Origin of the sequence: Streptomyces sp. NPDC093544 (genome assembly GCF_040683495.1) — a bacterium.
Classification (GTDB): Bacteria; Actinomycetota; Actinomycetes; order Streptomycetales; family Streptomycetaceae; genus Streptomyces.
In genome coordinates, this window is the sequence record NZ_JBFBEA010000046.1 from 1 (window position 1) to 44880 (window position 44880).

Annotated in this window: 39 protein-coding genes, 1 tRNA gene and 1 pseudogene; 23 read left to right on the forward strand and 18 right to left on the reverse strand. The window is 68.8% G+C overall.

The window, feature by feature from the left end; genetic code table 11:
* Nucleotides 1-253 precede the first annotated feature (253 nt).
* Entirely contained in the window at nt 254-2833 is a 2580-nt protein-coding gene (locus AB0N66_RS39925; protein WP_365445004.1) for an FtsX-like permease family protein, read from the reverse strand.
* Nucleotides 2830-3618, reverse strand: coding sequence for an ABC transporter ATP-binding protein (locus tag AB0N66_RS39930; protein WP_365445007.1), 789 nt, complete (start codon nt 3616-3618; stop codon nt 2830-2832). The genes AB0N66_RS39925 and AB0N66_RS39930 overlap by 4 nt, the downstream gene beginning before the upstream one ends.
* Before the next feature lie 631 nt (nt 3619-4249).
* On the opposite strand from AB0N66_RS39930, the gene AB0N66_RS39935 reads away from it, so the two are divergent.
* Complete coding sequence (locus tag AB0N66_RS39935) at nt 4250-5734, forward strand: MFS transporter (RefSeq protein ID WP_365445110.1); 1485 nt, start codon at nt 4250-4252, stop codon at nt 5732-5734.
* Here the strand turns inward: AB0N66_RS39935 and AB0N66_RS39940 are convergent.
* Nucleotides 5697-6308: a hypothetical protein gene (locus AB0N66_RS39940; protein WP_365445010.1), complete on the reverse strand. Its 612-nt coding sequence runs from the start codon at nt 6306-6308 to the stop codon at nt 5697-5699. The genes AB0N66_RS39935 and AB0N66_RS39940 overlap by 38 nt on opposite strands.
* 351 nt (nt 6309-6659) lie before the next feature.
* On the opposite strand from AB0N66_RS39940, the gene AB0N66_RS39945 reads away from it, so the two are divergent.
* Complete coding sequence (locus AB0N66_RS39945; protein WP_365445013.1) at nt 6660-7184, forward strand: DUF485 domain-containing protein; 525 nt, start codon at nt 6660-6662, stop codon at nt 7182-7184.
* Nucleotides 7181-8821 carry a cation acetate symporter gene (locus AB0N66_RS39950; protein WP_365445015.1) on the forward strand — a complete coding sequence of 547 codons (1641 nt, stop codon included), beginning with the start codon at nt 7181-7183 and terminating at the stop codon, nt 8819-8821. Before AB0N66_RS39945 ends, AB0N66_RS39950 begins: the two co-directional genes overlap by 4 nt.
* A 214-nt stretch (nt 8822-9035) precedes the next feature.
* Here AB0N66_RS39950 and AB0N66_RS39955 read toward each other — a convergent pair whose 3' ends face one another.
* The 4 genes from AB0N66_RS39955 to AB0N66_RS39970 all read right to left on the reverse strand — a co-directional run bounded on the left by AB0N66_RS39955 (nt 9036) and on the right by AB0N66_RS39970 (nt 15002).
* A complete protein-coding gene (locus tag AB0N66_RS39955) occupies nt 9036-9923 on the reverse strand; it encodes a cellulose-binding protein (RefSeq protein WP_365445018.1) in 888 nt (295 codons plus the stop codon).
* A gap of 134 nt (nt 9924-10057) precedes the next feature.
* The gene (locus AB0N66_RS39960; RefSeq protein ID WP_365445021.1) at nt 10058-11068 is read right to left on the reverse strand and encodes an LCP family protein; all 1011 of its coding nucleotides are present in this window, start codon (nt 11066-11068) and stop codon (nt 10058-10060) included.
* Between the two features lie 69 nt (nt 11069-11137).
* On the reverse strand, nt 11138-13990 hold the full coding sequence (locus tag AB0N66_RS39965; RefSeq protein ID WP_365445024.1) for an SUKH-4 family immunity protein: 2853 nt from the start codon (nt 13988-13990) through the stop codon (nt 11138-11140).
* Between the two features lie 7 nt (nt 13991-13997).
* Nucleotides 13998-15002, reverse strand: a complete 1005-nt coding sequence (locus AB0N66_RS39970) for an SMI1/KNR4 family protein (protein ID WP_365445027.1) — start codon at nt 15000-15002, stop codon at nt 13998-14000.
* A 229-nt stretch (nt 15003-15231) separates the two neighbouring features.
* Here AB0N66_RS39970 and AB0N66_RS39975 point away from each other — a divergent pair, with 229 nt between their 5' ends.
* Both AB0N66_RS39975 and AB0N66_RS39980 read left to right on the forward strand, forming a co-directional pair.
* Complete coding sequence (locus AB0N66_RS39975) at nt 15232-15735, forward strand: YwqJ-related putative deaminase (RefSeq protein WP_365445030.1); 504 nt, start codon at nt 15232-15234, stop codon at nt 15733-15735.
* Nucleotides 15736-15840: 105 nt separating this feature from the next.
* Nucleotides 15841-16341: an SUKH-3 domain-containing protein gene (locus AB0N66_RS39980; protein ID WP_365445033.1), complete on the forward strand. Its 501-nt coding sequence runs from the start codon at nt 15841-15843 to the stop codon at nt 16339-16341.
* 702 nt (nt 16342-17043) lie between these two features.
* On the opposite strand, the gene AB0N66_RS39985 is transcribed toward AB0N66_RS39980, so the two are convergent.
* Nucleotides 17044-18357, reverse strand: coding sequence for a histidine kinase (locus AB0N66_RS39985; RefSeq protein WP_365445036.1), 1314 nt, complete (start codon nt 18355-18357; stop codon nt 17044-17046).
* 167 nt (nt 18358-18524) lie between these two features.
* On the opposite strand from AB0N66_RS39985, the gene AB0N66_RS39990 reads away from it, so the two are divergent.
* The 7 genes from AB0N66_RS39990 (at nt 18525) to AB0N66_RS40020 (ending at nt 24386) form a co-directional block, all read left to right on the forward strand.
* Complete coding sequence (locus tag AB0N66_RS39990; RefSeq protein WP_365445039.1) at nt 18525-19382, forward strand: hypothetical protein; 858 nt, start codon at nt 18525-18527, stop codon at nt 19380-19382.
* A gap of 27 nt (nt 19383-19409) precedes the next feature.
* A tRNA-Gln gene (locus AB0N66_RS39995) sits at nt 19410-19482 on the forward strand.
* 118 nt (nt 19483-19600) lie between these two features.
* On the forward strand, nt 19601-21049 hold the full coding sequence (glmU, locus tag AB0N66_RS40000) for a bifunctional UDP-N-acetylglucosamine diphosphorylase/glucosamine-1-phosphate N-acetyltransferase GlmU (RefSeq protein ID WP_365445042.1): 1449 nt from the start codon (nt 19601-19603) through the stop codon (nt 21047-21049).
* Between the two features lie 206 nt (nt 21050-21255).
* Nucleotides 21256-22230, forward strand: coding sequence for a ribose-phosphate diphosphokinase (locus AB0N66_RS40005; RefSeq protein WP_365445045.1), 975 nt, complete (start codon nt 21256-21258; stop codon nt 22228-22230).
* Between the two features lie 235 nt (nt 22231-22465).
* A complete protein-coding gene (locus AB0N66_RS40010) occupies nt 22466-23047 on the forward strand; it encodes a 50S ribosomal protein L25/general stress protein Ctc (RefSeq protein ID WP_365445048.1) in 582 nt (193 codons plus the stop codon).
* 123 nt (nt 23048-23170) lie between these two features.
* A complete protein-coding gene (gene pth, locus AB0N66_RS40015; protein ID WP_365445051.1) occupies nt 23171-23791 on the forward strand; it encodes an aminoacyl-tRNA hydrolase in 621 nt (206 codons plus the stop codon).
* An 85-nt stretch (nt 23792-23876) separates the two neighbouring features.
* Nucleotides 23877-24386: a hypothetical protein gene (locus AB0N66_RS40020; RefSeq protein WP_365445054.1), complete on the forward strand. Its 510-nt coding sequence runs from the start codon at nt 23877-23879 to the stop codon at nt 24384-24386.
* Between the two features lie 76 nt (nt 24387-24462).
* On the opposite strand, the gene ppc is transcribed toward AB0N66_RS40020, so the two are convergent.
* Nucleotides 24463-27195: a phosphoenolpyruvate carboxylase gene (gene ppc, locus AB0N66_RS40025; RefSeq protein WP_365445057.1), complete on the reverse strand. Its 2733-nt coding sequence runs from the start codon at nt 27193-27195 to the stop codon at nt 24463-24465.
* A gap of 427 nt (nt 27196-27622) precedes the next feature.
* On the opposite strand from ppc, the gene AB0N66_RS40030 reads away from it, so the two are divergent.
* From AB0N66_RS40030 to AB0N66_RS40040, 3 genes are all read left to right on the forward strand, one after another.
* Nucleotides 27623-28636 carry a fatty acid desaturase gene (locus AB0N66_RS40030; protein WP_365445060.1) on the forward strand — a complete coding sequence of 338 codons (1014 nt, stop codon included), beginning with the start codon at nt 27623-27625 and terminating at the stop codon, nt 28634-28636.
* A complete protein-coding gene (locus AB0N66_RS40035; RefSeq protein WP_365445062.1) occupies nt 28633-29313 on the forward strand; it encodes a TetR/AcrR family transcriptional regulator in 681 nt (226 codons plus the stop codon). Before AB0N66_RS40030 ends, AB0N66_RS40035 begins: the two co-directional genes overlap by 4 nt.
* Nucleotides 29314-29417: 104 nt before the next feature.
* The gene (locus tag AB0N66_RS40040) at nt 29418-30044 is read left to right on the forward strand and encodes a Uma2 family endonuclease (protein WP_365445113.1); all 627 of its coding nucleotides are present in this window, start codon (nt 29418-29420) and stop codon (nt 30042-30044) included.
* 31 nt (nt 30045-30075) lie between these two features.
* Here AB0N66_RS40040 and AB0N66_RS40045 read toward each other — a convergent pair whose 3' ends face one another.
* Together AB0N66_RS40045 and AB0N66_RS40050 are read right to left on the reverse strand one after the other, a co-directional pair.
* Complete coding sequence (locus AB0N66_RS40045) at nt 30076-30438, reverse strand: glyoxalase (protein ID WP_365445065.1); 363 nt, start codon at nt 30436-30438, stop codon at nt 30076-30078.
* Nucleotides 30438-31250, reverse strand: coding sequence for a trans-aconitate 2-methyltransferase (locus tag AB0N66_RS40050; RefSeq protein WP_365445068.1), 813 nt, complete (start codon nt 31248-31250; stop codon nt 30438-30440). Before AB0N66_RS40050 ends, AB0N66_RS40045 begins: the two co-directional genes overlap by 1 nt.
* 153 nt (nt 31251-31403) lie before the next feature.
* On the opposite strand from AB0N66_RS40050, the gene AB0N66_RS40055 reads away from it, so the two are divergent.
* A complete protein-coding gene (locus AB0N66_RS40055) occupies nt 31404-31901 on the forward strand; it encodes a MarR family transcriptional regulator (protein ID WP_365445071.1) in 498 nt (165 codons plus the stop codon).
* Here AB0N66_RS40055 and AB0N66_RS40060 read toward each other — a convergent pair.
* Entirely contained in the window at nt 31860-32627 is a 768-nt protein-coding gene (locus AB0N66_RS40060) for a response regulator transcription factor (protein ID WP_365445074.1), read from the reverse strand. The two genes, AB0N66_RS40055 and AB0N66_RS40060, sit on opposite strands and share 42 nt — an antisense overlap.
* A gap of 257 nt (nt 32628-32884) precedes the next feature.
* Here AB0N66_RS40060 and AB0N66_RS40065 point away from each other — a divergent pair, with 257 nt between their 5' ends.
* On the forward strand, nt 32885-33340 hold the full coding sequence (locus tag AB0N66_RS40065) for an N-acetyltransferase (protein ID WP_365445077.1): 456 nt from the start codon (nt 32885-32887) through the stop codon (nt 33338-33340).
* 172 nt (nt 33341-33512) lie between these two features.
* Nucleotides 33513-34250 carry a class I SAM-dependent methyltransferase gene (locus tag AB0N66_RS40070; RefSeq protein WP_365445080.1) on the forward strand — a complete coding sequence of 246 codons (738 nt, stop codon included), beginning with the start codon at nt 33513-33515 and terminating at the stop codon, nt 34248-34250.
* Nucleotides 34251-34315: 65 nt separating this feature from the next.
* On the opposite strand, the gene galK is transcribed toward AB0N66_RS40070, so the two are convergent.
* Genes galK through galT form a run of 3 tightly spaced genes read right to left on the reverse strand, consistent with a single transcriptional unit; the run spans nt 34316 to nt 37518 of the window.
* A complete protein-coding gene (gene galK, locus AB0N66_RS40075; RefSeq protein WP_365445116.1) occupies nt 34316-35464 on the reverse strand; it encodes a galactokinase in 1149 nt (382 codons plus the stop codon).
* Nucleotides 35465-35488: 24 nt separating this feature from the next.
* Nucleotides 35489-36457, reverse strand: a complete 969-nt coding sequence (galE, locus tag AB0N66_RS40080) for a UDP-glucose 4-epimerase GalE (protein ID WP_365445083.1) — start codon at nt 36455-36457, stop codon at nt 35489-35491.
* The gene (gene galT, locus AB0N66_RS40085) at nt 36454-37518 is read right to left on the reverse strand and encodes a galactose-1-phosphate uridylyltransferase (RefSeq protein WP_365445086.1); all 1065 of its coding nucleotides are present in this window, start codon (nt 37516-37518) and stop codon (nt 36454-36456) included. Before galT ends, galE begins: the two co-directional genes overlap by 4 nt.
* Nucleotides 37519-37739: 221 nt before the next feature.
* On the opposite strand from galT, the gene AB0N66_RS40090 reads away from it, so the two are divergent.
* On the forward strand, nt 37740-39440 hold the full coding sequence (locus tag AB0N66_RS40090) for a sodium:solute symporter family protein (protein ID WP_365445089.1): 1701 nt from the start codon (nt 37740-37742) through the stop codon (nt 39438-39440).
* Between the two features lie 53 nt (nt 39441-39493).
* The gene (locus tag AB0N66_RS40095; RefSeq protein ID WP_365445092.1) at nt 39494-39847 is read left to right on the forward strand and encodes a hypothetical protein; all 354 of its coding nucleotides are present in this window, start codon (nt 39494-39496) and stop codon (nt 39845-39847) included.
* Between the two features lie 51 nt (nt 39848-39898).
* Here the strand turns inward: AB0N66_RS40095 and AB0N66_RS40100 are convergent, their stop codons facing one another.
* Nucleotides 39899-40831 (reverse strand): hypothetical protein, encoded by a 933-nt coding sequence (locus AB0N66_RS40100; RefSeq protein WP_365445095.1) that lies wholly within the window; start codon nt 40829-40831, stop codon nt 39899-39901.
* 33 nt (nt 40832-40864) lie between these two features.
* Nucleotides 40865-41272 (reverse strand): annotated as a pseudogene (locus AB0N66_RS40105) (ATP-binding protein).
* Nucleotides 41273-41510: 238 nt separating this feature from the next.
* Here AB0N66_RS40105 and AB0N66_RS40110 point away from each other — a divergent pair.
* The 3 genes from AB0N66_RS40110 to AB0N66_RS40120 are packed head-to-tail and all read left to right on the forward strand — an operon-like array spanning nt 41511 to nt 43181.
* Entirely contained in the window at nt 41511-42362 is an 852-nt protein-coding gene (locus tag AB0N66_RS40110) for a helix-turn-helix transcriptional regulator (RefSeq protein ID WP_365445098.1), read from the forward strand.
* Nucleotides 42363-42370: 8 nt separating this feature from the next.
* Complete coding sequence (locus tag AB0N66_RS40115; protein WP_365445101.1) at nt 42371-42574, forward strand: DUF397 domain-containing protein; 204 nt, start codon at nt 42371-42373, stop codon at nt 42572-42574.
* Between the two features lie 43 nt (nt 42575-42617).
* On the forward strand, nt 42618-43181 hold the full coding sequence (locus AB0N66_RS40120) for a cysteine hydrolase (protein WP_365445104.1): 564 nt from the start codon (nt 42618-42620) through the stop codon (nt 43179-43181).
* A 91-nt stretch (nt 43182-43272) separates the two neighbouring features.
* Here the strand turns inward: AB0N66_RS40120 and AB0N66_RS40125 are convergent, their stop codons facing one another.
* Nucleotides 43273-43710 carry a glutaredoxin domain-containing protein gene (locus tag AB0N66_RS40125; RefSeq protein ID WP_365445107.1) on the reverse strand — a complete coding sequence of 146 codons (438 nt, stop codon included), beginning with the start codon at nt 43708-43710 and terminating at the stop codon, nt 43273-43275.
* Between the last annotated feature and the right edge of the window lie 1170 nt (nt 43711-44880).

Genomic DNA, 44880 nt, shown 5'->3' on the forward strand with positions numbered 1-44880 from the left:
GGCTCCGCCCCCGGACCCCCGTATCGCGCTGAACGCGCTCGTCCTCAAACGCCGGACAGGCTGGAGATAGCCCCTCCGGCGTTTGAGGAGCGGGGTCTGGGGCGAAGCCCCAGGGGACGGGAATGGGCAGGGGCGGAGGGGGCGAAAACTCGGGCCCGGCAGCCGGAGGACACTCCCTCCGGCCACCGGGCCCACTCCCCCGCGACCCCCGTACGCGGTGGCTATTGGGTTACTCGATTGCTCGACTACTCGACTACTCGGTGGCGATCGCGTTCAGCACATTCATCCGGCCCGCCCTGAACGCCGGGATCAGCGCGGCGAACAGGCCCACGAACGCGGAGCCGATGAAGACGGCGATGATCGTCGGCCAGGGGATCTCCAGGACCTTCAGACCTTCCAGGGCGAGCAGCTTCTGGGCCGTCGCGCCCCAGCCCATGCCCAGACCGAGGCCCAGGAGGGCACCGAAGAGGGCGATGACGACCGACTCCAGGCGGATCATGCGACGCATCTGGCGGCGGGAGAGACCGACCGCCCGCAGGAGGCCGATCTCACGCGTCCGCTCCACCACCGACAGGGCCAGGGTGTTCACGACGCCCAGGACCGCGACGATGATCGCCAGGGCCAGCAGGCCGTAGATCATGTTGAGGAGCTGGCCGATCTGGTCCTTCAGCGCTTCCTTGTAGTCGGTCTGGTCGCGGACCGTGTACTGCGGGTAGTCGTGCAGCGCCGACTTCAGGGACTTGTAGGCGGCTGCCTCCTGGCCGTCCTTCGCCGAGGCGAAGACCATCTCGTCGAGGGGCATCTTGTCGGCAGGCACGTACTTGGCGAGCGTGTCGATCGACGTGTACATCGCACCCGCGTCGATGACGACATCGCTGCTGGTGATCGCGCGGACCGTCAGCTGGGCCTCGGAACCGTCCTTGAAGGCGACGCCGATCTTGGATCCGAGGGTGATGCCGTGGTCCTTGGCGAACTCCTCGTGGACGGACATCGAGCCGGGCTTGTAGGCGTCCGCGAGCTTGCCTGCGACCGTCTTGGTGACGAGGTCCTGGGCGTACGTCGGGGTGGCCGCCGTGATCGCCGTGTCCTTGAGGGTCTTGCCGTCAGGAGTGGTGAAGTCGCCCTCGGTCCACTTGTACTCGGAGACCCGCTCAAGCCCCTCGGTCGACTTCACGGCCTGCACCGCCTGCGGGGTGATCAGCTGGCCGCTGTCGGACTGGATGATGAAGTCCGTGCCGACGGTCTTGTCGAGCTGGTCGGTGGCGGAGGCCACCATCGAGGAGCCGACCACGGAGAGGCAGGCGACCAGCGCGAGGCCGATCATCAGGGCCGCTCCGGTGGCGCCGGTGCGGCGCGGGTTGCGCAGCGCGTTGCGCTCGGCCATCCGCCCGACCGGGCCGAAGGCCCGCAGGACCACCACACTGAGCCCCCGGACCACCACACCGGCGAGCAGCGGGCCGATGATGACGAACCCGATGAGGGTCAGCACGACACCTGCGCCGAGGACGAGCGAACCGGAGCTCGCCTTCTCGGCCGTCGCCGCCGCGTAGAGGGAGGCGACTCCGGCGCCGGTGAGGACCAGGCCGATCAGACCGCGGACGAGGCCTGCCTTGCCGTCGGCCGGCGTACCGGCGTCGCGCAGCGCGGCCATCGGTGAGACCTTGCCGGCGCGCCGGGCGGGTACGTACGCCGCGAACACCGTGACCAGCACGCCGAGCAGCAGCCCGATCACCGGGGTCGTCCAGGCGACGGTCAGGTCGGACGTCGACAGGTGCATGCCCACGGCGCCCATGAGCTTCATCAGCCCGACGGCGATGCCGACGCCCGCGCCCACTCCGAGCACCGAGCCGAAGAAGCCGAGCAGCAGCGCCTCGACGAGCACCGAGAGGTTGATCTGCCTGCGAGAGGAGCCGATGGCACGCATCAGGCCGATCTCGCGGGTGCGCTGGGCGACGAGCATCGAGAAGGTGTTGATGATCAGGAAGATGCCGACGAGGAAGGCGATCCCGGCGAAGCCGAGCATCGCGTACTTCATCACGTTCAGAAGGCCCGCGACATCGCTGGCGTTGGCGTCCGAGACCTCCTTGGCGGTCTGCACCTGGTAGCCGCCGCCGAGTTCGGCCACGACGTATCGCTTCAGCTGCGCGTCGGTGACACCGGAGGCGGCGGTGACGTTGACGTTCGTGTAGACGTCGGACTGTCCGACCAGGGTCTGCTGGGCGGTCTTGGTGTCCAGGTAGAAGATCGCGGCACCGGGGTTGGTGACGGTGAAGTCGGCGATCCCGGAGATCTTGGCGAGGTGGGTGCCGACGGCGCTGATGACGCCGATCTCGTCACCCAGCTTCAGGTGGTGCTTGTCGGCGGTGTCGGCGTCGACCATGACCTGGTCCGCGGTCTTGGGCGCCGCACCGGAGGTGATCTTCATGGTGCGGGCGTCGTTGCTGTTCCAGCTGCCGACGATGGTCGGTGCGCCGCTGGAGGGCGACAGGCTGTCCTTGTCGGCGTCGACGACGGTCACCGAGGTCGAGAAGACGGTGCCCTCGGCCGACTTCACACCGTCGGCCTTCTGCACCTCGCCGAGCACGGAGGCGGGTATGACCGGCGGCTTGCCGTTGTCGGACTGGGTCTCGCCGGTGTCCGAGGCGTCCTTGGCGCTGACCGTGACATCGGAGGAGGTGGCCGCGAACAGCTTGTCGAACGTCGTGTTCATCGTGTCGGTGAAGACGAGCGTGCCGCAGACGAACGCCACCGACAGCATGACCGCCACGGCCGACAGAGCCATGCGCCCCTTGTGCGCGAAGAAGTTGCGCCTGGAGGTCTTCATGACAGTCATGACGTACGCCCCCGGGCGTCGAAGTCCTTCATGCGGTCCAGGACCTGATCGGCCGTCGGCTGGTGCATCTCGTCGACGATCCGGCCGTCCGCCAGATACAGCACGCGGTCCGAGTACGAGGCGGCCACCGGGTCGTGCGTGACGATCACGATGGTCTGGCCGAGCTCGTCCACGGAGCGTCGCAGGAAGCCCAACACCTCGGCTCCGGCACGGGAGTCCAGGTTTCCGGTCGGCTCGTCACCGAAGATGATCTCGGGCCGGGCGGCCAACGCCCGTGCCACGGCAACGCGTTGCTGCTGTCCGCCGGAGAGCTGGTTCGGTCGGTGCTTGAGACGGTCGGCGAGCCCGACGGTCTCGACGACCTGGGCCAGCCAGCCCTTGTCGGGCTTGCGGCCGGCGATGTCCATCGGCAGCGTGATGTTCTCGATCGCGTTCAGCGTCGGCAGCAGGTTGTACGCCTGGAAGATGAAGCCGATCCGGTCCCGGCGCAGCTGCGTGAGCTTCTTGTCCTTGAGCCCGGTGATCTGGGTCTCGTCGAGGTAGATCTGTCCGCTCGACACGGTGTCGAGCCCGGCGAGGCAGTGCATCAGCGTGGACTTGCCGGACCCCGAGGGGCCCATGATCGCGGTGAACTGGCCCCGCGCGATGTCCACGTCGATGTGGTCGAGGGCGACGACGCGGGTCTCACCGGACCCGTACGCCTTCACGACCTGCCGCGCTCGGGCGGCAACGGCCGTACGCCCTCCAGTGCCCCCGTGCCTGGGAATGGTTACAGCCGAAGTCACGGTATGTCTCCTAAGTCGGTCAGCGAAAAAGCCGCTGAGGTGCTGCATGGATGCTTCGCGTGAAGTGGTTACGCGGATGAGCGGATGACTCGCGTGAACTGGTTACGTCGGTGATTCGCGTGCGGTGGCTACGTCGGTGATTCGCGTGCGGTGGCTACGTCGGTGATTCGCGTGCGGTGGCTACGTGGATGAGTCTGCGGGTCGGAGGGTGTCCGGCGCGCTGGTGCCCGGACCCGTCTTGTGCTGGGGAAAACCCCACCCCCGAAGGTGCGGTCCTCCGCCCCGAGCAGTGCCGTCGCACTGCCCTCAGCGGCATAAAGCCAGGTTAAGGAAGCACCCCGCCCCGTCTCGTCCTCCGCCGGTACGACCTCGCCCCGAGCCCTTGTAAGGAGGGACCCCTAGGGGCAGTCCACCCTTGGGCGGAGTACGCCTCAGGGTCACCTCCACCCCCGGACCCGGCCCAGCGTCCACCCTGCCGCGACGGGAAGGTCAAGTGGCAGAGTGTCCCCGGCAGATAGATGCAGGGGGAAGGAATCCAGTGGGCCGTAGCCGACCTGCGATACACGACGCCGCCCAGCACCCCGGTGCCGGAAGCGGTACCGACAAACGCGGGGCCGTCGTCGCCGCCCTGATGCTCTCGATGGCGCTGGCCGCGCTCGACGCCACCATCGTGTCGACGGCCGTACCGCAGATCGTCGGCGACCTGGGCGGTTTTTCGGTCTTCTCCTGGCTGTTCTCGGGCTACCTGCTGGCCGTGACCGTCACGCTGCCCGTCTACGGCAAGCTCTCCGACGCCTTCGGCCGCAAGCCGGTGCTGGTCGCGGGCTCCGTTCTCTTCCTCGTCGGCTCACTGCTCTGCGCCACCGCCTGGAGCATGGCCGCGCTCATCGCCTTCCGCGTCATCCAGGGCCTGGGCGGCGGCGCCATCCAGGGCACGGTGCAGACGCTCGCCGCCGATCTCTACCCGCTCAAGGAACGCCCGAAGATCCAGGCCAAGCTGTCCACGGTGTGGGCGACTTCGGCGATCGCGGGCCCCGCGTTCGGCGGTGTCCTCGCGGCGTACGCCGACTGGCGGTGGATCTTCCTCATCAACCTGCCGATCGGCGCGCTCGCCCTGTGGCTGATCGTCCGGCACCTGCACGAGCCCCGGCGCGAACCGGCCCCCAGGCCCCGCATCGACTGGGCGGGCGCGCTCGCCGTCTTCGCCTGCGGCGGCGTCCTGCTGACCGCGCTGGTACAGGGCGGGGTCGCCTGGGACTGGCTGTCGGCACCATCAATCGCCCTGTTCAGTACGGGACTTGTGCTGATCGCGGTCGTCATGGCCGTCGAGCGGCGGGCCGCCGAACCGATCATCCCCGGCTGGGTGTGGCGGCGGCGCACCATCGCCGCGGTGAACCTGGCATGCGGCGCGCTGGGGCTGCTCATGGTCGCCCCGACGGTGTTCCTTCCCACCTACGCCCAGGCGGTCCTGGGCCTGGCTCCGATCGCCGCCGGATTCGTTTTCTCCGTATGGACGTTGAGCTGGTCGCTGTCGGCGGCGCTCAGCCAGCACGTCTACCGCCGCATCGGGTTCCGCAACACCGCGATGATCGGCATCGGCACGGCGACCGTCATCCTGCTGGCCTTCCCCTTCCTGCCCTACCCGGGCGAACCCTGGCAGCCGACTCTCCTCATGCTCCTGCTCGGCGGCGCGCTGGGCCTCTTCCAACTCCCCCTGCTCGTCGGCGTCCAGTCGAGCGTCGGCTGGGCCGAACGCGGCACCGCCACCGCATCAGTCCTCTTCTGCCGCCAGACCGGCCAGACCGTGGGCGCCGCGCTGTTCGGCGCCATCGCCAACGGGGTGCTCGCCACGCGGCTCGGCGGGGCGGGCGACCTGGACTCGGTGACCCGCGCCCTGGACCAACCCGCAGGCGTGCCGGAGGAGTTGCGCCACGCGGTCGCCGAAGCGGTCCACGCCGTCTACCTCGGCGCGGCGGTCGCCGCCGGACTCGCCTTCCTGGTCCTGCTGTTCGTGGCGCCGAGACGCTTTCCGGTGCTGACGGAAGACGAGGGGACGCAGGACACCGAGGGCACTGGGGTCATAGAGCCGTCGCCTGCTCCACGTGGTGCACCTTGATGTACTTCTTCCCGAACGCCCCGTAGGCCTCCCTGAGGATGGGCCCGGCCTTCGCGGGGTCGTCGACGCCCACGAAGACGAAACCCGCCTCGTCCGCGCCGACTTCACGCAGCGAGAAGGTGCCGTCCCAGCGGTGCATGTCCTCGCCGATCCGGTCGACGAGGGCCTCCAACTCCACCTCGGTGGCGTCCGTGTCGTGCAGCCGCACCGTCACACCCTTCTCGGCGGCGCCGCAGATATCGGCGTCGAACTCCCTGGAAGGGATGCGGTACACGTCCGCGGCCCGGTCGTCCTCGTCGACCGAAAGACCGGTGTAGACGCCGGAGTAGCGCCCCTTGGCCAGCTGGTCGATGTACGCCAGCACCCGGTACAGCGGGGTGTCGTCCGGCGGCCCGACTTCGGGACCGGGGCCAGGGAGACTGCCTACCGGCCGCGTCCCGACGCACACGGTGGCGGGCCCGGCCGACGCGGTCTCGTCACCGGCGTCCGCACTGGATCCCTGAAGCAGGACGAGCGCCAGCGCGCCCGTGATGGCGGCGCCCGTTGCCCCCTTCGCATTGCCGAGCTTCTTCACGTGGCCGGCCCTCCCCGCAGATTCCCATTCCCATCGGTTCGGTACTGAGACGCCGAAGGCGACGGATGCGTTCGAGCCGCCGACGGACGCGTTCGAGCCGCAGAGGCCACCCGGCCCAACGAACACCGGGCTCCCGCACCCCCGCACCCTTACGTCCTCACGCCCTCACCGACCAGTCCCTGATCAACTCGGCCGGTCTTCTCCGCGGCCCGGTCGACCGACATCACATACCGACCACTCGGCTTGGCGAAATCCCCACACATCCCGACTACGTACGAGTAGCGTGCGTCGCCCACACCCCCCAGCTCCCTGCGGTCCGCACCGGACCCGAGCCACGCAAGGAGAAACGGGATGTCCGACCCGTCCTCGTCCCCGTTCCCGCCCCCGGAGCCCCAACCACCACACCAGCACCCGTACCAGCAGCCATCACACCAGAACCCGTATCAGAACCCGTACCAGCAGCCACCCGCTCCCCAGCCCTCCCACAACTCCACCCCCTCCCACCTCACTTACCCCTGGCAGCCGCCGCCCCCCGAACCCTCGAGGAGGCGCCTGCCGCGTCACCACGCGCTGGGCCGGCACAGCGACATGCGCCTGCTGCGGACCGCGTACCGCAGACAACGCCGCGTGGCGACGCTCACGGCACTCGGCTACTTCGTCCTCTTCCTCCTGCTGTCCGCGTACGCGCCCGGCCTGATGACGAGCGAGGTGTCCGGTGGACTGTCGACCGGTCTGCTGCTCGGTCTGCTCCAACTGCCCGTGGCCTGCCTGGCGATCGGGCTGTACGAGTACACGGCGCGCCGGAGTGTCGACCCGCTCGCGGACCGGATCCGCAGACAGACCGAGCTGGACGCCAGGCGGGAGGCCGCGCGATGACCGGATTCAGCAGTTCGGCGCAGGCGATGTCGCTGGTAGCGTTCACCACGGTGGCGACGATCACGCTGCTGCTGTGCGTGCTGACCGGGCCGGACCGCGACGACCTGGACGAGTTCTACACGGGGTACCGGTCGCTGTCGCCGATGCGCAACGGCCTTGCCATCGCCGGGGATTACATCTCGGCGGCGACGGTACTGGGCGCCAGCGGCGTCATCGCACTGGCCGGGTACGACGGCGTCGTCCTCGCCCTGAGCACCGCGCTGTCCCTCATGCTGCTGATGTTCCTGCTGGCCGAACCGCTGCGCAACGCGGGCCGGTTCACCATGGGGGACGCGCTCGCGCGACGGATTCCGGGACGCGCGGTGCGCATCACCGCGTGCGCCACCACCATCATCGCGCTGCTGCCGCTGATGCTTGTCCAACTGGCAGGGTCCGGCGACTTGTTGGCCTTCATCCTCGGCTTCTCCGGCGACTCGGTCAAAACGGGCTGCGTCATCGGTCTTGGCGCCCTGATGATCAGCTACGCGGCGATCGGCGGTATGAAGGGCACCGCGCTCATCCAGATCCTGAAGATCGTGATGCTGCTCGGCTCGGGCGTCGTCGTCGCCGTACTCATCCTGAACCGGTTCGACTGGAATCCGGGCACGCTGCTGGACTCGGCGGCGCAGGGCAGCGGCGTGGGACCGGCGTTCCTGCAGTCCGGAGTGCAGTTCTCGGGCGGCGCCAACCCCCGGCTGGACATGATCAGTTCAGAGCTGACCGTGGTCCTCGGCGGTGCGTGCCTGCCGCACGTCACCATGCGTATGTACACGGCGAGGAGCGCCCGGCAGATACGCCGCTCGATGTCCTGGGCGGTGCCGTGCGTGGCGCTGTTCGTCCTGGTCATGACGGTCATCGGCTTCGGCGCCACGGCCCTGATCGGCCGCGCGACGATCGCCGCGGCCGACCCGCAGGGCAACACGGCGTACCTGCTGGGCTCGAAGGCCGCGTTCGGCCCGGACGTCTCGACGGGCGAGACCCTGCTCTTCACCACCGTCACCACGGCGATCTTCCTGACCCTGCTCGCCTCGGTCGCCGGAATGATCCTGGCCTGCGCCAACTCCCTCGCCCACGACCTGTTCGCGCACGCGAGGCTCTTCCGGGGGCACCGCCGTCACACCGACGAACTCTCCCCGCGCCGCGAGATGCTCCTGGCCCGCGTCTCCGCCCTGGCAGTCGGCGCGTTCGCCATCCTCCTTGCCACCTTCGTCCAACACCGCAGCCTCCAGCCCCTGATCACCCTCTCCTTCTGCCTGGGCGCCTCTGCCCTCGCTCCTGCCCTGATCTACACCCTCTTCTGGCGCCGCTACACCCGAACAGGCCTCCTCGCCACCCTCATCGGCGGCACTCTCACCGTCCTCCTCCTCATCCCCGGCACCAACCTCGTCTCCGGCACCCCCACCTCCGCCTTCCCGGACGCCGACTTCAACTGGTTCCCGTTCACCACGACCGGCCTCGTGTCGATCCCGCTGGGGTTCGCCTACGGGTGGCTGGGGACGGTGATCTCCGGGAGGAGGAAGACGGAGGAGCAGAGGAGGCAGTACGACGCGGTGGAGGGGTGGATTCTGGCGGGGGCGGTGCGGAGGGAGAGCCGTTGAGGGGCCCACTCTTCAACGGGCCGAGCCGGACGGGTGGGCGGGAAACGCGGCGCGGAGCGGCGGAGCAGGGAACCCCGTCGCGGAGCGGCGGAGCAGGGCACGCCGTCGCGGAGCGGCGGAGCAGGGCACGCCCGGCAGGCGGAAGCCGACGCGCCTCCGGCCACGGAGACCCCGTCGCGGAGCGGCGGAGAACGCCCGCCAGAGCAAGGCGCAGCTACTCCGCCGGGGCCCGCCCCGTCAACGCGGTAAGGCTCGTCCGTACGTGGTCCATATGAGCCCGCACGTCATCCCACTGCTCCCCATGTTCCCGCAGCACCCGCTCGGTCTCCCGAGCGATCCGGTCCTCCCGTACCCGGGCCTCCGCGAGCACCTCGGCGGCCCGCGCCCCCGCGTCCTCCTGCCCGTGCCGGGCCGATTCCTCGGCCTCGGCGAAGGCCCGCTTGGCCTCGGACAACGCGGCCTCGGCACGCGCGACCCGCTCCACGTGGTGTGCGTCGAGCGCGGCCTCCCGGTCGGCGGCGGCCCGCTCGGCCTCCTCCCAGCGTTCGGCGTGCTCCTTCTCCTGCTCGGTGAGGAGCCCCTCCGTGCCCTGCCGTACCTCCCGCAACGCGGCCAGCGCCTCACCGCGGTTCTCCTTGATGTCGCGCCGGGCGGAGATCCGCATCTCGTCGGCCGCGGCACGGGCGGCGAGGAGCCGCTGCCGGGCGCGTTCCTCGGCCTCGCCGCGCACCTCGTCGGCGTACGCCGCCGCGGCCTCCCGCACCGCTCGCCCCGCCGCCTCGGCCTCGTCGACGTCGCGCCGAGCGTCCCGGCGCGCGGTGTCCCGTACGGCCGCGGCCTCCTCCTCGCCCAGCTCGAAGATCCGCCTGGCGCCGTCCCCGAGCGTCTCGTACGTCTGCGGGACGAGCCGCGCCACAAGCTCCCGCAGCCGCTCCGCCTCCGCGTCCATCTCCTTGGCCAGCACGGTCAGCCGGGCCGCCCGTTCCCACGCGGCGTCCCGGTCCCGGGAGAGCCCCACGGCGTACGCGTCGACCTGCTCGGGACGGTAACCACGCCCCCGTACGGCCATGAAGCCGTACGGCGCCTCCGATGCGCTGCTCATCCTTGAACCCCTCTCCGCCGGACACACACGAAATGACGAACGACTTATGACGAACGATTTCGCGCACATCTTGATGGATCAGACGGAAGTGTTCATAACGCGACACTCCGCCCATCCATCCGGTCAAGGGTGCGTCATTTGAGGTCGGAAGCCGGAATGGGGGTGTCGTCGCGGAGTGCGGAGAAGAGCTGTTCGGCCTTCGCGGAGTCCCACTCGACGACATCACCGACCCCGTCGACGGAGGTCTCCTCCCCCACCGGAACGGTCGTCGTGGCCCCGTCGCCGTCCGCGAGGTCCTTCATCCGCAGCCCCATCTGCCCCAGATCCCGCACCCCGGTCCCGTCGTCCACCGTGAGCGCGTCGAACGAAGCCCCCAGCCAGGGAATCAACCGCCACGGCGGCACCACCACAGCCGGGCTCAGCGCCTTGTCCGCGACCGCACTCACCAACTGCCGTTGCCGCTTCACCCGTCCCAGGTCCCCCAACGGATCGGAGTACCGCGCGCGGACGTACGCCAGTGCCTGCGTCCCGTTCATCCGCTGGCACCCGGCATCGAAGTCGGCCCCGGACTTCGTGTCGTGCAGCCCGCCCTTCGCCACACAGATCGTGACACCGTCGAGCGAGTCCACCACGTCGACGAAACCGAGGAAGTTCACCTCGGCGTAGTGGTCGAGGTTCAGCCCGGTGGCCTGTTCGACGGTGCGGGTGAGGAGTTTGGCGCCGCCGAGCGCGTACGCCGCGTTGATCTTGTTCTTCCCGTGCCCCGGGATGTCGACGTACGAGTCCCTGGGGAGCGACACCAGATACGGTCCGCTCTTCCCGTAGTGCAGCAGCATGATCGTGTCGGTGTTTTGCACATCGTCATTGCCGACGTGCAGTTCTTTGCGCTGTTCGGGGGTCAGCTCGGAACGGCTGTCGGACCCGATCAGCAGCCAGTCCGCGCCGGGATCCGCGCTCGGCCGGTCCGCGTACGAATCGAACGCGTCGGTGTGCCGCAGCCGCGAATCCCCCCAGAAATACAGGCCGATGCCATACGCGACGACGCACAGCACAAGGGTCAGCAGAGTCAGCGCCAGCCGCTTGGGCCACCGACGCCCACGCCCGTTCCCTCGCCTGCGCTCTCGCTGTTCCGGCCGCGTAGTCATGACCGCATGATCGAGGCGCCCGACCCGTCGCGCAGGTCGAGCGCCCCGTTCGTACGTACGCCGGCGGGCCTACAGCAGCCCGTCCCACATCTGTTCCAGCAGCACCGACCACCAGCTCTCCGGGGACCCGAGGGCCGCCGGGTCGAGGGAGGCGAGCTGGGCCTGGAAGTCAACGGTCCAGCGGCCCGCCTGCTCCTGGTTCAGTCCGAAGCGCAGCCGCCACATCCGGCCGAGCAGGGCCAGGCACCGCCCGAACTCGGGCAGCCCCGTATTCACGAACTGCGGCGGCACCGAGCCACCGCCCGGACCCGCCTCCACCGGCACGGCCACGATGTTCGCCGTGCCGTACTGGACACAGATCGCCTTGCCGAAGTCACTGCCCATCACAAGGTACGAACCGGCGTCCGAGGCCGGCTGTACCCCGCGCTCCATCGCCAGCTCAGCCAGCGTCGGCACCGGACGCCCCGGCTGGGCCTGCGCCCAGAAGAACGGGCCCATGTCGACCGGAAGCCCGGCCACCACCAGCGTGTGCGCCACGATGTTCGGCACACCCTGCCGCGACACCGCCACCTGGTCGAACCGGAACACCCCCGGCCCGAACGCCGCGGCCAGCTCCTGCCCGATCGCCTCAGGCGGAAGCGGCGGCGCGGGCTGCACCGGCGGGATCGGCGCCCGCACCGGCGCGGGCCGCGCCGGCCCGTCCGCCACCTGGTGCAACTCCCCCTGGTGCGCGAGCAGTTGCCCCATTCCCTGCTGACGGCTCGCGTGATCCGTGCCGTACGGAGCGATGCTCGTGATCCGCGCCTGCGGCCACGTCTCCCTGATCATCCGCGCGCAGTACGCGCCCGGCAGCTCACAGGACTCCAACTCCGTGTGCAGCTCAAGGACCTGCTGCGGCGGCACATTCATCGCCCGCAGCTCATGCAGCATCTGCCACTCCGGATGCGGCGTACCCGGCGCCGAACGCCGGATCAACTGCTGCTCGGAACCGTCCTGCGCGCGATACCGCAGTACGGCCTGATACCCGGGCCCGACAGTCGGCTGACCCGTCTGCGGATAGCCGTAAGCCGGGGGCTGCTGACCGGAGTTCCCCGGCTGACCCGGCAGGGGCTGACCGGCGAGGGGCTGACCCGGCAGAGGCTGACCTGGCAGAGGCTGACCCGGCCTCGGCTGACCCGGCAGAGACTGGGGCGCGCCCGGGGGCATGCCGGGGGCGTGCGGGGGCGGCGGTGCGCCAGGCCCCCCGACCGGCGGACCCGAAAGCATGGTCGCGGCGTGATGAACAGCGCCGGGGGGCGTACCACCGGGAGGGTTCGGCGCACCAGGAGCACCCGGGGCGCTTGGAGCCCCCGGGGCGCCCGGCGGCTGGGACGCGCCAGGACCCCTGACCGGCGGTCCCGACAACATGGTCGCGGCGTGATGGACACCGCCCGGAGCATTCGGCCCCCCGGGCGCACCGGGCTGCCCCGGAGCACCAGGCCCCGCAGGCGCGCCGGGCGCACCGGCCCCCGCAGGTCCTCGTCCTCCCTCAGGCCCGTCCGAACCGAGCTGCGACACAAGCTGCGTCGGCACATACCCGCCCGCGGGCGTACCCGGCGCACCGGGCCCGGACGACGGAGGCGCACTCCCCGGCCGCGCGCCCGGCACTCCCGGCGCACTCGGCGGAGGCGGAGCGCTCGCCGGACCCCGCGCACCCCTCGGCGGCTGGGCCTTGCTGGTCGCGGCGTCGGCAATGTCACTGGCATTGTGAGGCAGAGAAGGCGCGGCGGGCGGCGTACCGGGAGCACCCGGAACCGGCGGCGCACCAGGCGGCGGCGTCCGCGGAGCTCCACCTGGCCCCTGCGGGAACCCGTACGCGGGCGCACCCGAAGGAGGCACACTCTGCGACCCGCCCTGAACCGGCGGCGTCCCCGGAACTCCACCCTGCCCCGGTCCCTGCGGATAGCCGTACGAAGGCGCCCCCGGAGGGGGTGTGCCCGGCGGACCGCCGGGACCCTGCGGATACCCGTACGAGGGCGCGACCGGCGGAGTCTCGCTCCGAGGAGCGCCCGGTCCCTGCGGCGAGTGGGGGTTGTCGACCGCCGGAGCCGCCGCCGTACGCGGAAGTTGGCTGCCCCCGGACATCAGGGCGGTCCTGGCGTTCGGCGGCGGGGTTCCGGGGTCGCCGACGTCGGTCAGCGGCGGCGCGAACACGGTCGCCGGCAGCGGTACGGAACGGTCGTCGCCGGCATCCGCGTTGGTGTCGGTCCCCGCCCACGGGGTCGCGTCGGCGGGCACACCCGGCGCCCCCGCGCCCTGAGCGCCACCGGCCGCGGGCCAAGCCGGACCCCCGCCGGGAACCGAGGGCGCACCCGGCACGAAGTGCGCCGGAGGCGCATCGGCCGGTGGTGCGTCAACGGGGGACGACGTGGAGTGCGCCCCCGCCCCAGAGGACCCGTTCGGCACAGAACCCGAACCCGCACCCGCAGCGACAGCCGCAGCACGAGACCCCGCCCCGTCCGACGGACCACCCGAAGGCGCACCCGGCGCCCCGGTCCGCCGATCCGGAATCCCCAACTTGTCCGCAGCCTCCTGCAACCACTCAGGTGGACTCAACAAGAAGGAAGTCTGGTTCAGATCGACGCGAGCAGCAGGGGCAGGCGCCGTCTCCGGAGCCGCGTCCTGCACGCCGTACTGCTCCTCGTACCGGCGGATCACCTCACCCACCAGCAGCGAGGGCCACAACGTGGCCTCCCCGCTGTCGCGGGCGATGACGAGCCGCTGCGCGCCCCCGTCGGAACGCGGACCGTCCACACGGTCCTCGGCCCACACCACGAACCCGAGTTCGAACTCCCGTACCCGCACCTCACGGTGCTGGTACGCGACCACATCCCCGTTGATCCACTCTTCCGCGCGCTCCTGCGCCTGCGCGAAGGTCACCATCGAACGCTCACTCCCCCACCGAAGTCGCAGAAGCCACCGCTTGGACGGGAACGGCATGCGCGAAGCCACCGTCCACCATCAGGTTCGCCACCGTCTCCAGCTCCGGCGGATTACCCGCGAGCCGGGACAGGAACTGGTCGAAGTCATCGCCACAGGGCAGCAACAGCCGCTGCACCCGCTCCGCCGGCGGCCAGGCGTCCTGGTCACGGACATCGTCGTACGCGCAGAACCAGACCGACCCGACCCCGTCACCCTTCACCTTCACGGCGAGCAGACCGCCCTGCACGAATGCGACGCACAGGTAGTCCTTGGTGAGATGGTCGCGCAGGCACTTGTTGATGTAGACGAGGTCGTTGAGCGCGGCCTCGTCGCGCACCGTGAAGAACGGCTGGTCCACCAGGAGGCCCAACTCGGCGTCCAGCGCGGCGCCCACCGGCGCGCAGCCCCCGGCAGCCTTCAGGAAGGACCGATACGCACCCGGCAGCCGGTAGCCAAGGTCCTCCTCGACCCCCTGCACCTGCTGCTCGGTCACCGCGACCGACGCCTTCGGCAGCCCGAAGTGCGCGGGCCACGTCTCCTGCAACGGCCGCGTACCCCGCTTGTCATGGTCCACGAGCGCGGTCGACAGCCCCCCGTGGTGCCGCAGCAACGCCTTCACGTCGACAGGCACGAGTTCCAGCCGCCGGGTGCCCGGCACGTGGTGCCAGGTCCATCCGTGCGGAGTCGCCACCGCGGGAATCGTGTCCCACAGGTCATGTCCGGACGCCGCGAGCGCGGCATTCGCCGAGACATAGTCCGTGAGCCGCAACTCATCCACGCCGAAACCCTCCGGGGGCTCGGCGATCTCCGCGGCGGCACGCGCGTACGCCGAGAAGTCGGGATAGCCGTACTCGTCGACCCGCACACCTCTGGGGTGGCGGGCAGCCCGGACCGGGTCCGGGAAACGTACGACCTGCCCGGCGTAGGCCGCGTTCGGCGGCGCGGCTTGCTGCCCGAGCCGACCTGTCGTCATGGCGGTTGCCCCCTGCGGCGTCGTCAATAGCGGTATGGATCGCGGATGTCGACAGCCTATGCGGTTGTACGACACCGGTCACCGGGCCTCCGGTTCCGTGACCTGCCGTCACCTCGCCGTGACGGTGTGACGAAGACCGGGCGTGTCGCGCCGCCCCAGCTTCCCCACCCGCCACGCCATTTGGCAGTCTGTCTCCGCACCGGGGGATGCATGGGAGGGAAAAACGATCATGAACGCGACTCATACAGGCACGTCCGGGGACCCTAGGGTCGGCTGGAGCAGCGCCGAGGCACCGCACGCCCCTACCCTCCAGCACCGCCGAGACGGCATACTCCCCACCGTCGCCGCCGCCCTCTCCGTACGCGGCGAGACCCTCACCGGCACGGCCGCGCGCGGCGACCAGCCGCCTGCCCTCCACCCGCTGGTCCAGGACTTCCTCGACACCCTCACCAACTCGCAACGCGACCGATTCACCGGCCGCTGCGCCGAGGCGATCCTGATCTCCCGCCACATCGCCTCCGTCGACGCCGCCCGCAGCAAGCGCGCCGGACGCAAGCCACTGACGAACGGCGAGGCCCGCAAGGCCCTCAAGCAGGCCAAGCTCACCGCCCGCCGCATCCGCGAGGACGGCGACCCACTGCACGGCAGCTTCGCCGCACCCTGCCGCTCCTGCACAGCCCTCAGCGACCACTTCGGCGTACGCATCGTCGACCCGACGGCACCCGACGCCTGAACTCCCCGCGCCCCGCTCACGTACCAACGGAGATGACGCCCGTCCACGTCCCCACGAGGGTCGTACGACCCCGCCTCCCCCGACACTCGACGAACTGAAGGGCAGATGCACGCCGACCGCACCTCCACCACACGCTTCCCCGTCCCCGTGGACGCCGCGCTGCGCTCCGCCGGGTGGCAGCCCGGGCGCTGGGACATAAAACAGGCCGAGTACTGGGCCGACGCCCTGCGCGGGCATGAGTCGCCGGCCGGGCACCAGCACGCGGTGTTCCCTGCGGCGGTCGAGGCGTGGGCGGAGTTCGGCGGCCTCCACGTCACCTCGACCGGCCCCGGCCCCGGCCGCCAGATCGCCCCGGCCGCCCTCCACTTCGACCCGCTCCACGGCCTCCACCTGGCCCGCACCCTCGGCGACCTCGGCCGCGCCCTCGACACCGAGGTCTGCCCCCTCGGCGAGGAGTCCGACAACCGCGCCCTCCTCGCCATCGACGCCGAGGGCCGCGTCTACGCCCTCGACCACACCGGAGACTGGTTCCTCGGCCCGGACATCGACACCGCCCTCAACACCCTCCTCTCAGGCACCGCCCCCGTCCGCCTGACCACCGCCTAGCCACCCCCGGCATCACGCCAGCCCCCAAAGACAAGGCCCTTTTCGCCCCCTCCGCCCCCTACCCGTCCCGTGCCTGGGGGCTGCGCCCCCAGACCCCGCCATCGGCCTGAACGGCCTCGTCCTCAAACGCCGGACAGGCTAAAGACTGCCCGGACGAGGATGAAGAGTGACGCCCCCACGGGTGGGTGGGAGCGCGGGTGGGCGGGGGATCGGGACGGCACAGCCTCCGTCCCTTCCTCAAACGCCGGATGGGCTGTAGCCGCCCGGGCCGGGGATGAAGAACGGAGCCCTCACGGGTGGGCGGGAAAGCGGGTGCGCAGGGGATCGAGTCAGCAGCACCCCACCCTCGAACACCCGCAAGGCTCAAGACCTCCGGCCGGGCTCAAGACCGCCCGGCCGGAGGTGAAGAGCGCGCCCTCGGCGGAGCTGAAGAGCCCTCCCCGCCGGAGCCGGAAAGCGTTGCCATGCCGCCCGCAGCCGGAAAGCGTTGCCGCGGCGGCCCGCAGCCGAATGACGGCGGAAGGGGGCGTGCCGGTACGTCCACATGCCCGTCGCGTACGTCCGCGTCACCGGACCCCTCGCATCCTGCCCAACGCCTGATCCAGCGGCGACGGGCGGGACGTACCGGCACGCCCCCGACCCACCCACCCACCAGACAGCGAACAGCGGACCGCAGCCACGCACACCGGACCGCAGGCGAACTCACCCACCCGCCGCCGGAATCACCGCAGACACCCGAAACCCCCCGGCATCCGTAGGCCCGGACACAAAAACTCCCCCCAACGCACTCACCCGCTCCTTCATGCCCAGCAACCCGTTCCCCCCACTGGGCAGATGCACGGACGAAGCCGCCCCCGGCTCCGGCGGACACTCGTTCTCCACCTGCATCGCGATCTCCGCGACCCGATGCGCCAACCGCACATGCGTCTTCGCACCGGCCGCATGCTTGTGCACGTTGGTAAGGGCCTCCTGAACAACCCGATACGCGGTCTGCTCGACCTCCCCGGCGTACCCGGGCGAGTCCCCCTCGACCGACAGATCGACCACCATCCCGGCCGCCGCCGACTGCCCGATCAACTCATCGAGCTCCGCGAGCGACGGCCCGTCCACGGCATCGTCGGCGGCCCGCGACGCCGCAGCGGCCGCCGCCACAGCCACGGCGGCAAGCGGCATCGCACGGTCCCGCGAATCCACCCCACCCCCCGTACGCAGCACACCCAGCATCTCGCGCAGCTCGGTCAGCGCCTGACGCCCCATGTCGCCCACAAGCGCCGCGTTCTTGACCGCCTTCTCAGGATCCTTCCGCGCGACGGCCTGAAGGGCGGCGGCATGCACAACCATCAGACTCACCCGGTGCGCGACCACATCGTGCATCTCACGAGCGATCCGCGTCCGCTCCTCGTTACGCGCCCACTGCGCCCGCTCCTCCGCCCGCTCCGCGAGCAACTGCAACTCCCGCTCCAGCGAATCCGCCCGCTCCCGCAGGCTCTCCATCAGCCGCCGCCGCGCCCCGACGTACAGCCCGAGCAGCACGGGCGGAGCGTTCATCCCCAAAGCAGTCGCGATGGAAATGAAGGGGACGAACCAGTTCCCCATGGGCACGTCACCGCTCACCACGGCCTGGTGCGCCCGTACGTACGTCACGATGAGCATCCCGGCGAAGGACATCAACGCCAGCGACCCGATGATCCGCCGCGGCAGCTCGGACGCGGCCAGCGTGTACAGCCCGACGAGCCCCATCAGGAAGCCCATCTGGGCGGGCGTGATGGCGATCGACACCAGCACGACGGCGATGGGCCACTTCCGCCGCAGCAACAGCGTGAAGCCGGCGAGCAGCCCGAACCCCACCCCGACCGGAACCGGCAGCCCCGCGTCATGGGCGAACGCAATCCCCTCGATGCCGGATTCGGCCGCCGACGCCCCCGCGAGCCCGGCGTCGAGCACCGCGCTACGCCACCTGACCCACCACCACGGCCCAGTACCGGCCGCGGTGTGCTCTTCCCCCGTCGTGGTCATGCCTCCAGCCTACGGTCGCACCCCGCCCCTTTTCCGGTGAGTTTCGCCTACTGGCCTACACCACACGCCGCAATCGAACAGAAGCGAAACCCACCAGAATCCCTCGAACTGTTGAATCGGTCATCGTTCGACACCGGAAGCCCACATTCCGCCCGGACGGTATGCCTATGGCACACGCACATGGCAAGTACGCGGATTTCGAGGGGCTACGAGAGCGAGCGGTCGCCTTGCGCCGGGCAGGCCTCAGCCTTCGGCAGATCCGGGATGAGCTTCAAGTCCACAACAAGGAGATCCTCCAGCGCCTCGTCGAGGGCGAGCCGCCCCCGGAGTGGACGAAGCGCCCGAACGCGAAGGACGACCTGCGCGACAGAGCTCGCGAGCTACGCCGGCAAGGCTGGACATACAACGAGATCCAGGCAGAACTGGGGTGCTCAAAGAGTTCGGTATCACTCTGGGTACGAGATCTGCCCCATCCCGAACCCCGGTGCACCCCGGAAGAACAGCGAGCGCGCATGAACGCGGGGCTGGCGCGGCTACGCGCTTCCCAGGACCGCGAGCGCGAGGAGACCAAGCGGACGGCAGCCACAGCGGTCGGGCAACTCTCCGATCGCGAGCTGTTCCTCGTGGGCGTTGGCTTGTACTGGGCCGAGGGCGCCAAGGACAAGCCCTACAGCCGCCGAGAGCAAATCCTCTTCGTCAACAGCGACCCGGGGATGATCTCCGTGTTCCTCGCCTGGCTCGATCTCCTGCAAGTCGAGCGGGAGCGCCTGCACTTCCGCGTGATGATCCACGAGTCCGCCGACGTGGCCGCCGCCGAGCAGTACTGGGCGAATCACGTCGGGGCCGACAGTCACGCCTTCAACAAGACCACGCTCAAGAAGCACAACCCGAAGACGATCCGCAAGAACGTCGGCGACGCCTACAGAGGCTGCCTCGTGATCTACGTGCTGCAGAGCGCCGAGTTGTACCGTCGCATGGAAGGCGCTTGGTACGGCATAGTGTTGGGTGCCAACTCGGCGACTTGACCAAATGTCCGGTTTAGTCGAGTTTATTCCCCCATGGTGTAATCAGGCAGCACTGCGGTTTTTGGTACCGTATGTTCAGGTTCGAATCCTGATGGGGGAGCTGCTTGCGTCCGGGCCCTGACAGCACAGTCAGGGCCCGCTCTCATGTCCCCCCTGAAACCCCCCGGTATCCTGCGGATGTCCACACCCCAGCCATCCGAAGCCGAAGGGCATACCCCGTGAGCGCCAATCGCCCGGCAGCCGTCGTCGTACTCGCAGCGGGTGAGGGCACCCGTATGAAGTCGGCCACACCCAAGGTTCTGCACGAACTGTGTGGCCGTTCCCTGGTGGGACATGTGCTCGCGGCAGCGGGCGAGTTGGAGCCCGAGAACCTGGTCGTCGTGGTGGGTCACGCCCGCGAGAAGGTCATCGCGCACCTGGGCGGGATCGACCCCGACGTACGCACCGCCGTACAGGCGGAACAGAACGGCACCGGGCACGCGGTGCGGATGGGCCTGGAGGAGCTGGGCGGCGTCGTCGACGGCACGGTGGTCGTCGTGTGCGGCGACACCCCCCTGCTCACCGGGGAGACGCTGAGGAACCTCGCCGCGACCCACACCACGGACGGCAACGCGGTCACCGTACTGACCGCCGAGGTTCCGGACGCGACCGGCTACGGCCGTATCGTCCGCGACAGCGTCAGCGGCGCGGTCACCGCGATCGTCGAGCACAAGGACGCCGGCGCGTCCCAGCGCGCCATCCGTGAGATCAACTCGGGTGTCTTCGCCTTCGACGGGCAGCTCCTCGCGGACGCCCTCGGCAAGGTGCGTACGGACAACAGTCAGGGCGAGGAGTACCTGACCGACGTCCTCGGCATCCTGCGCGAGGCCGGGCACCGCGTCGGCGCCTCCATCGCGGGCGACCACCGCGAGATCGCCGGGATCAACAACCGCGTCCAGCTCGCCGAGGCCCGCCGCATCCTCAACGACCGGCTGCTCACGCGGGCCATGCTCGCCGGGGTGAGCATCATCGACCCGGCCTCCACCTGGGTCGACGTGACGGTCACCTTCGAGCAGGACGCGATCGTGCACCCGGGCACCCAGCTCCAGGGCGCCACGCATCTCGCGGAGGGCGCCGAGGTCGGCCCCAACTCCCGCCTGAAGGACACCAATGTGGGCGCGGGGGCCCGCGTCGACAACACCGTCGCCGACAACGCCGAGGTGGGCCCGCAGGCGAGCGTCGGCCCGTTCGCGTATCTCCGCCCCGGCACCCGCCTCGGTCTCAAGGCCAAGATCGGCACGTACGTCGAGACGAAGAACGCGACGATCGGCGAGGGCACGAAGGTCCCGCACCTGTCGTACGTGGGGGACGCGACGATCGGTGAGTACTCCAACATCGGTGCCGCCAGCGTCTTTGTGAACTACGACGGGCAGGACAAGCACCACACCACGATCGGCTCGCACTGCCGGACCGGTTCGGACAACATGTTTGTGGCGCCTGTCACCATCGGGGACGGCGCCTACACCGCGGCGGGTTCGGTCATCACCAAGGACGTACCGGCCGGTTCGCTGGCCGTGGCCCGTGGCCAGCAGCGGAATATCGAGGGTTGGGTGGCGCGCAAGCGTCCGGGAAGCGCCGCCGCGAAGGCCGCGGAGATCGCCTCCCGGGAGCCGGAAGGCGAAGCCTGACCGGATTCCGGTGCGTCCGACACGGCGTAACGTGATAAACGCACATCCGCACACCCCCAGCTGAGAAGACCTCTTTCAGCACCTCTCGCGGCAGGCTCGCATGCGGCTGACTCGTGCGAGTCGGTCATATACGGCCGACGAGTCGGTCACATACGGCCGAGAGGTCCTCTCGCACCCAGCTGAGACACCTCTGAGGAGACAGTGCTGTGACCGGGATCAAGACGACCGGCGAGAAGAAGATGATGTTCTTCTCCGGCCGCGCCCACCCCGAGCTTGCCGAGGAGGTCGCCCAGAAGCTGGGTGTCGGGGTAGTCCCGACGAAGGCCTTCGACTTCGCCAACGGTGAGATCTACATCCGCTACGAGGAGTCCGCGCGCGGCGCCGACTGCTTCCTGATGCAGAGCCACACGGCTCCGATCAACAAGTGGATCATGGAGCAGTTGATCATGATCGACGCTCTGAAGCGGGCCTCCGCGCGGAGCATCACCGTGATCGTGCCTTTCTACGGTTACGCGCGGCAGGACAAGAAGCACCGCGGGCGTGAACCCATCTCGGCGCGTCTGATCGCCGACCTGATGAAGACGGCCGGTGCCCACCGCATCCTCACGGTCGATCTGCACACCGACCAGATCCAGGGCTTCTTCGACGGCCCGGTCGACCATCTCTTCGCGCTGCCGATCCTCGCGGACTACGTGGGTGCGAAGGTCGACCGCGCGAAGCTGACCGTCGTCTCCCCCGACGCCGGCCGGGTGCGCGTCGCCGACCGCTGGTGCGACCGGCTCGACGCCCCTCTCGCGATCGTGCACAAGCGCCGTGACAAGGACGTCGCCAACAAGGTCACCGTCCACGAGGTCGTCGGTGATGTGGAGGGCCGCGTCTGCGTCCTGGTCGACGACATGATCGACACCGGTGGCACGATCTGCGCCGCCGCCGACGCCCTGTTCGCGCACGGCGCCGAGGATGTCATCGTCACGGCCACGCACGGTGTGCTGTCCGGCCCGGCCGCCGACCGTCTGAAGAACTCCAAGGTCAGCGAGTTCATCTTCACGGACACTCTGCCGACCCCTGGCGAGCTGGAGCTCGACAAGATCACGGTGCTGTCGATCGCGCCGACGATCGCGAACGCGGTTCGCGAGGTCTTCGAGGACGGCTCGGTGACGAGCCTGTTCGACGATCACTAGGAGCGGCACCAGGAACAGCGGGAGCCATAGGGGCGCCAGGCGCCTTCGGCCCCCGCAGCCGTAGATCGATTTCTGATACGGCCTCCCCGCCCAGTAAGCTGTCACAGTTGCTCGGCGAGGGAGGCCGTACCGCTTTACGAGGCGGGTACGGCGGTCCGTTATCGACGCGCTCTTCGTAGCAGGCCGATGTTCGGCCGGGTGACCACCTTCCCCATTTGATCTACGAGGAGTGAACATGGCCGACGTCAAGCTCGCCGCCGAGACCCGCACCGAGTTCGGCAAGGGCGCCGCCCGCCGTATCCGTCGCGAGAACAAGGTTCCTGCCGTTGTCTACGGTCACGGTGCCGAGCCCGTCCACGTCACGCTTCCGGGTCACGAGCTCCAGCTCGCTCTGCGTAAGTCGAACGTCCTGCTCACCCTGGACATCGAGGGCAAGACCGAGCTGGCGATCCCGAAGGCCGTCCAGCGTGACGCGATCAAGGGTTCCCTCGTGCACGTCGACCTGCTCACCGTGAAGAGCGGCGAGAAGGTCACCGTCGAGGTCTACGTCCACACCGAGGGCGAGCTGGCCCCGGGTGCCTTCCTGCTCGAGCACGTGCTGAGCACGCTGACGGTCGAGGCCGAGGCCACGCACATCCCCGAGTCGGTCACCGTCTCCATCGCGGGCCTTGAGGCCGGCGCCGCCATCCTCGCCAAGGACATCCCGCTGCCCGAGGGCACCACGCTGGTGATCGACGAGGACGCGGTCGTCCTCCAGGTCCTGGCCGCCCAGGCGGAGGAGGCCTCCACGGAAGAGGCCGAGACCACCGAGGCCTGATCCCTCACCGGGTCATCGTTTGCCGGCCGCCGCTCCCCCGGGAGCGGCGGCTGACGCGTATCAAGAACGCGGCGCGCATCAAGGTCACGGCGCGCATAAGAACACGGCGCGTATCAAGGACACATGGGAGACACGGACGTGACGACGACGACCGACGACGCAGCCGCGCCCTGGCTGATCGTGGGGCTCGGCAACCCGGGGCCCGAGTACGCCATGAACCGGCACAACGTGGGCTTCATGGTGGCCGATGTGCTGGCGGGGCGGATCGGCGGCAAGTTCAAGCGGGCCGGCAAGGCGCAGGCGCAGGTGATCGAGGGGCGTATCGGCCCGCCGGGGCCGGCGAATCGCCGGGTGATTCTGGCCAAGCCGATGTCGTACATGAACCTGTCCGGTGGTCCGGTGAACGCGCTGCGCGACTTCTACAAGGTGCCGCTCGCGCACGTCGTCGCGATCCACGACGAGCTGGACATCGACTACGGCGTCCTGCGTCTCAAGCTCGGTGGCGGGGACAACGGCCACAACGGGCTGAAGTCGATGACGAAGGTGATGGGTGCGGACTATCACCGGGTGCGGTTCGGTATCGGGCGTCCTCCGGGGCGTATGCAGGTCGCGGATTTCGTACTCAAGGACTTCTCGTCGGCGGAGCGCAAGGAGCTCGACTATCTCGTGGACCGTGCGGCGGATTCCGTGGAGTGTCTGGTGATCGAGGGGCTGGAGCGGGCGCAGAGCTCGTACAACTCCTGAGTCCCGGCTCTCGCGGGCGTCGAAAGGTACGTACAACTCGGGACTTGTCCGCTACCTGAGTTGACCAAGCGCACGGCCATGGCCAATGATCCCCGCCATGCCCGCCGTCACATCAGGTCAGAGCTCCCGCCAGAACGCGTACGCGGCGCTGCGGTTCGGGCAGCTCGCGACGATGGGTACGGTCGCGGCGCTGATCCTGATCGCGGGTGTCTGGGGTTCCTGGGGCACGGCTCAGCACGTGATGCTGGGCAAGGGCCGGGAGCAGGGGACGATGACGGTGACGGCGTGCTCGGGCGATACCTGTACGGGGCCGTACGCCCCCACGTCGACGGGGTCGCAGGCGCGGGCTCGCGTCACCATCGAGGAGTCGGTGGCGGTGAAGAAGGGCGAGGTCTACGCGGTCACCGTGAAGCCTGGCAGTAGTGACGTGGTGCGCTCGGGCCCCGCCGGGCTTCTCTACTCCTGGGTTCCCTTCGGTGGCGCGCTGCTGCTCGCCTCGGTGGTGGTGGCGGGCGGTCTGCGGCTCACGCGGCTGGCGTGGGTGATGGCGGCGGCGGGGTTCGTACAGCTGACGGTGACGTTCCTGGCCTTGTGACGGCCTTGTGACCTGCATGAATGGCGGTGCCCCCGTGTTCGTTCGAACACGGGGGCACCGTCACGTCTACCGCGGCTCAGCCGGTGTTGCGCAGCCCCGCCGCCACACCGTTGACCGTCAGAAGCAGCGCTCGTGACAGCAGCGGATCGGTTGCGGAGCCGGCCGCCGCCTCGTCGCGCTGGCGCTTGAGCAGGGCGACCTGGAGGTAGGAGATCGGGTCCAGGTAGGCGTCGCGGATGGAGAAGGTCTGCTGGAGGACCGGGTTGGTGTCCAGCAGCTTTTCGCCGCCCGTGATCCGCAGCACCTCGCGGACGGTGAGCTCGTGCTCGGCGCGGATGGTGTCGAAGACGTGCTTGATTTCGTCGGGCACCAGGGTGTCGACGTAGTGCGAGGCGATCCGCAGGTCGGTCTTCGCGAGGGTCATCTCCACGTTGGAGAGGAAGTTGCGGAAGAAGTGCCACTGCTCGTGCATCTCGTCGAGCACGGTGTCCAGGCCCGCCTCGCGCAGTGCCTTCAGGCCCGAGCCGACTCCGAACCAGCCCGGCACGATCTGCCGTGACTGGGTCCAGCCGAAGACCCACGGGATGGCGCGCAGGCCGTCGAGCGAGACGCCCGAGCCGGGGCGGCGGGAGGGCCGCGAGCCCAGGTGCAGGTCGGCGAGCTGGTCGACCGGCGTGGAGGCGAGGAAGTACGTCGGCAGGTCGGGGTCCTCGACGAGCTTGCGGTACCTGGTGTGCGCCGCGTCGGAGACGACGTCCATCGCCGCGTCCCAGCGGGCGAGTGCCTCGTCGGACTGGCGCGGGGAGGTGTGCAGCGCGGATGCCTGGAGGGTGGCCGCGACGGTCAGCTCCAGGTTCTCCCTGGCCAGTGAGGGCACCAGGTACTTGTCGGAGATGACCTCGCCCTGCTCGGTCACCTTGATCTCGCCCTCCAGGGTGCCCCAGGGCTGCGCGAGGATGGCGTCGTGCGAGGGGCCGCCGCCTCGGCCGACGGTGCCGCCGCGGCCGTGGAACAGCCTCAGCCGCACCCCATACCGATGGGCCACGTCACGCAGGCGGCGCTGAGCGCGGTGGATCTCCCACTGGCTGGTGGTGATGCCGCCGAACTTGGAGGAGTCGGAGTAGCCGAGCATGACCTCCTGGACGTCTCCGCGGAGCGCGACGAGGCGCCGGTAGGAGGGGTCGGAGAGCATGTCCTCCAGGATGGTGTCGGCGGCCTTGAGCTCGTCCGTCGTCTCCAGGAGCGGCACGATGCCGATCTTCGCCCAGTTGCCGTGCAGGTCGAGGAGGCCGGCCTCGCGGGCGAGGACCGCCGCCGCGAAGACGTCGTCCGCGCCCTGGCACATCGAGATGATGTACGACTCGATGACCTCGGGTCCGAAGACCTTCAGGGCCCGCTTGACCGTCTCGAAGACGCCCAGGGTCTTCTGGCCTGCGGCGTCCAGCGGCGCAGGGGTCGGGGCCAGCGGGCGCCGGGACCTGAGTTCCTTGGCGAGGAGCTTGGTGCGGTAGTCGCGGGGCATGTCGGCGTAGCGCCAGGATTCCTCGCCGAGCCGGTCGAAGAGCTGGCCGAGGGCGTGGTGGTGGGCGTCCGCGTGTTCGCGTACGTCCATGGTGGCGAGCTGGAGGCCGAAGGCGGCGAGAGTGCGGATGGTGCGGTTCATGCGGCCGTCGGCGAACAGGGCGCCGCGGTGCTCGCGCAGTGAGCTCTGGATCTGGACGAGGTCGTGGAGGAGTTCGGCCGTGCCGAGGTAGTCGCGGCCGTCCACATGGGGGGTCCCGGTGGCCAGTCGCTTCTTGGTGTTCTCCAGCTTCTGGCGGATGCAGGTGGCCTTGAGCCGGTAGGGCTCTTCGGCGTTCAGCCGCTTGTAGCGGGGGCTGATCTCGGGGAGCCGCTCCAGGTCGGTCTGGAGGGAGGCGAGCAGCTCTTCGGTGGCGCCCGTGTACCTGATCGAGTTGGAGAGGAAGCCGCGGAGTTCGTCGATCAGCTCCAGGGCGTCGTTGATGCCGTGCTCGTGCTGGAGGATCAGGACGTCCCAGGTGACGTCGGGGGTGACGTTCGGGTTGCCGTCGCGGTCGCCGCCGATCCAGGTGCCGAAGGTGAGCGGCCGGGTCTCGTCCGGGAGGGTCACCCCGACCCGCTCCAGCTCGGCCGTGAGGTCTTCGAGTACGTCGCCCACGGCGCCGGCGTGCAGTTCGTCGAGGTAGTAGATGGCGTTGCGGGCCTCGTCGGCGGGCTCGGGGCGTACGACGCGCAGCTCGTCGGTCTGCCACACCAGGTCGATGTTCTCGGCCAGGCGGGTGTCGTAGCGGCGGCGGTCGGCCTCGATGACCGGGGTCTCCAGGAGGGCGGCGATGCGGCGCAGCTTGTTGAGGACCGAGCGGCGCGCGGCCTCGGTGGGGTGCGCCGTGAACACCGGGCGGACGTTCAGGTTCTTGACCGTCTCGCGCAGGTGGTCGGGGTCGGCGTCCTTGAGGCGGTCGGCCGTGCGGGCGAGGAGGCCGCCCTCTGCGGCGCGCTTGGCGCGTAGTTCGCGGCCGCGGTGCACCTGTTCGGTGACGTTGGCGAGGTGGAAGTAGGTGGAGAAGGCGCGGACCAGCTTGGCCGCGGTTTCCAGTTCGGTGCCGCGCAGTAGTGCGGCGGCGGCTTCGCCGTCCTCGCGGGTCAGTCGGCGGACCTTCTCGACAAGTTCGAGAAGTTCGGGTCCCTCCTGGCGGACCAGGGTCTCGCCCAGCAGGTCACCCAAGCGGCGGATATCGGCGCGCAGCTCGCTGCTGGTCGTCGTGGTCTGGTCGTCGGCACTGCTCACAGGTGCGGCTCCTTGCAGTGTTGAAGCTCATCTGAAGAGTGAAAGTTCGTCTGAAGCTCGTCTGGGAGGGAACCCGGGTGGCGACGGCGCGGCGGGTGCCGCTTAAGGAACGTGGCATCCGGGAATTAATCAGAACGGACCGCGCTGTCCGACCGACTCCAAGGATAGGTGTCCACACGGACGCGCAGGCTCACGGGCTCTTGCCGCCAGGCTTCGCGCTGCCATACTTACGACGCCGTAGGTTACGGAAGCGTAGGGAATCCCGTCAGAGAGAGGGAGGACCCTGGGCCCCGTATCCCGGTACCGGGAGGGCTGGAGGCTCAGGGGATCCGTTCCCAGGGCGTCCGGTCCACCGCTCCCCGGTACCTGGTCCGCTCTCCTCACCCCGGACAGCCGTCTCCACCCTCGAACCCCACAGGGGACACCCATGACCACGAGCTCCGATGTGATCGACGACGCCCCGCAGGCGAACAACAACTCCCCGCTTCCTCCCGCCACGCTGGGCGGTGAAAGGAAGGGGTCGGTCGAGCAGCTTGCGCTTCTCCTCTTCATCGTCGTCCCGTTCCTCGCGCTGGTGGCCGCGGTGCCGCTGGCCTGGAACTGGGGAGGAGTGAGCTGGCTCGACCTCGGCCTGCTCGTCTTCTTCTACTACCTGGGTTGCCACGGCGTCACGATCGGGTACCACCGCTACTTCACCCACGGTGCCTTCAAGGCGAAACGCCCGTTGCGGATCGCGCTGGCGGTCGCCGGTTCGATGGCGGTCGAGGGGCCGGTGGTCCGCTGGGTCGCCGACCACCGCAAGCATCACAAGTTCTCCGACGCCGAGGGCGACCCGCACTCGCCGTGGCGGTTCGGTGAGACGCTTCCGGCGCTGATGAAGGGCCTGTGGTGGGCGCACATCGCCTGGATGTTCGACGAGGAGCGCACTCCGCAGGACAAGTACGCACCGGATCTGATCAGGGACCCGGCGATCCGTGCGATCTCGCGCCATTTCCTCTCCTACACGATGCTCTCCCTCGCCCTTCCGCCGCTGATCGGCGGTCTGGCGACGATGTCCTGGTGGGGCGCGTTCACCGGCTTCTTCTGGGGCTCACTCGTCCGGGTGGCTCTCCTGCACCACGTCACCTGGTCGATCAACTCGATCTGCCACGCGGTGGGCAAGCGCCCCTTCAAGTCGCGTGACCGTTCGGGCAACGTGTGGTGGCTGGCCGTCCTGTCCTGCGGCGAGTCCTGGCACAACCTGCACCATGCCGACCCGACCTCGGCTCGGCACGGTGTGGAGCGCGGTCAGCTGGACTCCTCGGCGCGGATCATCCGCTGGTGCGAGCAGTTCGGCTGGGCCTACGACGTGCGCTGGCCGTCACGCTCGCGCATCGATTCCCGCCGGAATACGGACGATTCCGACTCCGGCCGCAAGTCGGAAACCGCTGAAGCGGCATGATTGACGCCGTGGCGACCGACTCCAGCAGCACCCCGAGCAGTAATGAAAAACCGCGGCGCGCTCGCCGCACCCGCATGACCGGCGCCGAGCGTCGTCAGCAGCTGCTGGAGATCGGTCGCACCCTTTTCGCGGCCAAGGGTTTCGAGGGCACGTCTGTCGAGGAGATCGCGGCGAAGGCCGGCGTCTCCAAACCGGTGGTCTACGAGCACTTCGGCGGCAAGGAGGGCCTGTACGCGGTGGTGGTGGACCGCGAGATGCGCCGCCTGCTGGACATGGTGACGAGTTCCCTCACGGCGGGCCACCCCCGCGAACTGTGCGAACAGGCCGCTTTCGCGCTCCTCGACTACATCGAGGAGTACACGGACGGCTTCCGCATCCTGGTCCGCGACTCCCCGATCCCCCAGTCCACGGGCTCCTTCGCATCCCTGATCTCGGACATCGCCACCCAGGTCGAGGACATCCTGGGCCGCGAGTTCAAGAGCCGCGGCTTCGACTCGAAGCTGGCGCCTCTCTACGCCCAGGCCCTGGTCGGCATGGTCGCACTGACGGGCCAGTGGTGGCTGGACGTCCGCCGCCCGAAGAAAGCGGAAGTGGCGGCCCATCTGGTGAATCTCGCCTGGCACGGCCTGGACGGCCTGGAGGCGAAGCCACGACTGATAGGTCACCGCAAGAGCTGAGGCGCGATGGTCGGGGGCCAGTCACCCTTTGTGATGACGCTTGTCAGTTCCCACCGCTACGGTGGACACGCAGGCCCAGAATCCCGCTCATGGGAGGAACCACCATGACCGCCGAGCCGATCGCCGAGCCCGCCGACGCGCCCGGCGCACCCGACGTCCGTTGGCCCGTACCACCGCGTGACGGATACACCGTGGACGACCTGTTCAAGCTGCCTGGCCTCCCGCCGCACACCGAGTTGATCGACGGGAGCCTGGTCTTCGTGAGTCCGCAGCGGATTTTCCACAGCCGCATGATCGACCTGCTGGTGGCCGGACTGCGCCGCACGGTCGTGCCTACCCGGCTGAAGGTCGTCCGCGAGATGACCGTTGTCCTGGACCGCCGCAACGGCCCCGAGCCCGATGTCAGCGTCGTCCGCGCGGAAGCCATCACCGGCTTGGAGCAGACCCGGTTTCAAGCCGAGGACGTGGTGCTCGCCATCGAGGTCGTCTCCCCGGACTCCGAAGCCCGCGACCACGACACCAAGCCCCACAAATACGCCGCCGCGGGCATCCCGCACTTCTGGCTGGTCGAGATGTCCGAAGAGAGCCAGCACCCGGTGGTCCGGACCTACGAGATCGACCCGGTGAACAAGACGTACGCGCTGACCGGCATCCACCACAAAAAACTCGAGCTCAGCGTCCCGTACGACATCGACATCGACATCACCTTGGACGCCCTCAAGGAGCTATGAGCGTCCGCCGGCGAGGTGTGGGCGATGTACGTCAGTCCGCCGTCTCCAGGAACTCCAGCCGGTTGCCCACCGGGTCCTCGGAGAAGAAGCGGCGGTGGCCCGGGAGGGCGTCGTCCCAGGTGACGGGCGCGTGATGGGCTTCGAGCCGGGCGGCGTACGCCTCGATGCCGTGGACCCGCAGCCCGGGGTGGGCCTTCCTTGCGGGCCGGAAGTCGGCCTCGATTCCGAGGTGCAGTTGAACGGCCCCTGCCTGGAACCAGCAGCCCCCGCGCGTCGCGAGCACCGGTGGCTTGGGGATCTCGGTCATGCCGAGGATGTCGACGTAGTACGTGCGGAGGCGGGGCTCGCTGCCGGGCGGGGCGGCGAGTTGGACGTGGTCGACGGCCCTGAGCATCAGGCGGGTTTTGTCGCGACGGCGAAGATACGGCGGAACGGGAAGACCGTGCCGTGTTCCGTGGGCGGGTAGGCCTCGCGCAGGGCGGCCCGGTACTCGGCGACAAAGGCTTCCGCGTCGGCCGCTCCCAGCTCGGTGAGGACCGGCCGCAGTCCTGTCCCCTTCACCCAGTCCAGGACCGGGTCCTCGCCCTCCAGCAGATGGAGGTACGTCGTCTCCCAGACGTCGGCCGCGCAGCCGAGGGCGGTGAGGTGTTCGAGGTAGGCGGCCGGGGTGTGCACGGCGTCGTCGTGGCGCAGGGCGTCGGCCAGGCGGTCCTTCCAGCGGGCGGAGTGGGCGAGTTCGCGCATCAGCTGGTGGCTGGGGGCGTCGAAGTTGCCGGGCACCTGGAAGGCGAAGGTGCCGCCGGGCGTCAGGCCCGTCACCCAGGCGGGGAAGGAGTCGGTATGCCCGGGGATCCATTGCAGGGTCGCGTTGCTGATGATCAGGTCGTACGGGGCTGAGGGCGTCCAGGTCCGGGCGTCGCCGTGGGCGAAGTCGAGGCGGCCGCCGCCGGGGGTGGGGCCCGCGAGAGTCTCGGCCTTGGCCAGCATCTCCGGGGAGTTGTCGTAGCCGGTGATGTGCGCGGCCGGCCAGCGCTCGGCGAGCAGGGTCGTGACGTTGCCGGGTCCGCAGCCTAGATCGGCGATGCGGGCGGGAGTGCGGGGCAGCGCGGGGACGCGGGCGAGGAGGTCGGCGAAGGGGCGGGCGCGGTGGTCCGCGTGCCGGAGGTACTGGCTCGGGTCCCAGGTGGGGGCGGTGGCGGCGGGCATGGGGGCGCCTCCTCGAATCACGGGCGAGGTCACCGGTGAGGGTCAATGACCAAGTCACCGGTGAAGGTCACTTCGGGCAGGCCTCCAGCCTCACACCTTAAGTATCTTGACGTCAAGAGACTTCACGTCGACACAACCACTACACTGATCGTCATGGAGGACGAGGTCGATCGGCTGGTCGGAGCATGGCGCCGGGAGCGCCCTGACCTCGACGTGGAACCGCTCGAGGTGCTCAGCCGGGTAAGCAGGCTGGCCCGACATCTGGACCGCGCCCGCAGGCTGGCGTTCTCCGAGCACAGCCTGGAGCCCTGGGAGTTCGACGTTCTGACCGCGCTCAGGCGCGCCGGGAACCCGTACCAGCTCTCCCCCGGTCAACTGCTCACCCAGACCCTCGTCACCTCCGGCACGATGACGAACCGCATCGACCGGCTGACGAAGAAGGACCTGGTGGAGCGGCTCCCCGACCCCACCGACCGTCGGGGCGTGCTGGTACGCCTGACGGACGAGGGCCGCGACCGCGCCGACCAGGCACTGGCCGGCCTGCTGGAGCAGGAGCGCGCGATCCTGGCGGAACTGAGCAAAGCGCAGCGAGGCGAACTCGCGGGCCTGCTACGCCAGTTGACCGCCCCGTTCGACAACATCCCCGGTTAGGTCGACGGGCCCGACCCCCGCACGGCGGGCGAGCGCGACGGCGGCGAGGGTGGAGTGCACGCCCAGCTTCCCCAGCACGTTCTGCATATGGGTACGGACGGTGTGCGGCGAGAGGAAGAGCCGCTCGGCCACGGCCTTGCGCCCCAGCCCGGCGACCATGCACCGCAGCACTTCGCGCTCCCTCGGCGTGAGCGACTCGACGAGCCGTTCACTCTCGGTGCGGTGCTTGCGGGCGGCGGTGAGTTCCCGCAGCACCCCGGTGAGCAGGGCGGGCGGAAGATGGGTCTCGTCGCGCAGCACACCTCGTATGACGGTGAGCAGTCGCGACAGCGAACAGTCCTTGGCGACCCACCCCGAGGCACCGGCCTGGAGCGCGAGCGCGGCGCGGCGCGGATCGTCCTTCTCGGCGAGCACGACGATCCGTACGTTCGGCTGCCCGGTCCGGACGCCCGCGACGAGCGAGATCCCGTCCACGAGTCCGTCCTCGTTACTCTCCTGGACGGGCACGGCCGGACGCATACCGGGCAGATTGCCGCCCAGGTCCGCGTCGACGAGCAGTACGTCGAATCTGCGGCCCTCCGCAGCCGCCCGCTCCAGGCAGCGCAGCGCGGCCGGGCCACTGCCCGCCGCGGACACGTCGACGTCGGGCTCGGCCGCCAGGGCGGCTGCGAGCGACTCGGCGAAGATGCGGTGGTCGTCGACGACCAGTACTCGGATGCGAACCACTGAAACCCCCACTGTCGGGGGACGACCGGTGCGGGTACGGCGCCCGAAATGATCCCGAGACCGCATGTGCGACTCGGGAGGCGGGGTGCCGCAGCCGCACGGCCGCCGCCGTGCCGTAACTGCTACCCCCACTTCGGGCGTCGTACCCGACTGTCTCGCCCCCTGATCAGCACCGGCCCCCACCGGCGCTGTTCACAGAGTAAGGCCGGGGGCAGGGAGGGGAAGGCAATTCACAGAACTGATTGCCCGGCCCGTTTATGGTGAGTCTTATGTTTCGTATGGAGACAGGAGACGACAAAGAACGCCGCGATCTGCTCCGCAGGAGACTGCGGGACGCCAACACGGCGGCGTCTCCTGTCCTCCGTGCCCTTCGCGGAACTCCGGGTGAACGCGAAGTTCCGCTCCATGTCTGGGCGTTGGACGGTGCGGGGGCCCTCGCGGGTGGGCTGGTCGGGCACACCTGGGCGGCGTGGCTGCACGTGACGTACCTCTGGGTGGACGATCCGCACCGCGGCACGGGTCTCGGCTCCCGCCTCCTGTCGGAGGCCGAGCGCATCGCTCGCGAGGACCGCGGCTGCGGAGCCGCACGTCTGGAGACCTGGGACTTCCAGGCGCCTGACTTCTACAAGAAGCAGGGGTACGAGGTGGTGTGCGTGATCCCGGACTATCCGCCGGGGGTTACGGAGTACACGCTGACGAAGCGGCTGGGCTGAGCAGGGGCGTTTTCGCCCCCTCCGCCCCTACCCGTCCCTTGTTCCTGGGGGCTCCGCCCCCAGACCCCCGTGTCGCGCTGAACGCGCTCGTCCTCAAACGCCGGACGGGCTAACGGTCATCGGCCGGGTAAAGCAGATGCGGTGAGCGTTCGGCGGTGTCACGCTGCGCGCCATGGACCGCGAAATGATCTCTCAGCTGTCGCACGCCGATCATCCGATCAACAGCCCTCTTGACGATGAGTCGGTGCGCCGACTGCTCCATCGAACCGTGGGCCGGGGCGACGAACGCGTGCTCGACCTCGGCTGCGGTGAGGCGACCTGGCTCCTACGGGCCCTGGCCGCTCATCCGAAGCTGACCGCGGAGGGTGTCGACAACTCAGCCCAGCTCCTGGCCAAGGCGCGGAAGGAGGCGGCCGATCTGGGAGTCGGACAACGACTCGTACTTCACCACCAGGACGCCGCGGAGTTCGCGTCTCCCCGCCCCTTCGACGCAGTGCTCAGCGTCGGTGCCACCCATGCCTTCGGCGGTCTCCTGCCCACCCTTGACGCCGCCCGCAGACACCTCGTCCCCGGCGGCCGCGTCCTGGTCGGCGATGCCTACTGGGAGCGCGAGCCCACCGCTGCCGCCCGCGAGATGCTCGGCGAGTACGAGGACCTGGCGACCACCATGGACCGTGTCGTCGCCCATGGCTGGACCCCTGTCTTCGGGCACATCAGCACACGTCAGGAACTCGACGACTTCGAGTGGTGCTACACCGGATCCCTGGCGACGTGGGCGCTGGACCACCCCGAGCACCCCGACAGCGCCGAGGTTCTCGGCGTTGCCACCACCCACCGCTCGCAATGGCTGCACAGCTACCGCGACAGCTTCGGCTTCATCACCCTTGTCCTTCGCCGAACCCCCGAGTGACCACCGCCGGTGGAAGGCCGGGCTGCCTGGAACAGCCGCACGCCTCCCACCGAACGGTGGTGGAATCAGCTCACCCGCCGGGCGCCCGCCGAAGGCACCGCCGGGAACACCCGCGGCGCAGTGAAGCCGGCCGCCGCGAACGCCTCCTCGACCGCCTTGGTGACCGTGTCCGCGTCGGTGATCTCCACGAGCACGATCGCCGACCCCCCGAAGCCACCGCCTGTCATGCGGGACCCGAGCGCCCCGGCGGAGTTGGCCGTGGCGACCACGAGGTCCAGCTCGGCGCAGGAGATCCGCAGGTCGTCCCGCAGGGACGCGTGCCCCTCGGTGAGGACGGGACCGATCGCCCGGACATCACCGGCGTCCAGCAGCCCGATGACCCGCTCGACCCGGTGATCGTCGGACACGACATGGCGTACATAACGGCGTACGCGCTCGTCGGACAGGCGCCCGAGGCTCGCGTCGAGCCCCTCGTACGCGACATCGCGCAGATGTGAGACACCGAGCAACCGCGCGCCCTCCTCGCACCCTTCGCGCCGCTCGGCGTACTCCCCGTCGCCGAGCGCGTGCTTGACGCGCGTGTCGACGACCAGAAGGGACAGCCCCTGGGCGGCCAGGTCGAAGGGGACCTGGCGGATGGTCAGGTCCCGGCAGTCGAGGTGCAGCGCGTGCCCGTCGGTGCAGCACGCGGACGCGGTCTGGTCCATGATTCCGCAGGGCACGCCGACGAAGTCGTTCTCGGCGTGCTGGGAGAGCTTGGCCAGTTCGGGCCGGGTGAGGCCCAGTTCGTACAGGTCGTTGAGGGCGAGCGCGATCACGACCTCCAGCGCGGCCGAGGAGGAGAGGCCCGCGCCGGTCGGAACGGTGGAGGCGAGGTGCACGTCCGCACCGGTGACCGAGGTGTGGCCCGCCTCGCGCAGCGCCCACACCACACCGGCCGGGTACGCGGCCCAGCTGGTGTTCGTCAGCGGCGCGAGCCTGTCGAGGTGCAGCTCGACGACCGGACCTTCGATGTCCGCCGAGTGGAGCCGCAGTACACCGTCGTCGCGGCGCGACACCGCCGCCACCGCCGTGTGCGGCAGCGCGAGGGGCATCACGAAACCCTCGTTGAAGTCCGTGTACTCGCCGATCAGGTTGACCCGGCCGGGAGCCGCCCAGACGCCCTCCGGGGCAGCCCCGTACAGCTTCTCGAAACCCTCGCGGACCTCGTGAATCTCGCGGACCTTGTGAACCCCCACCTACTGCTCCTTCGCGATGTGCTGCGCGAACGCCCAGGCATCCGCGACGATCCCCGCGAGGTCCGCGCGGGACGGGCTCCAGCCGAGCCGCTCGCGGGCGGTCGCGGCCGAGGCGACCAGCGCCGCCGGGTCGCCGGCCCGGCGCGCGGCCAGGACCTCGGGGATCGGGTGCCCGGTGACCTGCCGGACGGTCTCGATGACCTGGCGGACGGAGAAGCCCTCGCCGTTGCCGAGGTTGCAGATCAGGTGTTCGCCGGACTGAGCGGCAGTGAGAGCCAGCAGGTGTGCGTCCGCCAGGTCCGCGACGTGGATGTAGTCGCGGACGCAGGTGCCGTCCGGCGTCGGGTAGTCGTCGCCGAACACCGAGATCGCCTCGCGGCGGCCCTGGGCGACCTGGAGCACCAGCGGGATGAGGTGCGACTCGGGGTCGTGCCGCTCGCCGTAACTGCCGTACGCGCCCGCCACGTTGAAGTACCGCAGGGACACCGCGCCCAGGCCGTGCGCCGCCGCCTCGCCGGTGATCATGTGGTCGACGGCGAGCTTCGAGGCGCCGTACGGGTTGGTCGGCTTCGTCGGCGCGGACTCGACGATCGGCACCTCCTCCGGCTCGCCGTACGTCGCGGCGGTGGACGAGAAGACGAGCTTGCGGACGCCCGCCTCGCGCATGGCGCCGAGCAGCGCCATGGTGCCGCCGACGTTGTTGTCCCAGTACTTCTCGGGCTTCACGACGGACTCGCCGACCTGCGAGAAGGCGGCGAAGTGAAGGACGCCGTCGTACGAGGGGTCCAGCCACTTGGCGGCGTCGCGGATGTCACCCTCGATGAAGGCCGCCCCCGCGGGGACGCCCTCGCGGAAGCCGGTCGAGAGGTTGTCGAGGACCGTCACCTCATGGCCGGCCTCGATCAGGTGCTGCGCGACCACGCTGCCTACATAGCCCGCGCCACCCGTGACCAGGTACTTCCCACTCATGAACTCGCTACCTCTCGCAGTCGCTGAGCCGCGGACTCCGGCTGGATGTCGTTGATGAACACGCTCATCCCGGATTCGGATCCCGCGAGGAACTTCAGCTTGCCGGAAGTGCGGCGAATGGTGAAAAGCTCCAGATGCAGCGCGAAGTCGTCGCGGTTGACGCCTTCGAACTCCTCCAGCGAGCCGAAGGGTGCCTGGTGCCAGCCGGAGATGTACGGCGTCGCCGGCTCACCCTCGCCGAAGATCCGGTCGAAGCGCCTCAAGAGTTCCAGATAAATCTTGGGGAACTCTGTGCGGGCGTCCTCGTCGAGGCCGAGCAGGTCGGGCACGCGACGGCGCGGGTACAGGTGGACCTCGTAGGGCCAGTGGGCCGCGTACGGCACGAAGGCGATCCAGTGGTCACTCGACAGGACGATCCGCGAGCCGTCCGCCACCTCGCGGGCGACGACCGTGTCGAAGAGGTTCTCGCCGCCCGTCGCCTCCTTATGAGTTGCCAGTGAACGCAGCATCAGCGCGGTGCGCGGCGTGGTGAACGGGTAGGCGTAGATCTGCCCGTGCGGGTGACCCAGCGTCACACCGATCTCGGCGCCGCGGTTCTCGAAGCAGAAGACCTGCTCGACGGAGGGGAGGTGGGAGAGCTCGGCCGTCCGGTCCGTCCACGCCTCGAGCACCAGACCCGCCTGCTCTTCCGTCAGGTCGGCGAAGGACGAGTCGTGGTCGGAGGTGAAGCAGACGACCTCACAGCGGCCGGAGTCACCGGCCAGGGAGGGGAAACGATTCTCGAAGACGACGACGTCGTACGAGGAGTCCGGGATCTCGCTCAGCCGGTCGCCGGACGACGGGCACAGCGGGCACTCGTTCGCCGGCGGGTGGTAGGTGCGGCCCTGTCGCTGCGAGGCGATCGCGACCGAGTCGCCGAGCAGCGGGTCGCGACGCACCTCCGAAGTGGTGACGGTCGGCTCCAGTGGACGCCGGTCCACCGCGTCGCGCACCGCGTCGTCCCGCGAGTCGTAGTAGATGAGCTCACGACCGTCGGCCAGCCGGGTCGAGGTCTTCTTCACCGTGGAACTCCCCATCCGCCCTCATCAAACAGAACTAAACACAATGAACCACAAAACACCACCTGCGTCAACATCACGATCAAACAAAGGACACCACGGCGAGTGTTCAGTTCCGGTAGGTGGAGGCGTAGGTTCCGTTTGGATCAGTTCAATCAGTACACGTAACGACCGGATCAGCACACACAACAACCGGATCAGTTCACGCAACGAAGCGAGTTCTTATGCAGTCCCCCACACTCCTGGCTGCGCCGGGCATCGACCTGGCCGCTGAGCTCCGGCTCCCCACAAACGCACTCGACTACACGATCCTCGCCATCTACTTCGTCGTCGTGCTGGGTATCGGCTTCGCCGCCCGCCGCTCGGTGAAGACGAGCCTCGACTTCTTCCTCTCCGGGCGTTCGCTGCCCGCCTGGGTCACCGGCCTGGCCTTCATCTCGGCCAACCTGGGCGCCACCGAGATCCTGGGCATGGCCGCCAACAGCGCGCAGTACGGCGTCTACACGGTCCACTGGTACTGGATCGGCGCCATCCCTGCGATGGTCTTCCTCGGCCTCGTGATGATGCCCTTCTACTACGGCTCGAAGGTCCGGTCGGTCCCGGAGTTCCTGCTCCTGCGCTTCGACAAATGGGCCCACCTGCTCAGTTCGATCCTGTTCGCCTTCGCCGCGATCCTGATCGCGGGCGTGAACCTCTACGCCCTCGCGATCGTCGTGGAGGCGCTGCTCGGCTGGCCGCAGTGGGTGGCGATCGTGGTCGCGGGCATCTTCGTCCTCGCGTACATCACCCTCGGCGGTCTGTCGTCCGCGATCTACAACGAGGTTCTGCAGTTCTTCGTCATCCTCGCCGCGCTGATCCCGATCGTCGTGCTCGGCCTTCAGAAGGTCGGCGGCTGGGGCGGTCTGACCGACTCGCTCGACAAGAGCCACGGCGACAACTTCACGACCGCCTGGGGCGGTACGGGCATCGGCAGTGACAACCCGCTGGGCGCCAACTGGCTGACCATCGTCCTCGGCCTCGGCTTCGTGCTGTCCTTCGGCTACTGGACGACGAACTTCGCGGAGGTGCAGCGCGCGCTGTCCGCGAAGAACCTGAGCGCGGCCCAGCGCACCCCGCTCATCGCCGCGTTCCCGAAGATCTTCATCGTCTTCCTGGTGATGATCCCCGGGCTCGTCGCCGCCGTCCTGGTCCCGAAGATCGGCACCAGCGGCTCCGACCTCCAGTACAACGACGCGATCCCCTATCTGATGGAGTCGCTGCTACCCAACGGCGTCCTGGGCATCGCGGTGACGGGCCTGCTCGCTGCCTTCATGGCGGGTATGGCGGCGAACATCTCGTCCTTCAACACGGTGTTCACGACGGACATCTGGGCGAGGTACGTCGAGAAGGGCCGCGAGGACACGTACTACGTCCGGTTCGGCCGCCTGATCACGGCGGTGGGCGTCCTGGCATCCATGGGCACGGCGTTCCTGGCCTCGTCGTTCTCGAACATCATGAGTTACCTCCAGACCCTGTTCTCCTTCTTCAACGTGCCGATGTTCGTCGTCTTCATCGTCGGCATGTTCTGGAAGCGGGCGTCCGTGAAGTCGGGCTTCTGGGGCCTGCTGGCGGGCACTACAGCCGCGATGGTGAACTACTTCGTCATCTACAAGCAGGGGATCATCGACATCCCCTCCGACCAGGGAGCCAACTTCGTCTCGGCGATCGCGGGCTTCGTGGCCGGTGCGGTGGTCATGGTCGCCGTCACCCTCTTCACCGCCCCGAAACCGGCGGCGGAGCTCCAGGGCCTCGTCTACGGCACCACCTCCCCCGGCATGACCGAACCGGCCGCCGAGGGCGACGACGCCTGGTACCGCAAGCCGGCACTGCTCGGCTGGGGCGCGGTGATCCTCGCCGCGCTCTGCTACATCCCGTTCTCCTTCTGACCGCCGGAGGCTGACCCACCATGACCGAGCTGACCGCCGGAGGCTGAGAGACCATGACCGACAACCCGCAGCACCCCGATCGCCCCGATCACTCCAGCGAGGCACTCCAGCGCGAGATCACCGAACTGGAACACAAGTCCGAGACCGCCGCCCGCCTCTTCGACATCCGCCGCATCATCGGCGGCCTCTTCGTCCTCTACGGCATCATCATCACGATCGCCGGCATCGTCGCGTCCGACGCCGACATCGACAAGGCCGAGGGCATCAACATCAACCTGTGGACAGGCCTGGGCATGCTCGCCCTCGGCCTGTTCTTCCTGGCGTGGCTGTGGCTGCGCCCGGTCGCTCCACCGGTGGATGTGAAGCAACTGCTGCCGGACGCCGAGAAGGGGCATCCGTCGGAGTAACGCTGTTACGCGGGGCCGGAGTTCGCTGATGGGGACTCCGGTCCCGTACGGCTATGCGGGCGGCTGATCGGGGGTGAAGAGGTCGGCGGGGTCCGTCACGCGGACGGCCCGCTCCGACCAGACCTTGAGCTGGTCGAGGTCGGAGCACGCCTGCACCCGAAGCCGGACGGAGTCGGGGACTTGGAGGCCGCGCAACTCCATGATCTTCACGATCATCTCGATGCGATCCTCGACGCGTCCTTCGACGCGTCCTTCGACGCGTCCTTCGACGCGTCCTTCGACGCGTCCTTCGTCCCTCACCTTCTCCGCGACCGGGTTCTTGAAGAAGTAGTTCACCGGAGCCATCAGGTCCCTCCAAATCTCCTTCGCCTGGGAATCCACCAGGCCAGACGTCACCAGCTCTACGAGCAGAGCCGCGCTTACCGGGTCAATCGTCTCCAGAGCCGCCGCCAGTGGTCCCAGTATCGCAGCGGCACGCCGTCCTCTACCATGCGTAATCGCCGAAAGCACCGCGAGCGACGGGTCCTGCGCGGCTTCTTTCTCGTCAGTGATCACCGGCACGTTGTCCGGCCCGAGAACCATCGGCCGTACGACGAGCGAGGACCAGCCGGGCAGACCGAACCGGATGGGCTGGGCGGCCCAACGGGCGGTGGAACTGCTCTGGGTCATGACGATGAGCACCGGCTCACAGCGGTACTTCTCGTAGAGGTACGAAAGGTAGTAGGGCCAACTCCCCCGCTTCCTATCGTCCTTCTTGCCCTGCGACTCCAGCACCAGCAGGAAGTCACCGCCCTCTGTGTGCACCCGAACCAGGCTGTCCACACGCCGCTCGACCGGCTCGATCTCGGTCAAGTCGGTGTTGACCACCGTGAATCCGCAGGGCTCCGGGAACGGCACATGGAACAGGCGCTGGAAGTTGCGGATCAACCCGGCCGTGTCCTTCTGGCCGTAGTGGTGCAGCGCCTCATGCGACGAGCTGACCATCAGCCCTCCTTCCTGTACGACTTGATCAACGAGCTACGCCGCGCCGAGGTCACACCACACGTACTTGCCGGTGTCGCCGCCCTGCCGAAGCGGATGCCATCCCCAGTCGTCGGCGCAGGCCCGGACGAGGGCGAGGCCGCGGCCCGCCTCCGCGTCGGGAGTCACCATCAGCTCGTACGGCGGCGGTTCGGGGCTCGCGTCCCACGCACCGATGCGGAGCACTCCGTGTCGGTGTTACAGGCGCAGGGCGGCGGGCCCCTTGGTATGGCGTACGGCGTTGGAGACCAGCTCCGCCGCCAGCAACTCGCCGACGTCCACCAGGCGGATCAGGCCGTGGAGGGTGAGGATCAAGCGGACGGCACGGCGGCAAACGGTGACCGCTCGGGGGTCGTGGGGGATGTGGAGTACGTACTCCCAGGGTTCGTTCTCTGTTTTTGGTATGTGTGAACTCCGGTTGGGGTGAGGGAGTTTGAGGGAGCGCTACGGGTTGCGGGCGGTGGCAGTTTCACCGCCGTCACGGCATGACGGGGTGGTGCGCTTCCGGGGTCCCGGGGTTCCGCAGCGTGTGCGTCGCGTGACTGACGGTACGGGTTAAATTTGGGCCCAGGCAAGTGACTGCCGTAATCTGCCCCTCGAACGAGTCACAGCCTCACGGCAGTTGAGGCCAAGGGAGGAAGCCATGCCGCGCAGACGGCAGCCCACCGCGCGCCAGGAGCGTCTGGGCATTGAACTGCGGAAACTGCGGGAGGCCGCAGGATTCAAAGCGCTTGATGCCGCCGCGCTGGTCGGGTCCAGCTCCGCCCAGATGAGTCAGATAGAGTCCGGGATCGCGGGTGTGAGCGAAGAGCGCGTGCGCAGCCTTGCCGCTCATTACTCCTGTGCGGACGATAAGTTGGTCGACGCGCTGGTGGCGATGGCCACCGACCGGACACACGGCTGGTGGGAAAAGTACCGAGGCCTGCTACCCACGCGATTCCTGGACCTCGCCGAGCTGGAGCACCACTGCGCATACCGGCTCGATGTGGAGTTCCTGCACGTCCCAGGCCTCTTCCAAACGGAGGACTATGCCCGCGCTGTGTCCTCTTACCGATTCCCTGAACTCCCGACCAATGAGCTTGAGTTGCGCGTCCGCCATCGAATGGAGCGCAAGGTGATCATCGAGGACCCGGCCCCCACGCCGTACGAGGCGGTGATCCACGAAGCGGCGCTTCGCATCCGGGTCGGCGACCGCGCGGCGACGCGCACCCAACTCGACCGCGTTCTGGAACTCTCCGAGGCGGACCACATCACCGTGCGCGTCATCCCCTTCGACCTGGACGGCTTCGCCGGAGCCTCGAACGCGATGATGTACGCGGGCGGTCCTGTGCCCAAGCTGGACACAGCAGTACGCGATGCACCCCACGGCGCGGGTTTCATCGACTCCGAGCCCCAACTCGGAGCCTTCCGAACGCTCTTCCGTATGGTGGAGGCCGTGTCGCTCGAACCCGCACGGTCGCGTGACTTCATCCACCAGCTGACGAAGGAACTGTGAGGCCCTCCGTGACCACCCCCGACTACTGGCAGAAGTCGTCCTTCTCAGGAAGCGGCGACGGCGACAACTGCGTCGAACTCGCCACCACCCCCCACACCATCCACCTCCGCGAGAGCGACACCCCCGCCACCCGCCTCACCACAACCTCCGCCCCCCTGGCCCACCTCCTCCACGGCATAAAGTCCGGCACCCTCGCCACGCCCACGACGTGAAGTCGGACTCGCTCTGTTTCCCGGCGACGAAGGGACGGCAAGAATGGCGAACAGCGCGCTGCTCGTGATGGACGTCCAACGGGACATCGTGCGCATCGCCGACGACGGCTCCGGATACCTGCCGCGTCTGCGCAGGGCGATCGACGGGGCTCACGCGGCGGGCATCCCCGTCATCTACGTGGTCATCGCGTTGCGGCCAGGCAATCCAGAAGTCAGCCCCCGCAACCGGGTGCTCACCAACGCCGTGCGGGCCGGTCTCTTCACGGAGGGCGATCCCGGCACCGAGATCCACCCTGACATCGCGCCCCAGCAAGGCGACGTCGTGGTCACCAAGAGGCGGGGAAGCGCGTTCTCGGGCAGCGACCTCGACCTGGTACTCAGGGCTCGCGATATCGACAACCTTGTTCTCACCGGCATCGCCACCAGTGCTGTAGTGCTGTCCACTCTGTGGCGCGCCGTCGACCTGGACTTCGGCCTCACCGTCCTGGCGGATGGCTGCCTCGACACCGACCCCGAGGTACACACGATGCTCATCGAAAAGCTGTTCCCGCAGTGGGCAGATGTCGTCACCGTCGAGGACTGGCTCAAAGCCATCGCAACGCAATAACGGGAGGCCGGCCGGCAGACTGCGTCAGACCGGCCGACGAGCTCTCCGGGGGCTGCGGACGCCTTTCCCAAATGGCGCCGCTCACTCCCGATCACTCGGAAGGGAAGAGCTGTTCGCGCACCCAAGCGGGATCGGGGTTGGTGTGCGGCCGACCCGCCACGACGACAGTCGGCACGGTCTCATCGCCGTCGTTGGCCGCCCGCACCGCCGCCGCTCCGGCGGGGTCACGCCAGATGTCGACCCAATGCAACTGGCGGGCGCTCCGGCCCAACCGGATGCGCAGTCGCAGACAGTACGTGCAGCCCGGCCGCCAGAAGACGACCGGCCGGCCGTCGACCGCGCTGCGGCGCTGTGCCTCCAGCACACCGACCGACCTCGGGAAGATCAGGGGCGAGTACACGCCTGCGAGCAGCACGAACACCAGCAGGAGCGCTGCGGCTGCAACGGAGTACCCCTTGAGGACTTGCGCAGTCGCAACGGCTGAACCGCAGAGCAGAAGCAGTGTCGGCAGGATCCAAGCGCGCATCATGATGGCGCAGGCTACCGGTGAGCCGAAATGCTCCCCGAACCAAGCCGCCCGTCTGGCCAATCCCCAACTGCCTGCAGCCGGGAGACGCGTATTCGATCGCCGAGAGATATCCATCGGTACCGTTTCGAGGCCGCCGCCTCAAGCGATGGAAGCGCCGCCACAACACCACCCACGCCAAGATCCGCTGCCTCGGCGAGTGCCCGCGTCCCGTATCTCGTCCTCATCACCGGCCCGGAGCAAGACGTGCCCGGCAGTTCCGGCATCGGCGACGGACCGACGGACCGACGGACGTCATCGCGATCCAGACGGCTACCGCCGCCTGCGCCACTCCCGCCCGGGCCTACCGCACCGCCCCGTATGCACGTTCCCCCGTATGTCAGCTGCCGGGCATGCCCGACAGCTCGGACCGACACGCCACGTGCCGACGCGGGTTTCAACCGCACGAGCCGATCGGCACCCTCGCCGCGTTCCTCTGGCGAGGAAGCAAACGCAACGGACCTCGATCTTTGCGGGCCGTTTACAACTTCCACAGTCGATTCATGGCCAACTTCAGCCACTTCATTGGCTGATTCCGATCGTTCAATGTGGACAAGTACTTACTTTGCACACTGGGGCCGAGTAAGTAGCGATATCAACCGTCCAGGCGCTTGAATTTTATCTTGAATACAATTTGCGTGGGATGTGCCATATCTGGGGGGAAATGAGCGCCTGAACGGCAGATTTATACGGTGGACAGGGTTCAAGCAATGAGATTTTATGGTGCAGCCAAAGGGCTTCCCGTGAATGTCGGACAAGCGCTCCCTTAGTACTTTATCGACCCTGGGTAAGCGCTTCTCTCTGTCCTTGTTCAACGCGCGTAAAGCGTGGGGCGGACCCTGAAGTGTGGCTATTTCTTACGGGGTGTTGAGGGCTGCCGACGGGGGGTGGGTGCTCATGAATACGCGAGTGCGGCTTTTCCTTGCCTTACGCACGGCCCGTCCTTCCCTTCACCTGTCCGTTCCGGCTGCCGTGGACGGCGGCCTTCACACCCACGTTGACCCGATGTCCCGGCCCCCGGGCCGGGACCAACGTGTGAGGACTCTGATGAAGGCACGTAGCGCGATCCAACCGCGCCCGGAGCGCAAGAGACTCGTGCGGCACGCCCTCGGCGTCGCCGCCGCGGCCGCCCTG

Coding starts and splice junctions, on each gene's coding strand:
- AB0N66_RS39950 (WP_365445015.1), top strand. CDS start 7,181: ATGACCGGATTCAGCAGTTCGGCGCAGGCGATGTCGCTGGTAGCGTTC.
- AB0N66_RS39935 (WP_365445110.1), top strand. CDS start 4,250: ATGCTCTCGATGGCGCTGGCCGCGCTCGACGCCACCATCGTGTCGACG.
- AB0N66_RS40035 (WP_365445062.1), top strand. CDS start 28,633: ATGATTGACGCCGTGGCGACCGACTCCAGCAGCACCCCGAGCAGTAAT.
- AB0N66_RS40055 (WP_365445071.1), top strand. CDS start 31,404: ATGGAGGACGAGGTCGATCGGCTGGTCGGAGCATGGCGCCGGGAGCGC.
- pth (WP_365445051.1), top strand. CDS start 23,171: ATGGGAGACACGGACGTGACGACGACGACCGACGACGCAGCCGCGCCC.
- AB0N66_RS40125 (WP_365445107.1), bottom strand. CDS start 43,710: ATGATGCGCGCTTGGATCCTGCCGACACTGCTTCTGCTCTGCGGTTCA.
- AB0N66_RS40010 (WP_365445048.1), top strand. CDS start 22,466: ATGGCCGACGTCAAGCTCGCCGCCGAGACCCGCACCGAGTTCGGCAAG.
- AB0N66_RS40030 (WP_365445060.1), top strand. CDS start 27,623: ATGACCACGAGCTCCGATGTGATCGACGACGCCCCGCAGGCGAACAAC.
- AB0N66_RS39970 (WP_365445027.1), bottom strand. CDS start 15,002: ATGACGACAGGTCGGCTCGGGCAGCAAGCCGCGCCGCCGAACGCGGCC.
- AB0N66_RS39925 (WP_365445004.1), bottom strand. CDS start 2,833: ATGACTGTCATGAAGACCTCCAGGCGCAACTTCTTCGCGCACAAGGGG.
- AB0N66_RS40065 (WP_365445077.1), top strand. CDS start 32,885: ATGGTGAGTCTTATGTTTCGTATGGAGACAGGAGACGACAAAGAACGC.
- AB0N66_RS39960 (WP_365445021.1), bottom strand. CDS start 11,068: ATGACTACGCGGCCGGAACAGCGAGAGCGCAGGCGAGGGAACGGGCGT.
- AB0N66_RS39965 (WP_365445024.1), bottom strand. CDS start 13,990: ATGGTGACCTTCGCGCAGGCGCAGGAGCGCGCGGAAGAGTGGATCAAC.
- AB0N66_RS40120 (WP_365445104.1), top strand. CDS start 42,618: ATGGCGAACAGCGCGCTGCTCGTGATGGACGTCCAACGGGACATCGTG.
- AB0N66_RS40020 (WP_365445054.1), top strand. CDS start 23,877: ATGATCCCCGCCATGCCCGCCGTCACATCAGGTCAGAGCTCCCGCCAG.
- AB0N66_RS40090 (WP_365445089.1), top strand. CDS start 37,740: ATGCAGTCCCCCACACTCCTGGCTGCGCCGGGCATCGACCTGGCCGCT.
- AB0N66_RS39945 (WP_365445013.1), top strand. CDS start 6,660: ATGTCCGACCCGTCCTCGTCCCCGTTCCCGCCCCCGGAGCCCCAACCA.
- AB0N66_RS39990 (WP_365445039.1), top strand. CDS start 18,525: ATGGCACACGCACATGGCAAGTACGCGGATTTCGAGGGGCTACGAGAG.
- AB0N66_RS39980 (WP_365445033.1), top strand. CDS start 15,841: ATGCACGCCGACCGCACCTCCACCACACGCTTCCCCGTCCCCGTGGAC.
- AB0N66_RS40070 (WP_365445080.1), top strand. CDS start 33,513: ATGGACCGCGAAATGATCTCTCAGCTGTCGCACGCCGATCATCCGATC.
- AB0N66_RS40100 (WP_365445095.1), bottom strand. CDS start 40,831: ATGGTCAGCTCGTCGCATGAGGCGCTGCACCACTACGGCCAGAAGGAC.
- AB0N66_RS40095 (WP_365445092.1), top strand. CDS start 39,494: ATGACCGACAACCCGCAGCACCCCGATCGCCCCGATCACTCCAGCGAG.
- AB0N66_RS40040 (WP_365445113.1), top strand. CDS start 29,418: ATGACCGCCGAGCCGATCGCCGAGCCCGCCGACGCGCCCGGCGCACCC.
- galE (WP_365445083.1), bottom strand. CDS start 36,457: ATGAGTGGGAAGTACCTGGTCACGGGTGGCGCGGGCTATGTAGGCAGC.
- AB0N66_RS40045 (WP_365445065.1), bottom strand. CDS start 30,438: ATGCTCAGGGCCGTCGACCACGTCCAACTCGCCGCCCCGCCCGGCAGC.
- AB0N66_RS39985 (WP_365445036.1), bottom strand. CDS start 18,357: ATGACCACGACGGGGGAAGAGCACACCGCGGCCGGTACTGGGCCGTGG.
- AB0N66_RS39955 (WP_365445018.1), bottom strand. CDS start 9,923: ATGAGCAGCGCATCGGAGGCGCCGTACGGCTTCATGGCCGTACGGGGG.
- AB0N66_RS40050 (WP_365445068.1), bottom strand. CDS start 31,250: ATGCCCGCCGCCACCGCCCCCACCTGGGACCCGAGCCAGTACCTCCGG.
- AB0N66_RS39975 (WP_365445030.1), top strand. CDS start 15,232: ATGAACGCGACTCATACAGGCACGTCCGGGGACCCTAGGGTCGGCTGG.
- AB0N66_RS40110 (WP_365445098.1), top strand. CDS start 41,511: ATGCCGCGCAGACGGCAGCCCACCGCGCGCCAGGAGCGTCTGGGCATT.